The organism is Bacillus sp. NPDC093026, from assembly GCF_044754665.1.
Lineage (GTDB): Bacteria > Bacillota > Bacilli > Bacillales > Bacillaceae > Bacillus > Bacillus maqinnsis.
On the sequence record NZ_JBIVPN010000005.1, the window covers coordinates 115,344 to 173,014 of the forward strand.

The 57,671-nt window shown below is 39.6% G+C and carries 57 protein-coding genes, 1 tRNA gene, 2 pseudogenes and 1 other annotated feature (2 of these 61 cut by a window edge); of the genes and pseudogenes, 8 read left to right on the plus strand and 52 right to left on the minus strand.

Annotated elements, in window-relative coordinates:
- A protein-coding gene (gene hemA / locus ACIQCE_RS12540) for a glutamyl-tRNA reductase (RefSeq protein WP_400495343.1) crosses the window boundary here: on the minus strand, window positions 1-492 show its beginning. 876 nt of this gene lie to the left of the window's left edge; the window shows 492 of its 1,368 coding nt (coding positions 1-492); the start codon lies at window positions 490-492; its stop codon lies off the left edge, out of view.
- A gap of 233 nt (window positions 493-725) precedes the next feature.
- On the opposite strand from hemA, the gene ACIQCE_RS12545 reads away from it, so the two are divergent.
- Window positions 726-1,220 carry a hypothetical protein gene (locus tag ACIQCE_RS12545; RefSeq protein WP_400495271.1) on the plus strand — a complete coding sequence of 165 codons (495 nt, stop codon included), beginning with the start codon at window positions 726-728 and terminating at the stop codon, window positions 1,218-1,220.
- Between the two features lie 405 nt (window positions 1,221-1,625).
- On the opposite strand, the gene yihA is transcribed toward ACIQCE_RS12545, so the two are convergent.
- The 14 genes from yihA to ACIQCE_RS12615 all read right to left on the minus strand — a co-directional run bounded on the left by yihA (window position 1,626) and on the right by ACIQCE_RS12615 (window position 19,412).
- A complete protein-coding gene (gene yihA, locus ACIQCE_RS12550) occupies window positions 1,626-2,213 on the minus strand; it encodes a ribosome biogenesis GTP-binding protein YihA/YsxC (protein WP_400495272.1) in 588 nt (195 codons plus the stop codon).
- Complete coding sequence (gene lon, locus ACIQCE_RS12555; protein ID WP_400495273.1) at window positions 2,210-4,534, minus strand: endopeptidase La; 2,325 nt, start codon at window positions 4,532-4,534, stop codon at window positions 2,210-2,212. The genes yihA and lon overlap by 4 nt, the downstream gene beginning before the upstream one ends.
- 169 nt (window positions 4,535-4,703) lie before the next feature.
- Window positions 4,704-6,365: an ATP-dependent protease LonB gene (gene lonB, locus ACIQCE_RS12560; protein ID WP_400495274.1), complete on the minus strand. Its 1,662-nt coding sequence runs from the start codon at window positions 6,363-6,365 to the stop codon at window positions 4,704-4,706.
- 137 nt (window positions 6,366-6,502) lie between these two features.
- Window positions 6,503-7,768, minus strand: coding sequence for an ATP-dependent protease ATP-binding subunit ClpX (clpX, locus tag ACIQCE_RS12565; RefSeq protein WP_353855045.1), 1,266 nt, complete (start codon window positions 7,766-7,768; stop codon window positions 6,503-6,505).
- A gap of 248 nt (window positions 7,769-8,016) precedes the next feature.
- Window positions 8,017-9,291 carry a trigger factor gene (tig, locus tag ACIQCE_RS12570; RefSeq protein WP_400495276.1) on the minus strand — a complete coding sequence of 425 codons (1,275 nt, stop codon included), beginning with the start codon at window positions 9,289-9,291 and terminating at the stop codon, window positions 8,017-8,019.
- A gap of 242 nt (window positions 9,292-9,533) precedes the next feature.
- Window positions 9,534-10,541 carry a DNA damage checkpoint antagonist DdcA gene (gene ddcA, locus ACIQCE_RS12575; protein ID WP_400495277.1) on the minus strand — a complete coding sequence of 336 codons (1,008 nt, stop codon included), beginning with the start codon at window positions 10,539-10,541 and terminating at the stop codon, window positions 9,534-9,536.
- A 126-nt stretch (window positions 10,542-10,667) separates the two neighbouring features.
- The gene (gene leuD / locus ACIQCE_RS12580; RefSeq protein WP_400495278.1) at window positions 10,668-11,267 is read right to left on the minus strand and encodes a 3-isopropylmalate dehydratase small subunit; all 600 of its coding nucleotides are present in this window, start codon (window positions 11,265-11,267) and stop codon (window positions 10,668-10,670) included.
- Window positions 11,268-11,280: 13 nt separating this feature from the next.
- Window positions 11,281-12,696 (minus strand): 3-isopropylmalate dehydratase large subunit, encoded by a 1,416-nt coding sequence (leuC, locus tag ACIQCE_RS12585; RefSeq protein WP_400495280.1) that lies wholly within the window; start codon window positions 12,694-12,696, stop codon window positions 11,281-11,283.
- 41 nt (window positions 12,697-12,737) lie between these two features.
- Window positions 12,738-13,835, minus strand: coding sequence for a 3-isopropylmalate dehydrogenase (gene leuB / locus ACIQCE_RS12590; protein WP_400495281.1), 1,098 nt, complete (start codon window positions 13,833-13,835; stop codon window positions 12,738-12,740).
- 18 nt (window positions 13,836-13,853) lie between these two features.
- A complete protein-coding gene (locus ACIQCE_RS12595) occupies window positions 13,854-15,407 on the minus strand; it encodes a 2-isopropylmalate synthase (protein ID WP_400495282.1) in 1,554 nt (517 codons plus the stop codon).
- Entirely contained in the window at window positions 15,394-16,449 is a 1,056-nt protein-coding gene (gene ilvC, locus ACIQCE_RS12600) for a ketol-acid reductoisomerase (RefSeq protein WP_483861791.1), read from the minus strand. Before ilvC ends, ACIQCE_RS12595 begins: the two co-directional genes overlap by 14 nt.
- The gene (gene ilvN, locus ACIQCE_RS12605) at window positions 16,442-16,960 is read right to left on the minus strand and encodes an acetolactate synthase small subunit (RefSeq protein ID WP_400495283.1); all 519 of its coding nucleotides are present in this window, start codon (window positions 16,958-16,960) and stop codon (window positions 16,442-16,444) included. The genes ilvC and ilvN overlap by 8 nt, the downstream gene beginning before the upstream one ends.
- Window positions 16,957-18,681 (minus strand): acetolactate synthase large subunit, encoded by a 1,725-nt coding sequence (gene ilvB, locus ACIQCE_RS12610; protein WP_400495284.1) that lies wholly within the window; start codon window positions 18,679-18,681, stop codon window positions 16,957-16,959. Before ilvB ends, ilvN begins: the two co-directional genes overlap by 4 nt.
- 122 nt (window positions 18,682-18,803) lie before the next feature.
- Window positions 18,804-19,050: a binding site (T-box leader), on the minus strand.
- A 158-nt stretch (window positions 19,051-19,208) separates the two neighbouring features.
- On the minus strand, window positions 19,209-19,412 hold the full coding sequence (locus ACIQCE_RS12615; protein ID WP_400495285.1) for a hypothetical protein: 204 nt from the start codon (window positions 19,410-19,412) through the stop codon (window positions 19,209-19,211).
- 306 nt (window positions 19,413-19,718) lie between these two features.
- On the opposite strand from ACIQCE_RS12615, the gene ACIQCE_RS12620 reads away from it, so the two are divergent.
- Window positions 19,719-20,762 carry a lactonase family protein gene (locus ACIQCE_RS12620; protein WP_400495286.1) on the plus strand — a complete coding sequence of 348 codons (1,044 nt, stop codon included), beginning with the start codon at window positions 19,719-19,721 and terminating at the stop codon, window positions 20,760-20,762.
- Window positions 20,763-20,779: 17 nt separating this feature from the next.
- On the opposite strand, the gene ACIQCE_RS12625 is transcribed toward ACIQCE_RS12620, so the two are convergent.
- The 6 genes from ACIQCE_RS12625 to ACIQCE_RS12650 all read right to left on the minus strand — a co-directional run bounded on the left by ACIQCE_RS12625 (window position 20,780) and on the right by ACIQCE_RS12650 (window position 25,562).
- Complete coding sequence (locus tag ACIQCE_RS12625) at window positions 20,780-21,193, minus strand: YkvA family protein (protein ID WP_353855034.1); 414 nt, start codon at window positions 21,191-21,193, stop codon at window positions 20,780-20,782.
- Between the two features lie 94 nt (window positions 21,194-21,287).
- Window positions 21,288-22,454 carry a D-alanyl-lipoteichoic acid biosynthesis protein DltD gene (dltD, locus tag ACIQCE_RS12630; protein WP_400495287.1) on the minus strand — a complete coding sequence of 389 codons (1,167 nt, stop codon included), beginning with the start codon at window positions 22,452-22,454 and terminating at the stop codon, window positions 21,288-21,290.
- A complete protein-coding gene (dltC, locus tag ACIQCE_RS12635) occupies window positions 22,454-22,690 on the minus strand; it encodes a D-alanine--poly(phosphoribitol) ligase subunit 2 (protein WP_400495288.1) in 237 nt (78 codons plus the stop codon). The genes dltD and dltC overlap by 1 nt, the downstream gene beginning before the upstream one ends.
- 21 nt (window positions 22,691-22,711) lie before the next feature.
- The gene (gene dltB / locus ACIQCE_RS12640) at window positions 22,712-23,896 is read right to left on the minus strand and encodes a D-alanyl-lipoteichoic acid biosynthesis protein DltB (protein ID WP_400495289.1); all 1,185 of its coding nucleotides are present in this window, start codon (window positions 23,894-23,896) and stop codon (window positions 22,712-22,714) included.
- The gene (gene dltA, locus ACIQCE_RS12645) at window positions 23,893-25,398 is read right to left on the minus strand and encodes a D-alanine--poly(phosphoribitol) ligase subunit DltA (protein WP_400495290.1); all 1,506 of its coding nucleotides are present in this window, start codon (window positions 25,396-25,398) and stop codon (window positions 23,893-23,895) included. Before dltA ends, dltB begins: the two co-directional genes overlap by 4 nt.
- Window positions 25,399-25,412: 14 nt before the next feature.
- Window positions 25,413-25,562: a teichoic acid D-Ala incorporation-associated protein DltX gene (locus ACIQCE_RS12650; RefSeq protein WP_400495344.1), complete on the minus strand. Its 150-nt coding sequence runs from the start codon at window positions 25,560-25,562 to the stop codon at window positions 25,413-25,415.
- 630 nt (window positions 25,563-26,192) lie between these two features.
- On the opposite strand from ACIQCE_RS12650, the gene ACIQCE_RS12655 reads away from it, so the two are divergent.
- From ACIQCE_RS12655 to ACIQCE_RS12670, 4 genes are all read left to right on the plus strand, one after another.
- Window positions 26,193-26,432: a helix-turn-helix transcriptional regulator gene (locus ACIQCE_RS12655; RefSeq protein WP_400495291.1), complete on the plus strand. Its 240-nt coding sequence runs from the start codon at window positions 26,193-26,195 to the stop codon at window positions 26,430-26,432.
- The gene (locus ACIQCE_RS12660; protein ID WP_400495292.1) at window positions 26,422-26,778 is read left to right on the plus strand and encodes a DUF2178 domain-containing protein; all 357 of its coding nucleotides are present in this window, start codon (window positions 26,422-26,424) and stop codon (window positions 26,776-26,778) included. Before ACIQCE_RS12655 ends, ACIQCE_RS12660 begins: the two co-directional genes overlap by 11 nt.
- An 880-nt stretch (window positions 26,779-27,658) precedes the next feature.
- Entirely contained in the window at window positions 27,659-29,452 is a 1,794-nt protein-coding gene (locus ACIQCE_RS12665; protein WP_400495293.1) for a T7SS effector LXG polymorphic toxin, read from the plus strand.
- Window positions 29,453-29,465: 13 nt separating this feature from the next.
- On the plus strand, window positions 29,466-29,810 hold the full coding sequence (locus tag ACIQCE_RS12670; RefSeq protein ID WP_400495294.1) for a hypothetical protein: 345 nt from the start codon (window positions 29,466-29,468) through the stop codon (window positions 29,808-29,810).
- 225 nt (window positions 29,811-30,035) lie between these two features.
- Here the strand turns inward: ACIQCE_RS12670 and ACIQCE_RS12675 are convergent.
- From ACIQCE_RS12675 to ACIQCE_RS12720, 10 genes and pseudogenes are all read right to left on the minus strand, one after another.
- A pseudogene (locus ACIQCE_RS12675) lies at window positions 30,036-30,269 on the minus strand (peptidoglycan-binding domain-containing protein); the annotation flags it as partial.
- Window positions 30,270-30,779: 510 nt separating this feature from the next.
- A tRNA-Arg gene (locus ACIQCE_RS12680) sits at window positions 30,780-30,853 on the minus strand.
- A gap of 123 nt (window positions 30,854-30,976) precedes the next feature.
- A complete protein-coding gene (locus tag ACIQCE_RS12685) occupies window positions 30,977-31,501 on the minus strand; it encodes a YfcE family phosphodiesterase (RefSeq protein WP_400495295.1) in 525 nt (174 codons plus the stop codon).
- 14 nt (window positions 31,502-31,515) lie between these two features.
- A complete protein-coding gene (locus ACIQCE_RS12690) occupies window positions 31,516-32,118 on the minus strand; it encodes an XTP/dITP diphosphatase (protein WP_400495296.1) in 603 nt (200 codons plus the stop codon).
- Window positions 32,115-32,855 (minus strand): ribonuclease PH, encoded by a 741-nt coding sequence (rph, locus tag ACIQCE_RS12695; RefSeq protein WP_400495297.1) that lies wholly within the window; start codon window positions 32,853-32,855, stop codon window positions 32,115-32,117. Before rph ends, ACIQCE_RS12690 begins: the two co-directional genes overlap by 4 nt.
- Before the next feature lie 151 nt (window positions 32,856-33,006).
- A complete protein-coding gene (locus ACIQCE_RS12700) occupies window positions 33,007-34,068 on the minus strand; it encodes a GerMN domain-containing protein (protein ID WP_400495298.1) in 1,062 nt (353 codons plus the stop codon).
- 100 nt (window positions 34,069-34,168) lie between these two features.
- Window positions 34,169-34,984, minus strand: a complete 816-nt coding sequence (racE, locus tag ACIQCE_RS12705; RefSeq protein ID WP_400495299.1) for a glutamate racemase — start codon at window positions 34,982-34,984, stop codon at window positions 34,169-34,171.
- A 10-nt stretch (window positions 34,985-34,994) separates the two neighbouring features.
- The gene (locus tag ACIQCE_RS12710) at window positions 34,995-35,435 is read right to left on the minus strand and encodes a MarR family winged helix-turn-helix transcriptional regulator (RefSeq protein ID WP_400495300.1); all 441 of its coding nucleotides are present in this window, start codon (window positions 35,433-35,435) and stop codon (window positions 34,995-34,997) included.
- Between the two features lie 144 nt (window positions 35,436-35,579).
- Window positions 35,580-35,666, minus strand: a pseudogene (gene gerE, locus ACIQCE_RS12715) (spore germination transcription factor GerE); the annotation flags it as partial.
- Between the two features lie 34 nt (window positions 35,667-35,700).
- On the minus strand, window positions 35,701-37,224 hold the full coding sequence (locus ACIQCE_RS12720; protein WP_400495301.1) for a recombinase family protein: 1,524 nt from the start codon (window positions 37,222-37,224) through the stop codon (window positions 35,701-35,703).
- 157 nt (window positions 37,225-37,381) lie between these two features.
- Between ACIQCE_RS12720 and ACIQCE_RS12725 the strand changes: the two genes are divergently transcribed.
- Both ACIQCE_RS12725 and ACIQCE_RS12730 read left to right on the plus strand, forming a co-directional pair.
- Window positions 37,382-38,323 (plus strand): hypothetical protein, encoded by a 942-nt coding sequence (locus ACIQCE_RS12725; RefSeq protein ID WP_400495302.1) that lies wholly within the window; start codon window positions 37,382-37,384, stop codon window positions 38,321-38,323.
- A gap of 69 nt (window positions 38,324-38,392) precedes the next feature.
- Complete coding sequence (locus ACIQCE_RS12730) at window positions 38,393-38,581, plus strand: hypothetical protein (RefSeq protein WP_400495303.1); 189 nt, start codon at window positions 38,393-38,395, stop codon at window positions 38,579-38,581.
- A gap of 207 nt (window positions 38,582-38,788) precedes the next feature.
- Here ACIQCE_RS12730 and ACIQCE_RS12735 read toward each other — a convergent pair whose 3' ends face one another.
- The 21 genes from ACIQCE_RS12735 to ACIQCE_RS12835 all read right to left on the minus strand — a co-directional run.
- Window positions 38,789-39,280 (minus strand): hypothetical protein, encoded by a 492-nt coding sequence (locus tag ACIQCE_RS12735; protein ID WP_400495304.1) that lies wholly within the window; start codon window positions 39,278-39,280, stop codon window positions 38,789-38,791.
- Window positions 39,281-39,444: 164 nt separating this feature from the next.
- Window positions 39,445-39,816 (minus strand): hypothetical protein, encoded by a 372-nt coding sequence (locus ACIQCE_RS12740; protein WP_400495305.1) that lies wholly within the window; start codon window positions 39,814-39,816, stop codon window positions 39,445-39,447.
- Window positions 39,817-39,887: 71 nt separating this feature from the next.
- The gene (locus tag ACIQCE_RS12745; protein WP_400495306.1) at window positions 39,888-40,271 is read right to left on the minus strand and encodes a hypothetical protein; all 384 of its coding nucleotides are present in this window, start codon (window positions 40,269-40,271) and stop codon (window positions 39,888-39,890) included.
- Window positions 40,272-40,292: 21 nt separating this feature from the next.
- Window positions 40,293-41,267, minus strand: coding sequence for a hypothetical protein (locus tag ACIQCE_RS12750; RefSeq protein WP_400495307.1), 975 nt, complete (start codon window positions 41,265-41,267; stop codon window positions 40,293-40,295).
- Between the two features lie 203 nt (window positions 41,268-41,470).
- A complete protein-coding gene (locus ACIQCE_RS12755; protein WP_400495308.1) occupies window positions 41,471-42,295 on the minus strand; it encodes a peptidoglycan recognition protein family protein in 825 nt (274 codons plus the stop codon).
- A 46-nt stretch (window positions 42,296-42,341) separates the two neighbouring features.
- Complete coding sequence (locus tag ACIQCE_RS12760) at window positions 42,342-42,758, minus strand: phage holin family protein (RefSeq protein WP_400495309.1); 417 nt, start codon at window positions 42,756-42,758, stop codon at window positions 42,342-42,344.
- A gap of 43 nt (window positions 42,759-42,801) precedes the next feature.
- A complete protein-coding gene (locus ACIQCE_RS12765; protein ID WP_400495310.1) occupies window positions 42,802-42,981 on the minus strand; it encodes an XkdX family protein in 180 nt (59 codons plus the stop codon).
- Complete coding sequence (locus tag ACIQCE_RS12770; RefSeq protein ID WP_400495311.1) at window positions 42,978-43,277, minus strand: hypothetical protein; 300 nt, start codon at window positions 43,275-43,277, stop codon at window positions 42,978-42,980. The genes ACIQCE_RS12765 and ACIQCE_RS12770 overlap by 4 nt, the downstream gene beginning before the upstream one ends.
- Window positions 43,278-43,289: 12 nt before the next feature.
- The gene (locus ACIQCE_RS12775) at window positions 43,290-44,765 is read right to left on the minus strand and encodes a phage baseplate upper protein (RefSeq protein ID WP_400495312.1); all 1,476 of its coding nucleotides are present in this window, start codon (window positions 44,763-44,765) and stop codon (window positions 43,290-43,292) included.
- A gap of 11 nt (window positions 44,766-44,776) precedes the next feature.
- Entirely contained in the window at window positions 44,777-46,651 is a 1,875-nt protein-coding gene (locus ACIQCE_RS12780) for a right-handed parallel beta-helix repeat-containing protein (RefSeq protein WP_400495313.1), read from the minus strand.
- Window positions 46,652-46,685: 34 nt separating this feature from the next.
- A complete protein-coding gene (locus tag ACIQCE_RS12785; RefSeq protein ID WP_400495314.1) occupies window positions 46,686-48,449 on the minus strand; it encodes a phage tail protein in 1,764 nt (587 codons plus the stop codon).
- Between the two features lie 11 nt (window positions 48,450-48,460).
- Entirely contained in the window at window positions 48,461-49,297 is an 837-nt protein-coding gene (locus tag ACIQCE_RS12790) for a phage tail domain-containing protein (RefSeq protein ID WP_400495315.1), read from the minus strand.
- Complete coding sequence (locus tag ACIQCE_RS12795) at window positions 49,298-53,743, minus strand: phage tail tape measure protein (RefSeq protein WP_400495316.1); 4,446 nt, start codon at window positions 53,741-53,743, stop codon at window positions 49,298-49,300.
- A 206-nt stretch (window positions 53,744-53,949) separates the two neighbouring features.
- Window positions 53,950-54,294, minus strand: a complete 345-nt coding sequence (gene gpG / locus ACIQCE_RS12800; protein WP_400495317.1) for a phage tail assembly chaperone G — start codon at window positions 54,292-54,294, stop codon at window positions 53,950-53,952.
- 56 nt (window positions 54,295-54,350) lie between these two features.
- Entirely contained in the window at window positions 54,351-54,962 is a 612-nt protein-coding gene (locus ACIQCE_RS12805) for a major tail protein (protein WP_400495318.1), read from the minus strand.
- Window positions 54,963-54,964: 2 nt separating this feature from the next.
- Window positions 54,965-55,363: a tail completion protein gp17 gene (gene gp17, locus ACIQCE_RS12810; protein WP_400495319.1), complete on the minus strand. Its 399-nt coding sequence runs from the start codon at window positions 55,361-55,363 to the stop codon at window positions 54,965-54,967.
- On the minus strand, window positions 55,360-55,764 hold the full coding sequence (locus ACIQCE_RS12815) for an HK97-gp10 family putative phage morphogenesis protein (RefSeq protein WP_400495320.1): 405 nt from the start codon (window positions 55,762-55,764) through the stop codon (window positions 55,360-55,362). Before ACIQCE_RS12815 ends, gp17 begins: the two co-directional genes overlap by 4 nt.
- Window positions 55,764-56,078 carry a phage head closure protein gene (locus ACIQCE_RS12820; RefSeq protein WP_400495321.1) on the minus strand — a complete coding sequence of 105 codons (315 nt, stop codon included), beginning with the start codon at window positions 56,076-56,078 and terminating at the stop codon, window positions 55,764-55,766. Before ACIQCE_RS12820 ends, ACIQCE_RS12815 begins: the two co-directional genes overlap by 1 nt.
- Complete coding sequence (locus ACIQCE_RS12825) at window positions 56,068-56,373, minus strand: head-tail connector protein (RefSeq protein ID WP_400495322.1); 306 nt, start codon at window positions 56,371-56,373, stop codon at window positions 56,068-56,070. Before ACIQCE_RS12825 ends, ACIQCE_RS12820 begins: the two co-directional genes overlap by 11 nt.
- A 12-nt stretch (window positions 56,374-56,385) precedes the next feature.
- Window positions 56,386-56,784: a collagen-like triple helix repeat-containing protein gene (locus ACIQCE_RS12830; RefSeq protein WP_400495323.1), complete on the minus strand. Its 399-nt coding sequence runs from the start codon at window positions 56,782-56,784 to the stop codon at window positions 56,386-56,388.
- A 21-nt stretch (window positions 56,785-56,805) separates the two neighbouring features.
- Window positions 56,806-57,671: the 3' portion of a phage major capsid protein gene (locus ACIQCE_RS12835; protein WP_400495345.1), read on the minus strand. The gene runs 364 nt beyond the window's last position; the window shows 866 of its 1,230 coding nt (coding positions 365-1,230); its start codon lies beyond the right edge, outside the window; its stop codon occupies window positions 56,806-56,808.

A 57,671-nucleotide genomic window follows, 5' to 3' on the forward strand; every position in this document is an offset into this window, starting at 1 on the left:
AGAAACTGCATTAGAAGCAATATCTGTTTCCGCATGAGAACGTTTAGCTACCGTAACAGCCTGCTTAAATAAATAGTTGAAAACGGTTCCAATGGTTTTCTCCTCTTGAGCTATTTTAAAGCTGGAACGCACTTGACCAAGTATTTGTGTTTCACCAATGACCATTGAATCAAGTCCACATGCCACTCGGAATAAATGCTCGACCGCGCCATCGTTTTCATAAAACTTCAAATATGGAGAGACATCTTCTTTTTCTAAGCCGAACCAATCAGCTAAAAATCTTTTTATATAAAATCGACCAGTATGAAGCTGATCCACAACCGCATAAATCTCTGTCCGATTACATGTTGAGATAACGATATTTTCCAGAATGCTTTTTTCTTCTTTAAGCTTGGACATCGCTGCACCAAGTTCACTCGGCTCAAAATTCAGCTGTTCCCGTATCTCAACAGGGGCTGTTTTATAATCTAAACCCACAACAAGTATATGCATAACTTCAGCTTGCACCCCCAACGCCCTGTCTAATTTATAATCATTATAATATAGAATTCATTATTTATAATGATTATAACATAGATTCTTTTTTTACTGGATAAAAATTGTGAACAGATTTCAAAAATGTTGTGATATAGTAGAAAAATATTCTACAACGCACATGTCATAATATCACTTCATGCAATTTACCAAATTTGACGTGTGCGGACAAATGATCTGCTTAAAAGAAGGTGACATCTTTGAAGAAGAAATCCATTTTACTGCCGCTTACTTTACTGGCTGTAGCTCTTTATGCCATTCTCTCAGGAGGTCAATTTGACATCTGGAAGGACCAAGAGAAATGGTACACACTTGTGCTGTTCTTTGGACTTGCATTTTTATATCAAGGGAAGACGGAACAGGAAACCTCACATGTGTTTATCGGTATGCTGATGACTGGACTTTCGTTACACTTTATTCTTCAATCAAAATTGGACCACTGGCCAGATACCTTTACAATGATTGTGTTCGTAGTAGGGGTTGCCCTGTTCATGAAATCAGCTCAAAAAAAGGAATATCGTATCGAGAGTATTGTTCTCATTGCACTAGGCTTGTTCCTTTATTTCTTTCAGCAAATTGTAAAACAGCTCGGCGCATTGTCCATTCCAACTTCCGACTTTGAATTGTACTGGCCATATGTACTCATTGCTGTGAGTTTGCTCTTATTATTTTTAAAAAGGAAATAACTTATACAAATAAAAGCGTCAAATGGTTTGTTTTTTATCAACATTGGCTATATCTCTACCTTTAAGACAAAAGTATGGCTTAAGATGACTCGATATTATATGATAATAACCGTCTTCTCTGTAGGTGCCTGTAAGGCCACTTTTTTTACAGAAAAGACAGTTTTGTTATTTTTATTTCTCACACATATCATGAGGTGTCTAGTTGTTTGGCACAACTTGTAGACACCTCATTTTCTTTTAAATAAATTTCACTATTTACATTTTCGTTCTAATTGACGATCCGTGCTAAACGTTTACACTCGAGTCAGCCGTTATCGTAACAACTTTTTTGTACATATGACAAAAAAGTTGGAAAGAAAACGAATGTCTCCTTCCAACTTTTTTATGGGCTGGTTTGATTTTGTCTTAGCTGTTAATCTTCGCAAGGATCGCATTCCACGCTTCATCTTTTCCCTTTTTTGTTTCCGAAGAGAAAAGGATGAATTCATCCGATGGGACAATGTCCAGCGTCTGTTTGACGACTTTCGCATGTTTCTCCCATTTGCCTTTTGGAATTTTATCCGCCTTTGTCGCAATGACAATCACGGGTAAATCATAATACTTAAGGAATTCATACATGTTTACATCATCTACTGATGGCTTATGACGTAAATCCACAATTTGCACCACAGCTTTTAGTTCTTCACGCATTGTGAGGTATGTTTCAATCATTCTTCCCCAAGCTTCACGCTCTGTTTTTGACACTTTGGCAAAGCCATAGCCTGGAACATCCACAAAGTGGAGCATATCATTAATAATGTAAAAATTGAGCGTTTGTGTCTTTCCCGGTTTAGAAGATGTACGTGCTAAGTTTTTACGATTGATTAATGAATTAATAAACGAGGACTTCCCAACATTTGACCGTCCTGCAAGAGCGATTTCAGGCAGTCCACCACTTGGGTATTGCTCTGGTTTTACCGCACTAATGACGATATCTGATTTTGTTACTTTCATCTTCCCTCTCCCACTAACGCTTTCTCAAGTACCTCATCTAGATGCGAGACCGGAATAAATGTTAAACCTTCTCGCACACTTTCAGGGATATCCTCAATATCCTTCTCGTTATCCTTTGGAAGAATAATGGTTTTAAGCCCTGCTCGATGTGCACCTAGTGCTTTTTCTTTTAATCCGCCAATCGGAAGGACTCTTCCTCTTAGCGTAATTTCTCCTGTCATTCCGACCTCTTTTGAAACAGGTCGCCCCGTGAGTGCTGATACAAGAGCCGTCGCAATGGTAATACCAGCTGATGGACCGTCCTTTGGAACCGCACCTTCTGGAACATGGATATGAATATCATGTTTTTCGTTAAAATCAGGATCAATATTCAGTTCATCTGCCCTTGAACGGATATAACTGAATGCTGCCTGTGCTGACTCTCTCATGACATCACCAAGCTTACCGGTTAACAGAAGCTTACCTTTACCTGGTGAGAGCGATACTTCAATGGATAAGGTATCTCCACCCACTGTGGTATACGCAAGTCCTGTGACAACCCCCACTTGATCTGACGTTTCAGCCTGTCCATAGCGATAGAGTCTTTTGCCGAGATATTGAGATACGTTCTTTTCTGTAATAGTGATTCGTTTGCGGTCCTCTGTCACAATAATTCTTGCCGCTTTTCGGCAAATGGCTGCAAGCTGACGTTCTAGTCCGCGTACACCTGCTTCTCTTGTGTAATAACGAATGATATCATAAATCGCCGCTTCACGAAGCTGCAAATTCGCTTTCTTTAATCCATGCTCCTTTAGTTGCTTTGGCAGAAGATGATCTTTCACAATCTCTGCTTTTTCAACCTCTGTATACCCTGCAATCGTGATAATCTCCATTCTATCACGAAGTGGACCCGGAATAGTTGCTAGATTGTTGGCAGTAGCGATAAATAACACTTGAGACAGATCAAATGTTTCTTCAATGTAATGATCACTAAAGTTATGGTTTTGCTCTGGGTCTAACACTTCAAGCATGGCAGAAGAAGGATCTCCTCTAAAGTCAGATGACATCTTATCAATTTCATCTAAGAGAAACACCGGATTCATCGTTCCAGCTTTACTCATTCCACGTATAATGCGTCCTGGCATCGCACCTACATACGTTCTTCTATGACCCCGAATCTCTGATTCATCACGCACACCACCGAGAGAAATACGGATAAACTTTCGATCAAGTGATTTTGCAATCGATTTAGCAAGTGACGTTTTCCCAACACCTGGAGGTCCTGCCAAGCAAAGAATGGGTCCTTTTAATGAATTCGTTAATTTCTGAACAGCGAGATATTCAAGCACACGTTCTTTGACTTTTTCTAACCCATGATGCTCATCATCTAAAATCTTGCTCGCAAGCTTTAAGTCAAGACGGTCTTTAGTATATATCCCCCACGGAAGGTTGATGAGCCAATCAATATAATTTCGGATTACAGAGCTCTCTGCAGAGCTTGAAGGGATTTTTTCATAACGATTTAATTCTTTTATTGCCGTCTCACGTACAGAATCCGGCATGCTGGATTGTTCGATTTTTGACATTAACGTACTGACTTCGCCTGTTTTCCCTTCTTTGTCTCCCAGTTCTTTTTGAATGGCTTTCATTTGTTCACGCAAATAATACTCTTTTTGCGTTCTTTCCATTGAACGTTTGACCCTCTGTCCAATTTTCTTTTCAATCTCAAGCACTTCTTTTTCATTGTGAATGAGGTTAATTACTCGATTTAACCGTTTTTTAACATCTACTGTTTCAAGTACCTCTTGTTTGTCCTTTAGTTTCAAAGGCAAGTGAGAAGCAACGATGTCTGCCATTCTTCCTGGTTCTTCAATATCAGTCACCGTTGCATACGTTTCAGCTGAGATTTTTTTTGAAATTTTTATGTACTGATCGAAGTGATCTAACAATGTACGCATGAGGGCTTCTGCTTCTGCGTCCTTTATTTCTTCTTCTGCCAATTCTTTAATATCAACCGATGTATAATCCTCTAACTCAACGTATGATTCGATCTGTGCTCGATTTAAACCTTCAACAAGCACTCGAATCGTTCCGTTTGGCAACTTGAGCATTTGTTTTATTTTTGTATAGGTGCCGATTTTGAAAATTTCTTCTTCACCTGGTTCATCTATTGAAATTTCCCGCTGAGTTGCTAGAAAAATCATATGATCGTTCATCATTGCCTGCTCTAATGCTTGAACAGACTTCTCCCGTCCAACGTCTAAATGCAAGACCATTGTCGGATAGACAAGTAAACCTCGCAAAGGAAGGAGCGGAACATTCTTTTTGATTTCATCTGCCATGTTGATTGACACCTCCGTCACTAGTATGAATCATTATAATATACCTGTTTCAGTCTTGTACAATGTAAAAGACCTGAGAAATGGTAACCTTACCGTAGTATACCCTTTCTTTTTCTCTTGAAAAAGAAAAAAGTTGATTTCACTAAAAAATCCCCATATGTGATGGGGATTAAACAGATTTTCTTCTCATTTCTTCTTCCAATCCATCTTTCTTCTCGTCTGGTGGGTTCACCAAACATTGATCTAGCACCTCTTGGAAATGCTTCACAGGTACAATGGTGACGCCTTCAATCTCTTTTAAGATTGATTGCTGGTTGTCATAAGGGATAATCACTGTTTTTGCTCCAGCTTGTTTTGCTGCTTTAATCTTTGGTATCACACCACCGATCGGCTTCACCTGACCTTGCAAACCAATTTCACCAGTCATAGCTGTTAGATGATCAACAGGGATTTGGTGGATGGCAGAGAATATAGCTGTCGCCATTGCAATTCCAGCAGACGGTCCATCAATGGGGGCACCGCCTGGAAAATTAATGTGGATATCATACTCATGTGTACGAATGCCTAAAGTCCTAAGCACTGTTAATACATTTTCTACAGACCCTTTGGCCATACTTTTTCGTCTTATTGATTTCGACTGATTTCCAATACTTTCTTCTTCCGCGATACCTGTGATATTGATACTACCTTTTTCAAGTGCCTTACAAATATTCACTTCAATCTCAAGCAGTGCCCCGCTGTTTGGTCCATATACAGCTAGACCATTGACAACGCCGACCTTTGGTTTTTCCGGTACTTTTTGTTCATATCTTGGAGTTAGCTGACTTGAATGAATCACCCATTCTACATCAGCCATTGTAATTTCTTTACGGTTTTCAGTGACAGCCATTCCAGCAGCAATTTGCACCATATTGACCGCTTCACGTCCATTTTTCACATAGGAAGTTAAGAGGTTAAGTCCTTCATCGCATAATTCCTTTTCGATTTTTTGGAGAGCCTTCGCTGCTACAATTTTCAGCTCATGCTGATCGAGATCCTTAAAGAAGATTTCCAAACATCTTGATCTAATGGCTGGCGGTATCTCATCTGGCGTTCTCGTGGTGGCCCCAATCAATCTAAAATCAGCAGGCAGTCCATTTTGAAAAATGTCATGAATATGATTAGGAATTTGTGTATTTTCTTCACTATAATAGGCACTGTCTAGAAACACCTTACGATCCTCGAGCACTTTGAGCATTTTGTTCATCTGGATCGGATGCAGTTCACCAATTTCATCAATAAACAGGACACCACCATGAGCATGTGTCACCGCCCCTTGCTTTGGTTGCGGAATTCCCGCTTGACCCATTGCCCCTGCGCCTTGGTAAATGGGGTCATGAACTGAGCCGATCAGTGGGTCTGCAATACCTCGTTCATCAAAGCGAGCCGTTGTCGCATCCAACTCTACAAACACTGCGTCCTTTTTAAACGGCGAATCGGCGTGTCGCTTCGCCTCTTCCATTACAAGACGGGCAGCAGCTGTTTTCCCAACACCTGGAGGTCCATAAATGATGACATGCTGCGGGTTGGGACCGCATAAAGCCGCTTTTAACGCACGAATTCCATCTTCTTGACCGACAATATCTTGAAACCCCTTTGGCCGGACTCTCTCTGACAAAGGCTCACTCAACTTAATGGAACGCATCTTTCTGAGTGCTTCCATTTCTTTCTTTGATTCTTTGTCTATCGTCACCTTTTGTGTTCGCTGATTACGTAGTAAGTTCCAAAAGTACAGCCCGATGACGATACCAAAAAACAGCTGTATAAATAATACGATTCCTGTCCAGCTCAATCGGTGCTCCCTCCTTCATCTATCTTATGTATTGGCTTCTGTCTGCTAGTATTTCCTAGAGCTGGACGGAATAAACACTTCTTGCTCAATAAATCAAAAACTCCTGAATCAAAAGGATTCAGGAGTTTTGACTTCTCTTATGCAGATGTTTTTGTATCTTTATTTACGACCGTACCGTCCTTTAAGACAAGACGTGGAGGCTCACCATCCGTCACCGTTGCACCAGTAATGACACATTTTTCAATATCATCACGAGATGGCAAGTCAAACATTACATCAAGCATGATGCCTTCAATGATCGAACGTAGTCCACGAGCTCCTGTCTTACGTTCAATTGCTTTTTTTGCAATCTCACTTAGGGCATCTTCTTCAAACTCAAGCTCAACACCGTCAAGCTCCAGCATCTTTGTATATTGCTTGACTAGAGCATTTTTAGGTTTTGTCAGGATTTCAATGAGAGCCTGCTCATCTAACGGCTCTAAGCTTGCAATGACCGGCAGACGACCGATGAATTCCGGAATTAAACCGAAGCGAAGCAAGTCTTCCGGCAATACTTTTGATAGAAGTACTTCTTTTTCAAGATCTTCTACTTTATTGTCCGCACCGAATCCAATGACTTTTTGACCTAGACGACGCTTAATGATTTGTTCGATGCCGTCAAAAGCTCCACCACAAATGAAAAGGATATTTGTCGTATCAATTTGAATGAACTCCTGATGAGGGTGCTTACGTCCACCTTGAGGCGGAACACTAGCTACTGTTCCTTCAAGAATCTTCAAAAGGGCTTGCTGCACACCTTCTCCAGACACATCACGAGTGATAGAAGGGTTTTCTGATTTTCTAGCTACTTTATCAATCTCATCGATGTAGATAATACCTTTTTCAGCTTTTTCTACATCGTAATCCGCTGCTTGAATCAGTTTGAGCAAGATATTCTCAACATCTTCACCAACGTAACCTGCCTCAGTCAGTGACGTTGCATCAGCAATCGCAAATGGAACGTTTAAAATACGAGCAAGCGTTTGAGCAAGTAATGTTTTACCGCTTCCTGTTGGTCCAATCATGGAAATGTTACTTTTAGAAAGCTCAACATCATCAATCTTGCTATTGGAATTAATCCGTTTATAGTGGTTATAAACTGCTACAGCTAAAGATTTTTTTGCATTGTCTTGTCCGATGACATATTCATCAAGAATTTCCCGAATTTCATGAGGCTTCGGAACATCCTTGAATTCAACTTCTTCCTCAGTACCGAGCTCTTCTTCAACTATTTCCGTGCAAAGCTCGATACATTCATCACATATATATACACCAGGTCCTGCGACCAGTTTACGCACTTGATCTTGCGTTTTTCCGCAAAACGAGCATTTTAATTGACCTTTTTCCTCGTTGAATTTAAACATTCTTTCACCCCTTATTCTTCTTCACTTGCATGTAGCAACATTCAGCTACCTTTCTGGGTCCAGTATGTATGCATTTTACCATACTTTCCTAAAAGACGGTAATGATGTGTTCGAACAATGGACATTGAGATATGTATGACAGAAAGATCGACTTACTTTATCGTTTCCAAAAGAAGCGATGATAAGTCTAAAATTGTACAAAACAAGGCACGAGTCACTCGCGCCCTGTTTTATTATTATGCACCATACTAACGGTTTTCTACAAGAAAATCAATTGCTTTACGAATTTTTAAATCTTCTTTCATTGCGTCAGTAGACCCAATCGCTTGTTTAATATTTTCAACTGGCATGTTGTATGCTTCAGCCATTTTCGAAAGTTCTTCTTCTACTTCTTCATCAGAAACTTGAATGTTTTCAGTAGCAGCAATCGCTTCAAGCGTTAGGTTTGACTTCACGCGTTTTGCAGCATCTTCTTTCATTTGCTCTTTAAGCGCATCTTCGTCTTGTCCAGAGAATTGGAAGTAAAGCTCAAGGTTCATTCCCTGCATTTGTAGACGTTGTTCAAATTCTTTCATCATGCGATCTAGCTCTGTATCAATCATTGATTGTGGAATGTCAACTTCCGCATTTTCAGAAGCTTTCGCTACTAACTCTTCACGAAGTTTTGCTTCTGCTTCGTTTTCTTTTGCATCTTCAAGACGTTTCTTTGTTTTTTCAGTTAACTCAGCAAGTGTTTCCACTTCTTCATCAACATCTTTTGCAAATTCATCATCAAGTGCTGGAAGTTCTTTTGCTTTAATTTCATGAATTTTCACTTTGAAGACAGCTGGCTTACCTGCAAGTTCTTCAGCATGATATTCTTCTGGAAACGTCACTTCTACGTCTTTTTCAGCTCCAGCTTCAAGACCTACTAACTGTTCTTCGAAACCAGGAATGAATGAACCAGATCCTATTTCAAGAGAGTAGTTTTCAGCTTTTCCGCCTTCGAAAGCTTCTCCATCGACGAATCCTTCGAAATCAAGAACAACTGTATCACCGTTTTCAATTGCGCCTTCTTCTTTTACAACAAGCTCAGCTTGTCGATGTTGCATTGCTTTTAATTCTTCTTGTACATCTTCATCAGTGACAGTTGTGTCGTCTTTTTCAACGTTCAGACCTTTGTAGTCACCAAGTTTTACTTCAGGCTTCACAGTAACTTTCGCTGTGAAGATTAGGTTTTCACCTTTTTCGATTTTCTCAACATCGATTTCAGGGCGGTCAACTGGCTCAATACCAGCTTCATCGATTGCTTTTGGATATTCAACTGGAAGAAGAATATCTAGTGCATCTTGATAAAGAGATTCTACACCAAAGCGCTGCTCGAAAAGACCGCGTGGCACTTTCCCTTTACGGAATCCAGGGATAGATACTTGCTTCACGACTTTCTTAAATGCATCATCAAGTGCTTTGTTAAATGTTTCAGCGTCAACTTCTACAGTTAAGACACCTTCGTTACCTTCTTGTTTTTCCCATTTTACTGACATGTGTGTTTCCCTCCAAAAATCTATTCAGATTGTGCGTTGTTACATTCTAAAGCATCGTAAAGACTTCGTCCAATCAAAAACCACGCACTCCGCTAAAGCAGCGGTATTATGTATACAACATTTTAATTGATTATACATATCGTCTTTCAACAAATTGGAATCGTACAACTGCACTATAGTAAGCACAAATACAACCATTATATTATAACATAACAAGTCGGTCTTTCAACTAAATCGGCAAATTACAAATAAGAAATTTCTTCAATATCTTTCAGCATTGTACATGCTTCTTTTAGCTCTCGCTCGTTAAATTCATACAAAAGATGCAATTCCTTCGGGTCAATTTCAATACCGTGCATTTCATAGCCGACTTTGTGAAGTGCCGCCGCCCAAAGATTCGGATCTGTATATTTAGGAAGAAAAGGATAGAGCACAAACAAATGACGGCGCCACAACTCTTGTACCCCTTGATAGAGGGTTGGATTTTCATTTCCAAGCGTGTCATCTAAAATGCGAAGCACTTGCTGAAGAAGCGGCATTTGCTCTGGCGTCACAGCCTCAGAAGGAATTAACGTCATAGAATCACCAAATTTGGTCACATGAACGGGCTTTGCAAAGTCATGATCTGACAAAAGTTGCAAAATCAATGATTTCACAACAGGGTTTCCGTCAGGTTTTTGTAAAATCGTGTTTAATAACCCAATGTGTGGTGTAATATTACGGTCTTTTAATGAATGTATAAAATGCACTTGCTCGTCTGGTCGTTCTAACATTTCATCTATATTGATTTCTTCACTGCCACTTTCATCTTCATCTAGGATTTCTTCAGGCGACTCGATCATCTTTCTGCTAAATTCAAGCAATTTATAAAAATGCTCCGCACTTTCTGCTGGAAGATGATTTTCTTCAAGTACAGCTTCAATCGTTTGTTTGACTATCTCGTATTCTTTTAACTGAATTAAGATGGTCATATACACTTGAAGAACAGTGAAGTAGTGTCCATATCCTTCATTTAACATCTTTTCACAGACGCGTTTTGCATCCTGCAGCTCACCTAGCTCTAGAAAACAAATGGCCATCCCTAAGTGGATATCGGATTCTTCATCGTCATCATATGATTTCGCTTCTGAAAACAATTGAAGCGCCTCTTGATACTGTTTTTCTTTTAATGCTGCCATTCCTTTTTCAATTAGTCTTTCTTTCAGACCAGGAAATAAAATGACATTATCTTTCTTCTTGTCATGCTTCATGCTTACGTTCCTTTCGGGCGCATATTTTTTATCAGTTTACCAACGAAGGTTAGTAAACACAAGTAACGAGAGGTTTTCATGTAAAAAAAGAAGCCGTCACACCTCGGGCGGACAGCTTCCTTTTGTTTATGCGCGTAGCCAGTTGCTACGCTTTTGTTCAAATGCGTGGATTTCATCTTCTAATAGTAAAGTTAATGAGATTTCATCATAGCCATTGAGGAGCATTTCTCTCCAGTGAGAATCCACTTCAAAAGGTGTGATATGACCTTCATGATCTTGAATTTGTTGCTTTTCTAAATCAACTGTCATTTCATATCCTTTATTCTCATATTTCTCAACGAATGTCTTCCAAACATCATAATCAAGACGAATTGGGAGCATTCCATTTTTAAAGCAGTTTTGATGAAAAATATCTGCAAATGACGGAGCGATGATTATTTTTATGCCATAATCATCAAGTGCCCAAGGTGCATGTTCTCGGGACGAACCACAGCCGAAATTCTCTCCTGCAATCAAAATGGATGCTCCTTCATATATTGACTGATTGAGCTCAAAGTCAGGATTCGGGCTTCCGTCCGCTAAATAACGCCAGTCAAAAAAAGCAAAACGACCATATCCTGTTCGTTCGATTCTTTTCAAAAATTGCTTCGGTATAATTTGATCCGTGTCTACATTAATGCGGTTAAGCACAGCGACTTTTCCTTTATGAGTGACTAAAGGCTCCATCCATGACAACTCCTTACACGACTGTTTTCTCTTGATTAAACTTTCTCACATCGACAAATCGGCCATGTATCGCAGCCATTGCAGCCATTAATGGGCTGACAAGATGCGTTCTTGCACCCTTCCCTTGACGTCCTTCAAAGTTACGGTTTGACGTGGACGCGCAGCGTTCGCCTGCTGGCACGACATCATTGTTCATACTCAAACACATACTGCACCCAGATTCTCTCCATTCAAAGCCTGCTTCAAGGAAGATTTTATGAAGGCCTTCTTTCTCCGCTTGCAGTTTGACACTTTGGGAACCAGGAACAACAATGGCTCTTACATGATCAGCTACTTTTTGTCCTTCGATCATAGAGGCTGCTTGGCGTAAATCGGTCATTCTTGAATTCGTACAAGAGCCGATAAAGACATGATCAATGGTAATGTCTTCGATGCGCTGATGCGGTTTGACACCCATGTATTCATAAGCACGGAGCGCTTCTTTTTGATCATCTTCTTGTTCAAAGTCTTCTGGCCCTGGGATTTCAGCGTCCACAGGCAATACCATACCTGGGTTAATTCCCCAAGTCACCATTGGCGAGATGGTATTTCCATCTAAAACAATGGTTTTATCATAGGTTGCACCAGGGTCTGTTCTAAGTTCTTTCCATTCTTCAATGGCCGCTTCGAAATCTTCGCCTTGCGGTGCATATTTACGCCCGCGGCAATATTCAAATGTCACTTCGTCCGGTGCAATTAAACCTGCTCTTGCACCTGCTTCAATGGACATATTACAAACCGTCATCCGCTCATCCATCGTCATGTTTCTGAATACTTCCCCTGTGTATTCAATGACATAACCAGAACCGAATTTGACGCCGTGTGCCCCAATGATGGCTAAAATGACATCTTTGGCCGTTACCCCTTTTTGCAGCTTTCCGTCTACTCTAATTTCTAGTGTTTTCGGACGCTTCTGCCAAAGTGTTTGTGTAGATAACACGTGTTCAACCTCACTTGTGCCTATTCCAAAGGCAAGTGCGCCAAACGCACCGTGGGTCGATGTATGACTATCTCCGCAAACAATTGTTTTGCCCGGAAGTGTTAAACCAAGCTCTGGTCCAATTACGTGGACAATCCCTTGATCTACACTGTGGAGATCAGCTAGACGGACACCAAATTCAGCACAATTGCGTTCTAATGCACTTACTTGTTTTTTCGCAATCTCATCTTTGATCACAAATCGATTGACAGTCGGGATGTTGTGATCCATTGTCGCAAATGTGTTTTGAGGTCTTCTCACCTTGCGCCCCTTTTGTCTTAATCCTTCAAATGCTTGAGGTGACGTTACTTCATGCACCAAGTGCAGATCAATATATAAAAGGTCTGGTTTTCCCTCGCCATTTTTGACAACATGCTGATCCCAAATTTTTTCGATAATTGTTCGAGGCATAACCCTTTTCCTCCCTCTACCTAATTCAACAAGATTCCTTTTTATACAATTGTTTTCGCACGTTGTTTTAGTTCGTCAACAACTGCTATCGTGATATCATCTGTCGTTTGATACGTTCCCTCTTTTGATGTTAAATCTCTTGTTCGTTTATCAGAAGCAAGCACAGCTTCCACTGCTGCTTCTATCGTAGCTGCTTCTTCTTCTAATGCAAAAGATGTTCTAAGCAAGCTTGCTGCTGACAAAATGGTTGCCAGAGGGTTTGCGACGTTTTGCCCTGCAATATCGGGTGCTGAACCATGAATCGGCTCATATAAATGGAGTCCTGTGCTTGATAGACTAGCAGAAGGTAGCATGCCGATTGAGCCTGTCATCATAGAGGCTTCATCACTTAATATGTCGCCAAACATATTCTCTGTGACAATCACATCAAATTGAGCCGGCTTATAGATGAGCTGCATCGCCGCATTATCAACAAGCATGTGCTCGTATGTGACTTCTGGGAATTGTAAAGCAACCTCTTCTACTGCATCGCGCCATAGCTTACTAGAAGCGAGCACATTTGCTTTATCAACAGAAGTGACCTTTTTACGTCTAGATAAAGCCATTTCAAACGCTACTTTTAAAACGCGGACAATCTCTTCCTTTGTATAAAGCAGCGTATCAACTGCTGCTTCTTTTCCTTCATCGTTGGTATAACGCTCACTTGGTTCGCCAAAATAGAGGCCTCCAGTTAATTCGCGAACAATGACAAAATCAACGCCATTGATATGTTGTTGCTTTAATGGTGAAGCCGCTGCCAAGCTATCAAATACTTTGACAGGGCGAATGTTTGCAAATAAGTCTAATTGTTTGCGAATGGCGAGCAATCCTTTTTCTGGTCGAAGTTCTGGGGGATTTTGATCCCATTTTGGTCCACCAACTGCTCCTAATAAGATCGCATCTGCGTTTTTGCACACATCTACTGTTTCCTGAGGTAGCGGGTTATTTTTCTCATCAATCGCTATACCACCAATCAACGCTGTTTCAAATTCAAGTTCGTGCTCAAATTGAGCCGCTGTTTCTTTTAAAACAGCTACCGCCGACTTGACTACTTCCGGTCCGATTCCATCGCCGGGCAAAAGTGCAATTTTCTTTTTCAATAGAACCATCCTCCTTTCCTATAAAATCGCATGATGTTTTTCTATTTCGATAAGATTTGATTTAAAGATGAGATGCCTGTTCACTGCATTGACGTATGCTTTAGCTGATGCTTCCAGTACATCCTGTGCAACGCCGCGTCCTGCTGTTTCTTTTCCTTCTATTGCAACAGTGACATATACTTCTGCAAGTGCATCTCTTCCTTTTCCGTTTGATTGAATTCGGTAGTCTAGCAAATGGATTCTTTCTTCCATGCAACGCTCTAATGTATTGTATACAGCCTCTACACTGCCGGCACCTGTGGCTGCTTCTTGTATGCCTTCCTGCGTTTCTTGATTTTTTAGAGAAACGGTCGCCGTCGGCATTTGCTCTGTGCCATAGTGTACTTGAAGACTTTCAAATTCATATCCAATTTTCCGATCTGCTACTTTTTCTTCTAATATAATCGAAATCAAATCGTCATCTGTGATCTCTTTCTTTTTCTCCGTCAAGTTCTTGAATGTTTCAAAGAATTTATTAATTTCTTCATCAGTCAGTTTAAAGCCGAGTGTTGTGAGGCGATCTTTAAACGCATGTCTTCCGGAGTGTTTCCCAAGGACAAGAACATCTGTTGTCACGCCTACAAGCTCTGGAGAAATAATTTCATAGGTTGTTTTTTCTTTGAGGAAGCCATCTTGGTGAATACCTGATTCATGTGCAAATGCGTTGTTTCCCACGATTGCTTTGTTACGCGGCACAATCATTCCAGAGTATTTGCTCACTATATCACTTGTACGCTTAATTTCATTCAGTTGAATCGTTGATTCGACCTGATAAAAATCTTTTCGAATATGAAGTGCTACTGCAATTTCTTCTAAAGCGGCATTTCCTGCACGCTCTCCAATTCCATTCACAGCTGTTTCAATTTGATCTGCACCATTTTCGATGGCTGCAAGTGAGTTTGCCACAGCCATCCCAAGGTCATCATGACAATGTGCTGACAAATTCACGCGATCGATATTCGGAACGTGTTCTTTCATATATTTAAAAATATTCCCGTACTCTTTTGGTGCTAGATAACCAACTGTATCAGGCAAGTTAACCACACTTGCACCCGCATCAATGACCTTCTCCACAATTTCTGCTAAGAAAGCAAGGTCTGTACGGCATGCATCTTCTGCTGACCACTGGACTACTGGGAAACGTTCCTTTGCGTATTTCACCATAGAGACAGCCTGTTCTACGACTTCCTCACGTGTTTTCTTTAATTTATGCTTCAAGTGGATATCAGAGGTGGCAATAAAGACGTGAATTCTTGGGTCAACGCCATCTTTTAATGCTTCCCATGCTGCATCAATGTCACCTTTTACACAGCGAGCAAGACCTGCTACAGAACAGTTTTGAATCGTTCTTGCAATTTCTTGTACGCCTAAGAAATCCCCTCGGGATGAAGCGGGAAATCCCGCTTCAATGATATTGATCCCAAGGCGCTCAAGCTGCTTTGCAATAATTCGTTTTTCTTGCGCATTTAAGTTCACTCCTGGTGATTGCTCTCCATCTCGAAGTGTTGTGTCAAAGAAATTAATTTTCCGCACCGACGCTCACCGCTTCCTTTTTCTTTCCTTGTTTAACGAAGGGCATCATTTCACGAAGCTTTCTTCCGACGATTTCAATTTGGTGCTCGTTTTCACTTGCATTGATTGCATGAAAACGTGGACGATTTACTTGGTTTTCTACAATCCACTCTTTTGCAAATGTACCATTTTGGATGTCAGTCAAGACGGCTTTCATTGATTCTTTTACTTTCTCATCAACTATACGTGGTCCTGATACGAAGTCACCCCATTGCGCTGTATCAGAGATGGAATATCTCATGCCTTCTAATCCTTCTTCATACATTAAGTCAACGATCAGCTTTAACTCATGAAGACACTCGAAATATGCAAGCTCTGGCTGATAACCCGCTTCTGTTAACGTTTCGAAACCTGCTTTGACTAATGAAGTAAGACCTCCACAAAGAACTGCTTGCTCACCGAATAGGTCCGTTTCAGTTTCTTCTTTAAATGTCGTCTCAAGAACGCCTGCTCTTGCTCCGCCGATCGCTTTTGCATACGCAAGTGCTTTATCTTTCGCTTGACCAGTCACATCTTGGTAGATCGCAAATAGGGCAGGTACACCAGCACCTTGTTCATATGTTCTTCTAACAAGGTGTCCTGGACCTTTTGGCGCAACGAGAAACACGTCGACATCACTTGGCGGAACGATTTGATGGAAATGTACGTTAAATCCGTGTGCGAAAACAAGTGAGTTCCCTGGTTCTAATTGATCTTTGATTTCTTCGTCATAGACTTTCTTTTGCTGTTCGTCTGGAAGTAATACCATAACCACATCTGCTTGAGCTGCTGCTTCTTTGACTGTGAAGACTTGATGCCCGTCTTCCACAGCTTTTGTATAAGATCCCCCTTTTCTAACACCTACGATGACATCTACGCCGCTTTCTTTTAAGTTGAGTGCGTGTGCATGACCTTGTGAACCATATCCAATAATTGCAACCTTTTGACCATTTAATGCGTTTTCTTGAATATCACCGTTATAATAGACTTTTACCATTTGACTCTCTCCTTTTTGTTTAGACAATTGAAATTGTTTTATTTGTTTGTGGCTTTTGCTGATTATCTCTCGCAAAGGCCGTTGTGCCAGTTCTGGCGATTTCTTTAATGCCATATGGCTTAAGCAGCTCAATGAGTGCTTCAATTTTAGAAGACTCACCTGTCACCTGAATGACAACACTCTCTCTGCTCACATCTACAATTGAAGCTCTAAAGGGTTCAATAACCCCTGTGATCTCCATTCTAGATGCCGGTGCAGATACGACTTTTATCAAAGCCAGCTCTCGCTGAACGATTGATTGATTTGTAATGTCTGTTACTTTGAGGACATCAATCTGTTTGTTTAGCTGTTTTGTCAGCTGTTCGATGTCTTTTTCTTGGTCTACATGGACGACGAACGTGATGCGTGATACATCTTGAATCTCAGAATGGCCGACCGTAATGCTTTCAATGTTGTAGTGTCTTTTTGTAAAAAGGCCTGTGATTCTGTTGAGTACACCTGATCGATTTAATACAGTCAACACAATAATTCTTTTCAAGGTTTCACCCCCACCATCTCATGAAGTCCTTTCCCTGGCGCTACCATTGGGAATACTTTTTCATCTCTTGCGACATTGACATCGATGAAAACAGGCTCTCTAGAGGTTAACGCTTCTTCAAGCATTTCCTTCGCCTCTTTGTCTGAAGAGATTCTGATTCCTTTAATGCCATAGGCTTCAGATAATTTCACGAAGTCTGGCTGCTCTGAAAATTTAGAATACGAGTAGCGCTCTTCGTAAAAAATTTCTTGCCATTGTCTGACCATTCCAAGACTATGATTGTTCAAAACAATCACTTTGATTGGAAGATTTAGCTCACGGATAACGGCAAGTTCCTGAAGGGTCATTTGGAAACCTCCGTCTCCTAAAATCGCCACAACGGTCGCCTGTTGATCAGCTAGTTGTGCACCAATGGCCGCCGGTAATCCAAAGCCCATTGTGCCAAGTCCGCCAGATGTCACCCATTTATCTGCATTTTCAAATGGATAGAATTGAGCGGTCCACATTTGATGCTGACCGACATCTGTTGCAACGATGGCTTCACCTTTCGTGAATTGATGAATATATTCAATCAGCTTTTGAGGTTTAAAGCCTTCTTCCTCATTTTCAACATACCAAAGTGGATATTCTTCCTTCCATCTGTTTAATTGCATCTTCCACTCATCTGATTCCCCTTGTTTCCCGTCCTGCTTAATCAATTCCTTCAGGACAAGCTTGCTATCTCCCACAACCGGAATATGCGTGTGAATATTCTTGCCAATTTCTGCTGGGTCGATGTCGATATGAGCCACCTTCGCATGCTTTGCAAAATGATTCAGGTTGCCAGTTACCCTGTCATCAAATCTGGCTCCGATTGAAATGAGTAGGTCACATTGATGAAGCGCCATGTTCGCTGCATAAGTGCCATGCATACCAGCCATCCCGAGAAATAGAGGATGCTTTGCTGGGAATCCGCCTAGTCCAAGCAGCGTATGAGCGACAGGAATTTGCTGTTGTTCAGCATATTTCCTTAATTCCTCTGACGCTTTACCATGAAGAACACCGGCTCCTGCGAGAATCACTGGCTTTTTCGCTCTACTCACAGCTTCAACTAGTTTGCGGATTTGCAAATAGTTCGGCTCAATTTTTGGCTGATAACCAGGTAAATTAATCGGCTGATCGTATTCAAAAGTTCCTTCAATGCCTGCAACGTCTTTCGGGATATCAATCAATACCGGACCCGGTCTGCCTGTTGTGGCAATGTGGAACGCTTCTTTAATGACACCCGGTAATTCCTCTGGGCGCCTTACTTGATAACTGTGTTTTGTGATTGGCATCGTAATCCCAAGCACATCTGCCTCCTGGAAGGCGTCTGATCCAATGACTGAGGTGGCAACTTGCCCTGTGAATACAACAAGCGGAAGTGAATCAATCATCGCATCTGCAATACCTGTGACAAGATTTGTTGCTCCAGGTCCAGAAGTTGCAATCACAACGCCCGGTTTACCAGACACTCTTGCATATCCTTCAGCCGCGTGAATGGCTCCTTGTTCATGTCTTGGCAACACATGAAATAAACCAGAATCATAAATTTTATCGTAGATCGGTAATACAGCTCCGCCTGGATATCCAAATATGACTTCTACTTTTTCTCTTTTGAGCGCTTCAATTAACATAAGTGCACCATTCATAATTTGCGGTGCTGTTGACTTTTCCGTCTCCACTTGTACATTTGTCCCCATTTGATTTCCTCCTCTTTGTCTTGCTTCAGTCAAGTCCTTTCACCCTTTTCTTTTCAAGATAGAGATATGAGACCATATAAAAAAGCCTTCTCTCCCCACAATGACACTACTTTTCACTAGGTCAAAGGGGCGAAAAAGCTCTTTTTTTCGCGGTACCACCCTTGTTCACGGCATTCAACCTGCCGTCTCATGGACATCTTTCATCCATTTTGGTAACGAGTGAAGCCACTTCACTCGGCCCGCCCTACTATCATTTCAAGCAGACACTCAGAGGTGAGTTCACTTTAGAAAGTAACACCGGTTTTCAGCTAGCACCGGCTCTCTGTAGATACTGACTCTAAAGCTACTAGTCCTCTTCAACGTTTATTGATATCTATTTAGCTTGCATGAATGTTATCATTGGTAATGCCTTCAAGTCTTGCCTTTTTTATAAATTAACACGCATTGTCCACACCACGTATCCTTGGTCGTTCAGACTCACAACGGTCTTATCGGCTTTGATTCGAACAAGAATGTTATTGAAATCGTTAAATGATTTTACTGTTGTTCCTCTTTTTCACGAGTTCATCGTTTAAAAAGATCCACTGTTCCTTTTGGTCTTCCATTTCGATGAGCACCCTCTCTTTCAAACGAAAAGTAGTTGAATTTTCAGACACTTCCTTTAAAGTGTCCCACGTTTGTTCTGCATGTTTGTTTAGCTTTTGTTGAACCCATCTTACGCCGCTTTCCATACAGTGTCAACAGCATTTTTAAAATTATTAGACAATTTAGACTAATCAAACTAAAATGTATACGCTTACACCTTTGCTAGACAAGGAATGAAAAAACTTAAAATTTTTTGTATGTTTTCTTTAATTTATTTACTTTACATGAACGGTTTTATTTTGAACAAACTTTTGTGATATTTTTTCACATTCTTTTTCAAACACTATATAAGGTTTGCTGATCTTTATATTTTTCGTTTGGAATGCCTTTCTAAAGTGTTTTCCAGTGGGTATATGATAAAATGAGAGCATCTTATAGAAGGAGGACAATTCATGGCTCATATCAAAGGTTATATCGGAACATATACAAAGGGAGACAGTAGAGGAATCTATTCTTTTACATTAAATACCGACAAACAGCAGATTGAGCAAGTAGAAGTAGTAGCTGAACTCGAAAACCCTACATATTTAACTGTATCAAATGATCAAAAGTTTGTGTATACCGTTGTGAAAAAAGGAACGCAAGGCGGTCTTGCTGCGTATCAAATTGATCCATCAACTGGTGCACTCACTTTCATCAATGAAGAACTCGCCGATGGCGCTTCTCCTTGTCACGTAAGCGTTGACAGTCAAACAAAAACTGCTTTTACAGCGAATTATCATAAAGGAACAGCAGAAATGTATGAAATCCATGCAGAAAATGGATCTATTGTCCGTACTCTTTCACAGGCACAGCATGAAGGAACTGGACCAAATCAAGACCGTCAGGAAAAAGCACATACGCACTATTTTGGTCTGACGCCAGATGAAAAATATGCAGTAGCCGTTGACCTTGGAACCGATACGATTTATACGTATACAAAGAAAAATGGCAAACTAGAGCTTGTTCATTCATTTCAAGCGAAACCAGGCAGCGGACCGCGCCATATCTCGTTCCACCCAACCAAACCAGTGGCTTATGTCATGACAGAGCTTAGCTCAGAGATCATCGTACTTTGTTACTTTGAAGATGGACATTTCGAAGAAGTCCAAACCATCTCGACCATTCCAAGTGACTTGACAAAGAATAACCAAGGCAGCGCCATCCATGTATCATCAGATGGTCAATTCGTTTACGCAGGAAATCGTGGCCATGACAGCATCGCTGTGTTCAAAATAGACGCTGACGGGCAATTAAGGCTTGTAGAAATAACTTCTTCTGAAGGAAACTGGCCTAGAGACTTTGTGCTTGATCCGACGGAATCGTTCCTAGTAGGTTCAAACCAAGAATCTAGCAACCTTGTTTTATACAAACGTGACAAAGAAACAGGTCGATTAACTGTCTTGCAATCTGACATTACCGTTCCTCATCCAGTTTGCGTGAAATTCTTAGGATAAATCAAAAAGCCTCCACATTAGGAGGCTTTGCCATCGTCAAGCTTTTGATCAATAACAGATGTATCTATTCTTTCACCAAACCACTTCGACAGTCTGTCCTTTGCTTTTCCTTTCACATCGTCATCAATGTACATCGCTACCTGAAGCAAAGCAAATGTAATAGCTCCTAAATCATCTGTATAGCCGACACCTACGAGTGTATCAGGAATAAGATCAATTGGAAGAATAAAATATCCAAGTGCCCCAACGATTAATGTCTTCGCTTTAACGGGCACTTCTGGCTTTTGTAGTGTATAGTAAAGTAGTAGCACAGCATACACAAGAGATACGCCAGCTTTTTGTGCCGTTTTTTTTAATTTATCCCAAAAGGCATGATCTTGATAGTACTTTTTCGATCGCTTTAATAGTTCTTTTTTCTCTGAACGTTTCATCTTGTCACCTCCATATTTAGTCCTAACTCTTGATTTAGTTATACAAGAAATCTCCTCATTCGACAAACAAAAAGCAGCAGAAAGCTGCTGCATTCTACTGCTCTTTGTAAAACTTTTCAATCGCTTTGTCAATATAAACCCATCCTTTATAAGATACATGAATCGTATCTTTAAAGAAATATGGATCATATTCATGTGAAGTCAAATCCGCTACTTCATACCCATTCTCTCTAATTTGACGATTGATTCTTTTATAGTACGCTGTACGTCCCTCTTTCGGAAAACCTGTGTAATCATACCACTTTCCATTCACAGGTATCGTAACAAACAAAGGCTTCGCCCCAGCCTGCTTTAAAATATCCAACATCAACTGAAAATCTTTGTATTCAGGTGATTCTCCATAGGAATAGCCTTCACGAGAGTCTTTCAACTTTTTCATGATCGGCTTCAACTTGTGATCAAACAGTTTCTGATCGATATAAAACGGGTTGTCCCCTGCTTTCTCTGCCCCTAATACACTGGCTTCTCTTTCAAGTTCAGTCCAAGACTTCCCTTTGACTGAAGGAGACGGACGTAAAGTGCGTTCATGTCCTGAACCAATGGTATAATACATGTCTTTCTTTTGGAGCATGCCATAATAAAGCTTCGCAACAGGAGAAATGGCTCTGAAAGCCAGCTTATTCCCCGATAGTTCTGCTTTAAAAAGTTCTGTGATCACCATGTCGTTCTTCACTGCTTTATACTTCATGATTCTTTTCATCAGCTCTTTTTTCACTTTCGGATCGATGTCCTTGTTATAGGCAAGGTCAAGCGCTTGAAGTGCTGAATAGTTTGGAGCAAAGTGGCTTTCGTCAGATCCCCATTTCACAAACCACTGCGGGGACAAGATAAATACAAGTTTCCTCCCTTTTAATTCATCTATATGTGCTGCGAAATTCATCGCATGAATTAATGACTGAGACCCACCCTTTCCAATTAAATACGGTGTAAACCCTTGAGGATTTTCATGAAAGAAATTTGAAGGGTGATATGGATCAAAACGTGATAATTCAGATGACCCATAGATCGGCAAATATGTCGGATCTTTTAGCATTTTCTCTTGTAAATAAAGGCCTTGAAACATCTCTGGGTCTAATTCTGTCGCTGACTTTTGTAATTTGTCTTTTGGGATAAGATGCGAGAGCCATGCATTTGGCACAAGAAGAACACCAATGAATAGAACAGCCGCTAAAATAAGCGGCCCAAAAAAACGCTTTTTCATTACTTCATCTCTGCCAACTGCTCAGCAATGTGATTCGGTGTATCCCACACATCACGATCGAACTCTGTAATCGGAACAGCAATACCTAACTGATTTTCAATCGCCATCAAAAGTTCCACTGTACCAAATGAATCAAGAAGACCTTCTTCAAAAATCGCAATCTCTGGATTTTCCTTTACAACTTCATCCTGACAAACCTCTGCAATAATATCAAAAACCTGATGTTTAAATTCCATTATTTTCTACTCCCTTAATCATTAATGATGAAATGGTTTTCCAGAAAAAATATAAAAGCCGAAACAAATCACATGGAATGTAATAATGATAGACACAACGGTTGTGACTTTATTATCAGGCCACCATTTGTGCTTTTTATTCCATGTCTCAAATAAATTGTAACCGGACATGACGACAGCATGATATAGTCCGTAAATAATATATTGGAGTGCGAGTCCATGCCATGCACCCATCAATAGAAAGAGGACAAAATAACCAATATTGGACACAGCCATACGGTTCTGTATCCACTTCTTTTTCGTCATTAAAAACACAAACCTCATAAACACATAGTCTCTGAACCAGAAGGACAAGGACATATGCCAACGATTCCAAAAATCTTTAATATTCCGGCTGATAAACGGCTTATTAAAGTTTTCAGGTGATTTAATGCCCATGATATAACTTACACCTACGGCAAACGCCGTATATCCAGCAAAGTCAAAGAACAAATACATGCTGTAAGCATACATATACATCAGCTGCTGTACAAAGTGATTGCTGCTAATATGATGAATATTGATCAGAATATACGTATGAATCAAATAACCAACAATGAATTTATATAAGAATCCGATAAAAATCTTATGAATCCCTGCATATAGAAGATCACTGTACGCTTCCTTTGCAGGCGGTGTTTCCATGTCCTTTTCAAAACGTCGATAGCGATCAATAGGACCTGATGAAATCGTCGGGAAAAAGACAATGAAATAAACTAAGCGATGAATCGGTATTTTCTTTTTAATTAAGCCATCTCTTGTCTCAATAATTAACTGAACACCTTTAAATGTTAAGTAAGAGATCCCTAAAAAGCTCAGCCAGTTCATTGGCGGCGGGTGATGCGGATGATAAGTTAAAAAGAACGGTAAGATTTTTGATAACACAAGTGGCAAAATGGATGCCAACACTGCAAAATAAAAAACGTACGCCTCATTCGCTTTTAGACGATAAGCGAGATACAGCCGAATGATGATAACTTGCCAAACCGTGAACATGAGAAGTAGCAAGGCACCATGTGCGTCTTTTGAAAAAATGAGTGCCAATGCGACAACAGTCGCAAACATATTATAACCCTGCATTCTTTTGCCGCAAAGACCAAGAATCACCGTCGGCAAAAGAAGGATACCTATGAGAATGAAAAAGAAGAACGAACTAAACGGAATCATAGGAGAACCTCTTTCGCTATTCTCTTACGGTCAACCTTCCCGTTCGGTGTCATGTAAAGCTGCTCAAGGTAGACAAACTTTCTAGGAATCATGTACGCCGGCAGCGAACCCGCCATTTCTTTCTTAATTGCACTTGTCAGCTGAAACTCTTTTTCAAATGAATGTTCAGTTGGGACAATGGCTGCAATTAAATACTCGACATAACCGTTTGGCTGAAACGGTACTATCACGCAAGCATTCACATAGGTTGTCTGGCTCACATGATACTCGATTTCTTCAAGCTCCATTCGGTAGCCGTGCAGCTTGATTTGATAATCAAGCCGGCCATGACAAGAGATTAATCCATCCTGCTTCACACCTGCATCACCTGTCCGATATGCAGGACGTCCTTCGTATTCAAAGAACACTTTATCTGTCAACGCTTGTTCACCTAAATAGCCTTTGCTGACACTTGGTCCTACAATGACAATTTCACCTTTTTCTCCATCCGAGAGCGTCTGACCTTTTTCATCTAAAATGACAATGTCTGTATCAGACTTGGCGTAGCCAACTGGTAAAGAATCATGTTGATCAAGTAGGTCTTTTGTGACTTCAATCGACGTTATCGCAACCGTTGCTTCAGTTGGTCCGTACGTATTGAAGACTTGTGCTTGTGGGAAACGCTCAATAAGTGCGCTGGCTACAGACACAGGAAGCGCCTCACCGCAGAATAAAAATACTTTCAACTTTGGCAAAAGTTCTCCTGTAAAGGATGGGTCCATTAAGCACATCTGGACAAAAGAAGGCGTCGATGTCCACACCTCAACGTCAGATTGACCAAGTGCTTCAAACATATCCTTCGGACGATTGACCAAATCCTTCACTAAACAGTAAAGTGTCCCACCCGATTGAAGAGACGGATATACATCCATCACTGATAAGTCAAAAGAAAATGGTGCTTGATTTAAAAAGGTGCGCCCCTCACCAAGAGGAAAATCCTTGCACATCCATTGTGTAAAGCTTTCTAAATTATTGGCTGTCACCTGAACGCCTTTAGGCTTACCGGTGCTACCTGAAGTATAAATGATATAAAAGACATCATCTCCCTGAACCCACTGTGATGATGGCGGTGCTTCTTTTCTAAGCGATAAAAGCGCTGACGCACTTTTCACTTGAATATGTTCTTCAAGACCAAGGTCTGTATGCTCATTCGCACAAATCAATAGACTGGCTTTTGAGCTTTCAATAATCGAGACGATACGCTCTACAGGAATTGAGATATCGACTGGAATGTAAGGTCTGCCTGTTTTGACACTTCCTAAGAAAGAAATCAGCATCTCTGGCTCCATATGACCATAAACAATAACAGGTGCGTTGTCACTTGCAATCTCATCAATGGCTCCAGCCATTTGATCTGATAAACGCCAAAGCTCATCGTATGTGATGGAAGCATTTTGAGAAATAAATGCTGGCTGTGTCGATTTCGTTTGTTGATACTCATGAATCGTTTGTAATAGTTTCATAGTTTAATCTCCAATTAAAAATCGTTGTAAATGAATGATCCCGTATTTGCTGTATGGAATCCGTAAATAAAAAACAATAATAGCAAAATAAGTAAGTAAAAGCTTGTATATCCTATCCATTTTACAGACTTATTTTCTGATAGCTTTTTGAATAGCATACTAATAACCCCTTTTCTTTTGACACTTATAAAGACGAATGGAGCATATAAAGGTTTCAGTTCAAAACATAAAAATTTTAATAAAGTATGAAAAAAATATGACATATATATGAACACTCAGATAGGCAAACCTGCCTCATTGTAACAAAGATTTATATTATTTGAAATGAGATACGAGTTTAAATTTTCCTTAAAAATGGCGATTGTGGCGAAAAGAAGCCTGTCGACTTGACCGACAAGCTAAAATCATTTGGTTGATTGATGATTTATCAGTTTCATCACTTTCGTATTTGTTCAATTTTTTACTTCGGTATCCAAGAACTCGTTCATTTTTGAATTGCCCTTTGGATCATCCCTATTTATACGTTTTCAGCAAGCTCTTTCTAACGGCTTGCTCCACATTTACAGAATCAGGTCTTTTTTCTTTCACAATAGGCCAGATTGCTACTGGTACAATTACTCAATCTAACTTGAGCTGACATGATAACTTATTCTCATTCATCAATCTACTTCCAATTTTTTTAATTACCGAACAAATACATTTCATTGATTCGTATCATAATATCATTATTTTGTATAAGTTTACTTTACTTTTATAAAGGATAAGTTTATCATTTGTTTTAAGAGGTGGTGCTGATGAAGAGAGATTTTGGCGATTCGATATCAAATAAGGTTTATGAATATCGGGTGCTTGCCAGAATGTCTCAGCAAGAGCTTGCTGAGAAAGTCGGTGTTTCTAAACAAACCATTTTCGTCATGGAAAAAGGAAATTATGTTCCTACCTTATTGTTAGCATTTCGTATTGCGAATTTCTTCAAAGTTGAGGTTAACGATATTTTTACTTATGTGAAAGGAAATGAGAAGAATGAAAAATAAGGGAGATCTTACAAATACAATCTTTTATCCTTTAAAAACCTGGGCGGAGACATCAACTGAAAATTGGAACATGCTTCTTGGTATTGGATTTGCCATGCTTTTAGTGGGATTGATTTTAACATTTGTATTCCTTAAACGAATTGGGAAGAGTGATGAGAGGACAAATCAAATCACTTTAAAAAGTTGCCTCTACATGTTATTCGTAGTAATTTTATGTGACGTGATTTTTCCAAAGGAATATATGTGGCAAATTTTCTTTTTGTTTAAATATTCTCTTGCAACTCTCGCTTCAGGAATCTATCTAGCCGTTCGATATAAAGAAGATTTTTTAAAAATAAAGAACTAAAATAGCAAGCTAGGGAAATGCATGTAAATTCAGCTCTGTAGTTTCAAAAGGGAAAATCGCTAATTTATTTGGAGGAAGTAAGGGTAAAAGATTGTCTTTCAAGATCACTTACATGGCTATGATTTTAGATTACAAATAAGCTGCGCCCAGTATTTTAGTATTAGAAGAACCTTACTCCGTTCAAGTGAGGGTGATATTGTTATCAATTGAATTATATACCGTAATAGACTGTCGAAAACCTCATTTTACTGATAAGGAAGTTGTGACGCAAATAGTGTAACTTATGGAGCGTATGGGCTATCAAAAAATAATATAATACAACATGGAGATCCACCCCTTAGATTTTACTCTAATAAGATAGACCCACCCTTGTTATTGTTGTAATCATTGAACTATCACAGCATACACTGTACATTTTATCGTTTACCTTATTAATACAGCTTTTATTTGAATCGGGTCGGAAATTTACCAGATACGTGTGTTGATGAGTGTTTTATAATCAAAAAGCATCCAAGTAATATAGATGCTCTCTTATAAATATGTAGGCATAAAAAAGAGGATACTAATCTGTGTTAGCATCCCGAATCTGTTCAAAACCCTCTCATATCATGGGTTAAACTGTAAGTATTAGTACGTCGATTATAAAGGTTGTTGAAATAAGATTAATCGTAAGGACGGTACTTCTTCCGCTCTTCTTCTATGTCTTTTGTGAGAACACACACATTCTCAGACTGTTCCATACTCGTTATTTGAACATCTAGTCTTTATCACCTATGTAAATTGTTTCATTTTCACGGAAGTTAAGTATTTATTTCCCAAACATTCTCCGTATAATGGTAAAATCTCTTTTGATTGCAACCAAGCATTAAAGGAGAATGCCATGAAAACTTTAGATGTTCAGGCGTTGCACAATGCCATTGATCAAACGCTGGAACAATTAAAACAACAATCACAAAACATCAAATCCCTTGAAATGCAAATCAATCAAATCATCTCACTAGATGGCGCACTAAAGGGCGAGGCTGGAGAAGCCATTCGAGCGTTTTATGCAGAGTGTCATATCCCCTTTTTGCAATTCTTTCAGGTCGTCATTGAAGAATACACCGGTGCGCTAAAAAAGACAAAGCAGGCTCTCCATGCATTTGAATCAAACCCGAATGGCTTTATCTCTCAATCATTCATTGAACACGAGCTTGACCAAGGGTTAAAAAAAGCCGAACGGACCATTTCTGATATCGTATCAGATGTAAATCAAGCCCTCGGCAAGGTCAGCCATATTGTTCATTTGCCTCATGTAGATGAATCTGCTTTTCAACAAAGCTATCAAAAAGCATGGCTTGAGACCTCAAGAACCATTGGACTGCTTCATGCATTTGACAGGGAACAAACGAGTGCTTTACATGAAACAGAAAGCTCCCTTCACACAATGAATCAATACATAGACACCCTAAGCACCATGTTCACTGGTCCGAAAATCGAGATCACCAGCTATCAAAAAGGCTCTATTTTCAAAGATGGAAAAGAAGAAAAAGTGAGCAGTACGATCAGCGAATTGAATGAAAAAATAGACAACCCTGACGAGACCCCAATGATGATTATGCTGAGGAAGCTGAATGAAAAAGAGCAAGCGAATGTGGATGCGGTTGTTCGCAATGAGACCCGCCAAAACATCAACAGAGAAGGAAAAGCAAACGACCCATCACTTACCCCATTGCAAAAAGAAGCCGTGATCGGAAAAAACCGGATTCATGGAGACATCAGGGTGATCAATGGTAAACTATACAATGTAAAAGGCATCAAAAAGCTCAAAGAATTCGATATCGCAGATGAAGTGGTCACAGACCCATCAGACTTTGATTACATTGGCGGGCGATATACCGTTTACGCCAATAAACAAATCATCCGAACGTATATCGTAGACGGCGAAGTCATCTCAGCCGCCGAAAACATCATCCTAGAATACAGTGGCATTTACGACGGCTACCGAGCCGTCACAGGCAAAGACCCCGAAACGAGCAAAAAAATAAGCAGCACAGACCAAGCCCTATCCGCAGTCTCCATCATCCCATTTATGAAAATCATTAAAGGCGGGAAATATGTCTTTAAGATTGATCAAGGGAAGAATGTGGTGAAGAGGGTTGAGAAGTCGGCTAAGGGTACGGGTGAAACTATCCAAGTTAAGAACATTAAAGATGAAGTAGATATTATTGCTGAAAGAGCTAAAGGTTTAGACTTAACTCTAAGAGAAACTCCATATAAAATCATGGGTAGTAAAAAAATGAAACAATTGAATGCAAAGGTGAAAAATAGAACTATCACAAAAGAAGAATGGAAACAATTAATGTGGAACAAGAGATTTAAACGCAGAAGAGATAACGGTGTAGATGACTTCTGGGAACAAGAAAGAGAACGCTTGTTAAATGGGGAAGCTACGAGGGTATGGACGGAGAAACAAGCAAAAGACATAATAAATGGTAAGGCACCAAAATATGAAGGTAAAACTATGATTGGTCACCATACTTATAGCGCATCTAAATATCCGCAAATTGCCAATAAAGGCGAAATCATTTATCCTGTAACATTTAGAGAACATTTGTATAGATGGCATGGTGGTAGCTATAAGAAAAGCCTACCTGGTAAACCACTAAATAATTCAGTTGATAATGACTTTTAAGGAGGATATAAATATGTCAGTAATACTTTTAGTGGTAGAACAAGATGAAAATAAAATGAAATATTTACCTGTAATAAGAAAAAATACAAATTTAGGATTTTCTGAGATAAAAAAAAGAATTGGAAATGGAAGTCCGATAATGGAATGTAATCTGTTTAAAGATGATGAGGACGATGCAAAACTTGAAAAATTAATAAATGAATTGATAAATGTTGGTGCGAAGATAAGACTGTTTGATGGTGAATTAGTTAAAAATAAAGAGGTATCTGTTGAATACTTGATGAATAGATTTGATAGATATAAAGAAATACAAAAACAAAATGAAATGTTAGATGATTTAATGTATGGTGAAGATTAATTGTGGGGATATTATGTAGAGTCGAGAAAATTCAGCTACAATATTTAGGCTAGATGACATTTTACATGTCCAGAGAACTTATGATACTGCAAAACCCACAACTAAAGACATGACAAAGCTTATTCAAAAGACGGTGCTCATATAGTTGCTCTAAAAGCATATAATAAAGGAAAAGGATGAAGAACAAAGGAAAGCCCCTCCATGTTTTTGGAAGGGCTTTTGAATTCATTTCAAGAGAGCTTCAATTTTTGCTTTTGTTTTCGGTCCATAAATGCCATCAATGCCGTTATTTTTTGCCCCTTTGTCAGGGAAGAAGAAAAGAGCGGCTAGGGCTTCTTGTAAGGCTTTTACACTCTCACCCTTTGTAAGAGGTTTTGTTCCTTTTAAGATGCCTGACGGCAAGTTGTTCGCCTTTTTAGACGTATTTTTGACTGATGTTGCTTTAACAGGCTTGGCAGTTGCCTAGCATATTAATCGTACTGACCGCGAGCCCCTTAACTGCGGATTTCTTCCGGTGTTTATCTTCTTTATACGGAACCCTATCCGTCTTCAGATACTTGATATATTCACGGATAATCTCCGAGGTCAACCCATCGATATCGCCTAAGATATTCGGGTGTCTTTCCACTAAGAACTCCGACAAGTACCGAATGTGGCTTCGATAGTCTGTGATAGTTCTTTCACGCATCCCTTCCGCTTCTTTTGCAAGTACGAAAATATCCAGCGCTTCTTCAATCGAATATTTGCGTTCGGGCGGTCTTGGGTTAGCCGTGAGACTGATCGCTTAGCCGTCGGACTCCTCTCGCCTATAAATTTTCGAGCCATAACGTTAATTACCTCCGTTTTGGCCAACGTACCGCAAACCTAACGCATGTCTTACGTACACGAAAAAACCCGTCATCAAAACGTCTAAGTCATCGTTTAATTCAACGGAGACATACGTATCAATAACGGGTTTTCTAATTAGTACGTCCCAGGAGAGATTCGAACTCCCGACCGACGGCTTAGAAGGCCGTTGCTCTATCCAGCTGAGCTACTGGGACATGGTGTGATGTATGTAGTGGCTGTTCGTTATTACCTCAGCGACAAGATTCATTATATTACTATTGTTCTTAGAAGTCAACGGTTTTTCGAAAGTTTTTTCATAAGGGGCAGAATATGCACCCTTATGAAATGTCTTCCAATGTGACGGTGTTTTCGAGGTCTGGCAAGAGATGACCTTCGTCTGTGTAAAATTGTACGTGCGCTGTTTTTTCATCTAGTGTCAGTATAGCATAGCTGCGCTCTTTTCGCACTCTTGGCAGGTGGATACTGCCTGGGTTGATGAACAATTTTCCCCTCAAAAGCTCGCTGCCTGGAATGTGAGAGTGGCCGAAGCATATGATATTTGCGCCTAGCTCTTCTGCACGGTAATAGACTTGAAGCAAGGATTGTTTGATGCCATGCAGATGTCCATGAGTGAGAAATAGTTTCCTTCCACCATCTAATGGGAGAAGGAGTTCTTCTTCAAAATCGCCTAAAAAGTCACAGTTTCCTTTGACCACTTTGTAGCCTTCGAGTGCTGGATGATTCGTTTCTAGTTCAGAATCTCCGCAGTGAATCATCATGTCGACCTCATCAGCATGCCGTTTGGCAACGGTTTGAAGTTCATCTGTTAGTCCATGACTGTCACTAATCATGAGTATCTTCATGGCTTCATTTCCCCCTATTCATTTGCGTCTAGTAGTGATGAAAGCTTTTGAAGCGCAACCGCTCGATGGCTGATTTTGTTTTTCTCTTCTGGTGATAATTCTGCCATCGTCTTGCCTTTATCTTTGACGATGAAAATCGGGTCGTATCCGAAGCCGTTATCTCCAACCGGTTCTTCTGCGATGAAGCCTTCAACGGATCCTTCTACGGTTTGAGTTTCTTTTCCCGGTATGCTGACAGCCAGCGCACATCTGAATCTGGCTGTACGGTCTTCTTTCTCAATTCCTTTTAGCTCGCTAAGCACTTTGTTTATATTCTCAGCGTCGTCTTTATGCTCACCGGCGTACCTAGCAGAATAGACGCCGGGTTTTCCGCCAAGGTAATCAATGGATAGGCCAGAATCATCTGCTATGACCATCTCACCGGCTTTAGCCTGTATCGCCTCTGCTTTAATGATCGCATTCTCTTCAAAGGTTTGTCCTGTTTCTTCTATGTCCTCGCTGAATCCAATGTCTGCTAGTGTTTTGACCGTAAATCCCTTTGGCTCAAGAATGGCTTTGAATTCTATTGCTTTTCCCGGATTATGTGTTGCGATGATGGCTGTTTTCATCCTAATCAAACCCCTCTGCTTTCGATGACATCTCCTGTGACTGCCTTTTGCTTTTCAATTAATTCTTTGATGCCTTTTTCGGCTAAATCAAGCAAACCGTTCAGTTGCTCTCTTGAAAAAGTGGCTTCTTCGCCTGTACCTTGAAGTTCAACAAAGCGTCCAGCGCCTGTCATGATGACATTCATATCCACTTCCGCCGAAGAATCTTCCTCATAATTTAAATCTAACAGAAGTCCGTGCTCAGAATCAATTCCGACAGATATCGCAGCTAAATAATCTGTGATGGGATTTTCTTTGATTGTGCCTTCCATGCGAAGTTTTTGAATCGCAAGTGTCATGGCGACAAAAGCACCTGTAATTGAGGCAGTACGTGTTCCGCCGTCAGCTTGGATGACATCACAATCAATCCAAATGGTCCGTTCGCCGAGCTTTTCTAAATCAACGACTGCGCGGAGTGCTCGTCCAATCAAGCGCTGGATTTCCATTGTCCGTCCTGTTACTTTTCCTTTTGAGGATTCTCTTATTGTTCTTTGAGTTGTTGCTCTTGGAAGCATGCTATATTCCGCAGTGATCCATCCTTTTCCTTCCCCTCTTAAAAAAGGGGGTACGCGGTCTTCGATAGATGCGTTGCAGATGACCTTCGTATTTCCCGCAGAGATTAAGACAGAGCCTTCTGGGTGTGTAATGTAGCCTGCCTCTATTTCAACTTTTCTTAATTCGTCATATTGTCTTTCATCCAATCTCATGTTTTACCTCCGTTACGTTATACGTTCCTTGGCGATGTCAGTAGTGTTCTTCTACTAACTTTGACAACCTAATTCGGTTCTAACCGCCCAGAATAAAAAAGAGGCAGCGTAAGTGCATGCCTCTTTTTCTTCATTATATCAATGTGTGAGATTAAAAACTACCTGTATTCACTTGTTCTGGTCTTGTAACCGGCTTCGTAAGCTCTGCTCCCTTTTCATTGACAAGCTCTGCCTTTCCATTTACTTTCACGGATACGCTTTTGACATCAGGCATCTCTGTTAATGTGAGCACAATGCTGTTGAGAACTTTTTGTGAAATGACCTTTTTCTTCTCATCTGCACTGCCAAAAATAGACTCATTGAAATCAAGCGTGACATGGCCGTCTTTTACTTTTGGTGGGGTGACAAGCTTGACATCTTGATTAAAGTCAGTGAGAAGATTGCTTGTTTTACTTGGCCCAGAGACGAGTTCATCAATGGCAGCAGTGATTGGATCTTCATCCTTTTTTGGTGATCTTGTGGTTACTGGCACATAGTATGTCTGATCATCTGATTCAGATAAATAGTAGACTGTGACAGGCTTTGTTGCTGTCATATCTGCAACGGCTTCATGCTGGATATTAATGCCGTCCTCTCTGCTTAAATCTTCTGAGATCGGTGTTCCGTTCACAGGCATTTCTTTCAACTCATGCCCATTCATCTTTAATTTCACTTTTGCAATTGAATCAAACTGGGTTAATGTCCATGTAACGGATTGCAGAATGCGCTGTTCATCCTCTTTTTTATAATTCTTGAATTCATTTGAAAAATCAACGATCGCTGTGCCATCTTTAATGTCGACTGAGACACTTGTATCAGCAGGTAGAACCGCTCTAAATCCGTTTGGCAACAGATCGGAAATTGGACCACCTTCTACAAGATATTCAAGCGTTTGCTTCGCACTTCCTTTGTTCTTTGGGAGCGGGATAGATTGAGAAACGACATAACCGTCTTTATCAATTAAATATAATTCTCTCATGACGGTATCCGCTTTCTTCTCTTCTTTTCCTTCTTTAACTGTTTGTTTGTCTTTTTTATTCTCTTTCACATATGTCACGTTTTGCGGTGGATCGATTTCCGTCTTTGCTTGATCGGTTTGAAATAACCCGCATCCTGATAAAAGCATGGCTGACACGATACACGTGACAGTTGCTGTAAATCCCTTTTTCAGCATACTTCACCCTCCTCTGGTAGTTTGTACTACTATGTATACGAGTTCCCAAAGAGGATTAGACCCTTTTCATAAAAAAATAACCCACTTCAATAGAAGCGGGTTATGGTTGATACACTTGCTCAAGTGAAACGGTTTCGACTTTTCCTGGTAAATAGCCAAACCAATCACGAGCGATGTTCTGAAAGTTGTGCTGATCGCCTGTTGTGTAAAATGTATGAAGGGGTGCTTCTTGAGTAGCGTTTAACAACCCTTTATATGAAAGAATTGTACTCGCCTCTCTCGCTGTTTCATCCCCTGATGAAATAATGTTCACACCACTGCCCATAAAACGCTGAATCGCATCCTTTAAAATCGGGTAGTGCGTACAGCCGAGAATCAGTGTATCAATCCCTGTTTCTTTCATAGGTCCAAGAGATGCTTTCACCACTTCATCTGCCGTATGGTCTAAAAACGTACCGCTTTCGACGAATGGAACAAGCATCGGGCACGCTAAACTTTGCACCGTCAGATCTGCTTTTAGGGAAAGCAGTGCTTCTTTGTAGGCCTCGCTTTTAATCGTATTGACTGTACCAATCACACCAATGTGCTGATTGTTTGTCACCTTAATCGCTGTACGGGCTCCGGGCTGGATAACGCCAATGACTGGGATATCTAGCGTCGCTTTGATTTCATCAAGAGCAATGGCCGTTGCTGTGTTGCAAGCAATGACGAGCATTTTAATATGATGATGCCTCAATAAGTAATGAGCCATTTCCCATGTGTATTGACGGACTTCTTCTTCTTTACGAGGACCATACGGGCATCTTTTTGTATCGCCCACATAAATGATTTTTTCTTTTGGCAGTTGTCTCATGATTTCCTTCGCAACGGTTAACCCGCCAACGCCGGAATCAATGACACCGATTGGTTGATCCAACTAAATCGCCTCATTTTCTTTTCATTTGCTGCTGTAGTTTCATTAAAGACTTATTGAAAACGATGGCTTCTTCTTCAGAGAAAGCCTCTAGAAGTTCACTGACATATTCTTGGCGTTTGACGATCACTTCTTGGATAATCCGCTCACCTTCAGGCAATAAATGAATGCGGACCACGCGCCGGTCAGAAGGGTCTTTGACCCGTTCCACAAGTTCGCTTTTTTCCATTCTATCAATTAAATCTGTTGTCGTGCTACAAGCCAAATACATCTTTTGTGATAGCTCGCCTATTGTCATATCTCCAAATTCATAGAGCCATTGAAGCCCCACAAATTGAGGAGGCGTAATCGTATATTGATGTAGGATTTCTCTGCCTTTTTGCTTAATAATCGCAGCAATATGGCGCAATGATTTTTCAATATCTGCAACATGGTCGAACTCATTTGCTTCCATTTCATCGATACCTCACTATAGCATCTCACTTTAATTAAAATGTACATTCCTATTTTCCTCGTTTTTCAAAGAAAATGCAAGAAGAGACTAAAGGAATCAATAGAAATAACCGGTTCCCCCATTTGGAAGGGAGACCGGCTGACTTTAGAGCTCTAGCTCACCCATACGCAGAAGCTCGACTACGGCCTGTGAACGACCTTTGACTCCTAGCTTTTGCATGGCATTTGTTATGCATACCTTTTACAAATGAGTATAACCCAGATGATCATTTAAATCTATAATGGAAGTTCATTTTCCCATTTGGATGAATCACGATATAATCAATGAGCTTTTCAAAAACACGCTTTAAATCTTTTTCTCTGTCGTCAAGTTCTCGAAGGACTGCTTTCATTTCAGCCATTGAATTTTTCTCATCCTGTACTTTCTGCAATGAAAATAAACTCTGTTCAAGCTTTATTATTTTAGCTTGAATGTCATTCCGTTTCATTTGAAATTCGGACTTGGTAATCATTTGATCTTCTAAGTATAACTCCAACAACCTTTTATTCTGTGTTTCTAAGGATTTTAACTCTGATTTTATTGATTTGATTTGTTTATCCTTTTGCTCAAGAGCATTTTTTTTAAAGTCGTGTGATATATCCCCTGAAAATTCAATGAGTTTTTCGATAACTAAATCACGAACTTCTTCGTAAGTTATGGGAACGTGGTTAACACAGCCTTCATGACCAGCTCTCCTGTAATTACTGCATTTAACATATTTCCAGTAAGTTTTGTCTCCATTTTTTTTAGCTCTGCTCGTTTGGATAATGACCATATTAGAACCACACCTTCCGCAAATAAGCAGTTGTCGTAGCTCATTCCATGGTGTGAATTTAGTTTTTTTATTAACAGTCGGTTTATTATTTGCTTTCTCCCAATCTTCTCTGGAGACAATCGGTGGACAAAAGTCTTCATAAATGGTCCATTTTTCGGGTGGATTTCTTATAAATTTCTTCCTTCCATCAACCTTGATCGTGGTATGTCTATTAGCTATGTACACGCCACAATAAATAGGATTTCTTAAAATGGTTTGAATTGTTGTAAGCTGCCAGTTGCTTCGTTTTCTAGGTGGAGGTATTTCACCTAATTTACATTTTTCTTGCAAAGTATATGTAACCCTTTTGTGACCTAATCCCTCGTTATTATAAAGATGAAAAATCAATCTTATTACTTGAGCTTCACTTTCGTTAATTACAAGGTGTTTGCCATCTTTCATATAACCATATGGCACACGACCAGAATGCTCTCCTCGTCGAGCTTTAGCTGCAAGTACACCACTTATGTTTACCGACATAGATTTAGGTAGCTGCTCAGCAAAAAGAGCTGCCATTTCAAATTTCATTGACGCCTTACTCTCGTAAAGAGAGTCGTAGTCTTCTTCGAGCGTGACAACACGAACTCCGTTAGACACTAAAATCTCTCTAATATATAAAGCATCTTTCAAATCTCGAGCAAGACGTGTGATGGACTTAAAAATAACCATTTTTATTTCTTTCTTTTCCGCCAATGAAAAAATGTATTTCATTGCTGCTCTATCTTCAAGAACAGTTCCACTGATACCATCATCTAACAAAACAGAACGATCATCCCATTCATAATTGTGTTGCTCGATCCAATATCTGCAAACGTCAATTTGGTTTTCTTTAGAACTTATTTGCTCATCTCTATCTGTCGAAACCCTTGTATAGACCTTATAAGGGTAATCGTCATATTTGATGATTTCGTCTACTGATTCTTTGCGGAAATGCATATAACACACCCCAATTGTGAATTGTTCTTACTGAATTATAACATCTTAATTGTCGATTCCGTAATATTCTTATTTTGGAAAAAACATTATTTATCTTCTTTCTAATTCAATAATATGCTAGACTTATTTGGAAAATATTTGTTTTGGAGGGTCTATATTGAAATACATTAAGAATTTTTTTATTTTAGTATTATGCACCTTATTCATATCTGCTTGCGGCAAATCAGAAACGATGTCTACAGAGAACTCTAGTGAAAAAGAAGAAAGTGTTAAAACTAAAGAAAAATTAAACGTAAAGATCACCTTGAGCAAAAAAATTACAGACAATAAAAGCATTCTCATTAGTGGAAAAAGCAATTTACCTAAAGATACAACATTAACAATTGATCTAAAATGTCCGGAATGTACAAACTATTATTACGACTTCTCTACTGATGTAACTGTTAAAGAGGATGGAATGTTTGATTATAAATTTTCTAATGAAGAAGGTGAGGAGTTTGAAGGCGGTAAGTATACCGCTTATGTAGAAACGTCACCCGAAAATCTTCAAACTGACCATGTTAGAGAGATTTTTGGAAAAGATGGAGCTAATCTTGCGGGTTCTAATGTTAGCGGTGATAATGATCGAGTAGCTACTGCTGAAATTAATTTTAAAATTAAAAACTCATCGAAAGTTAAACAAAAAAGCAAGAAAAACAACGCTGCAGAAGTTAATAAAAAGAAAGATAAAGAACTGTCTACTTTGAAAAGCGATGCTGAATATGAAATTGAATCTATTATAGAAGATAATTACAAGGCTGCCTCAATCGAAAAGATCAAAATTAATAAAGATATGAGTACTAACAAAGATAACAAACTAATTGCTCTTGTTTACCTGTCGTTTGATTTCAAAGATTCTGCTCAAGGTTCTTATAATATGGTGGAAATGTTTAGTGATGATTTAGCTGCAAAAATTGGAAAAAAGAATACTACAATTACCCAAATCGCTGTATTTTGGAAAGTTCCTTATATAGATGAAGATGAAACTGTTGCAAAATTCTCTTACGAGCGTTCAGGAGAAAATATGAAAATCACTGATAAAGTATCTGCTTTAAAATAACCCTTCGACTTGAAGGGTTATTTATTTATGTTTATAATCGAACATATATTCTTATTGGAGGGGATCCTTGTGACTGATCTCGAAAGGAAACTTTATCGAATCATTTATAATATGAGCCGGTTCCACAAGAATCCAACAATGGATGATTTAAAAAGAAAAACAGGTAAAGACGAACAATCTATACGAAAAGCAGTCAAAAATCTTTTGTGCAGACAAGAATTGACTTGGGATAAAGAGAAGAAGGAATGGCGTTTTTGATAAAATCCATTATGATTTTTTAGGGAGTTAGACATTAAGAAAAGCCGTCCTTTTGGGCGGCCAACAAGTTTCATTTGTTGATGTTTTTCTTTAAATCCTCAATTTCATTTTTGATGGATTTATTTTCTTTCTTGAGTTTTGAAACCTCAACCACGGTGAATAACAGAGTTGTCAAAATGAGTAAAATCAAAATATACTCAAACATTGTTAAATGTCCATATAATAGTCATCAAAGCCGAATGTTGCTGCAATTCCGATGACAGGAACAAGGGCGGCTCTAAATGCCCATCTGTGTTTCTTATATGTTGATTTCTTGAGTTGTTTGCGTTTGTATAGTTGCTTAGCGATATATCGACCAGCATGATATCCAGTTCCAACAATAGCGGTCATGCCTGTTATTATGCCTATTACGGCAAGGACAGGATTATGTACCGTGGCTTTATCTTCCTTTGTAAAAAGGCTGTCAAGTGTAAAGATGTCTTTGTCAGTAAGACCAAGGTCTAAAGCGCCTTGATATAATTCGGTATCGCTTTTAGTAAAAGATTCTGTCATTATGTTTTGTTCTGCATCATGCTGAACAATTGTGTTGTTTTCTTTTACTTTTGCCTCTGCTGCATCTGCAAACTCTCCAAGAGTACAGGAAATACCAAGTGCAGCTACAATAGACATTGAAATTCTTCTTATACATTTTTTATTCAAAAAAAACCCTCCCCTTTAAATACAGATTAAGCATAACTAAAATATACATTTATTTCCATAGTTATAAATAACCAAATGTCAAAGATGAGTTGGTTATAAAGTATGTAATTTACGACAAATAAAAAAGTCCTTCCCGTTGGAAGGACTTTTTTAGCCTCTCTTTTTTAACCACCTAACGCCTGACTAATATATGTTGACCATTTCTCGAAAGCAGTTATTAAATTTGTACTGTTTGCTCCTAATTGAATTATGGAATTTGCCGAATCAACTAAACTACGTATTATGGCCTTTTTGGGTTGGGGTTCGTTAACTCCGTTTACAATGGCATCTACTAACTCTTCAACTTCTTCTTGTTGCGGAGTAGCCAATTCCGATTTTTTTAATTCTTGCATTAAAGTTTGGGTTAGTTTTAAAAATTGATCATCATTTTTGTTGATATTATTTGTAGAAATATTAGTTGAGTTATCTCCTATACTGAAAGCACTATTATTAATATTAGAAAAATCATATTTCTTTTGATTCACAACAACCAGCACCGACCTTTCCCCTGATTCTATTATCTTTTCTTCTATTAAGTCATTAACTGTTTTTACTTGTGCTAATTCCTTTACACCAGCATTGAATACTTCATGTCCTGTGCATTTCTTTTTTTTTTACTTTGCGAAATGAATTGCTCAGTAAAATCGAATACAATCAGAAAATCTGGTATAAAATTTTCTTCTCCGCAAATACAATCAAATTCTTCTTCTTCAACTGGTTCCTCAAATCTAAAAGTCTCACCTTTGTGATTATTAGGACACAGCACAATTTTTTTAGGAATTAATTCGAAACCGTTTTTAGACATAAGATATCTAAATACTTCCTCGTAATAATCATCATCTATATTTGAGGCATACAAAATATTTTCAACAGTAAAGTTAATTATAGGAGGGGAGTTAGACGCCCAGTTAGACAGAACTTCATTTATTTTAAAAAAGTCAATTGCGCCCATAAGTTCCCCTCCTTTTAATTATTATTCTTCAGAAGTAGCAGCTGATTCTGACATACTTTCTTTTCTGTCTTCTAGGTCAACTAAAATTAAAGTATCTAAAACATGATCAACTACACATTCCGGAACTTCTTTTAAAAATTTAAAGTAGCCTTTTTTATACTGAACTTCAAATGTAGTTTCAATTTCAATAGATGTCTTCGTATCTTTGTATTTAAAAATACACTTTTCATCCGCAGTATCGTCTGTAGGAAGACCCAGCTTCTCTATTGCTTTATTTATTTCCTCATAAGTATTGTCTGTACTTAAATCAGTACCCTTTGTTCCATGGAATAAAACGCTCCCCACCGTGGCTGGAAGAATAATGTGCCTAGATGCAACTCCAGCAGAGAGATATTCACACATCTTAGCAGCATTTTTCTTTGTCAACTTAGGTACAGTAAAATATTTGCATGGTTTACCAAAACCAATAAAAGTCAACAAAAATTCCATATATTTTTTTATTTCTTTAAAAGGACATCTCATTTGAATATGAGGTTCCTCTCCATAAACTATTACAAATGACCTAAACTGAGCATATTCAGATATTGCAGAACCATACCCACTTTTTCTAACACTTGTTTTCTTTTCAACAAATTTTAAGAAAACCGCACTGCCTTCATGCTTTATAGCACAAAGTTGAGGTCTTTCCCTCAATTCAGGTTGCCATTCGGTATCGATATTAGTTGAATTAATTACTCCTTTTTTAATCAAATAAGATAAGAGTTTTTCTGGAGATGATGTATGCTCCGGCCAAAACTCTTCTAATTGACATAAGGTTAAATGAGAACTCGAAAATTTAAATTGATCTTCTAAATAATCAAGTTTTTCTTTATGCCCATTCTTTACTAACTCATCGATTATTTCTGACTCTGAGCGTTTATAATAAGTTACTTCATGTGCCTTTGCAAGTTGATTTAAATAATTTTTTCTTTTAATGATATTTCTGTATTTAACCATTGACCCCTGCCCTTTATAAATTATTAAGAAGCTGATTAAAAGATTCCAAAATATGAATCTATATTCTCTCAAACTTAAAAAAGATTCTATATTATTCATAATAGCAGGATATTCAAATTAAAACCACATTTTTACATATCAATTATAGGTGGCACTTGTAAGACAGAACGGACAAGAAGTCTTCCTTCACGTAAATATTTATTTCATTTCAGAGCTATTTCTAACGCATTCTTAGTAAGTGGTCCATATATACCGTCAGCAGCAAGACCATGCATAAGCTGGAATCGCTTGACCGCATCCGCTGTTTTTGCTCCATAAATGCCATCAATACCGTTATTTTTTGCCCCTTTGTCAGGGTAGAAGAAAAGATCTGCTAGGGCTTCTTGTAAGGCTTTTACTCCTACCCCTTTCGTTAATGGATTGGTTACTTTTAAAATGCCTGACGGTAAGTTGTACGCCTTTTTAGACGTGTTAGTTTTAGGTTTTGTTGAAGGTGCTGTTTTCACGGGTTTCGATGCCGAAGATTTTTCACCATTCAATGCTTTCAGTTCTTTTTCGATGGAAGCTTTAAACGAATTCCATCTACCCTCTGATAGAATACGGTGTGGACAATATTTCCCATTCCAATCTTGATGCTTCTTGACGCGATCAATGCCCCATCCGCGTTCTTTAAGCAACTGCGCCACAAACTTGATAGCTAACTTTTCAGCAGCCCTATATCGATCACCTCCTGACTTGCTGTAGCAGATTTCAACACCGATAGACTTGCGATTCCCAGTGCCGTTTGTACCGTCTCCTGTGTGCCATGCATTGCGATCTGTTGTGATGCCCTGTCTTACCTCTTTGTCATCAACTGCAAAGTGAAAGCTTGTTGAACTGGTATTTCCAATCATATAGCTAACTTCGTTCGCAGCTGATGCATCATTGGCTGTGTTATGAACTGTGATATACTCCGCTTTCATTTTGTTTGGACATTTCAGACTGTACTTACTTGATGGTAGCATGTTCTTTTTCACTTTGATTGTCATATCCAATCTCTCCATTTCATTTTTTATATACGAAAAAGCCGCCAAATTACTCGGCAGCTTTCTTTTCACTTTCTTTTTGACTGTCGCTTTCAATCACATGTAACTTATCTGTGATGACAGATGGAATTTTAACACCAATCTGCACTAGGTTTTCAACGATAGATAGTCCTTCATTGGCAATATAAAAAAGCACTGTTCCGTAAGTCAATACTCCATTTAGTCCCATGATCTGATCAATGATGTTTGACACAATAACCACAACAAAATTAAGCATTTTGCGAACATAACCAAACCATGCTGTTCGGCTACGTAATTTGCCGAGCTTGCATGCCTTGATGATACCCGTTAAAACATCCATTACACTCAGCAGCAAGAGCAAGTCCAAAAACTTAACTCCACCGAATAAATATGTCTTCGCTAAATCCAAAGTTTCAAAGTTAATAAACACTGTTGTTTCCTCCATTTCGTTTGTCACCTCCTTTCGAAGGCAAAATAAAAAGCACCTGTTAAGATGCTGATGTACCTAAATCTACAGAGACATGCGGTTTATCAAATGCAACGCCTGTGATCTGCTCAAATTCTTCTTTTGTAATAACTCTCAAAGAAACATACTCCCGCATGATCTCAAGAGTATACACTCCCCAATCCCAGAATACCTTTATATCAGCCGCCGTTGGATAAATCATGATGCTCCGCCTCTCTGCAACTGTGAAACTTGCAAAGTAAGTAGAGCCATTTGTTTTTTTAGCAGGGTTACATCATCTGGCGGAAGGGGATCTGGTTGCAGGCCGTCTATATATTCTTGCGAAGCTGACTCATACCACTTCTCTTTCTCCGCATCAAATTTAGCAATATAAAGACCGTTCTGCGGCTGAACTGACGTATAACCTTTCGGAATTTCTTCCCCGTTTTCTACATCAACGAGAATTTCCTCGCCGGGCTGCCACACGAACTCTTCGTCATATTTATAAACCCATATCATATAAAGCACCTCCTATGCTGATCTGAACCGGAATCCAAACGTAATAAATTCCGTTGGATTTGACGTATTAGAAGACGATTGAATGCAGACACGTCCGTCCGTACCGATATATGTTCGATGATACTGCGGAACCCCTGATGTACCTATGCTCGATGCAACACCGATAAGATGAGTAGATTGAAGGGGGCGGTAACCAGCCGGTAAAGTAAACGCTGGGACGTCATTTCCAAGCGTGCCTCCGTAAATTGAGCCGATAATCTCAACGACACCCATTGCGTCTTTACTGTACCGCAACGTATGAGGAAACCCGTCAGGTGAAACGTACTGCTTCCACCCATTTGATAAAGACGGAGTGACCCATGCGACATTTGCATCTGCATCAGTAAGCATTCGTTTCCATCCTCGAAAGCCTTGCGCATGGAAAGTGCCAATCCATGTTAAGTTGTCAAATGAGCGTGTGACAATGATTCTTTTGTAATTTACACCATCTTGACTATATGCGGTTTCTAAAACTTCGACGTAATAAAAACTTCCATCGTTTGATATTGGCGTATTTACAAGGTTCGCCCCCATATAAAACCCCGTAGATAGCGAGAAAATATCAGTACCGTTTGGCAACCTTGCGACTTTTCCATCGTTAGGCGTGAGTTTATAAAGCTGTGCGTTGTTCCAGTTGCTTTTCTCTGATTCTGTTACGTGAATCTTTTTGTTCTCAATGTGAGTATCTACGTACTCTTTAGATGCTTCAAGTGCTGCCGCTGCTTTATTTTCTGCGCCTGCTGGTGTTTCCTTTGCGTTCCATGCCGCTCGTTCTTCACTAGTTACGTGTTTTGCCGCATCGTTTGCATGAGTATTAACTTTCGCTTGTGCACCCGAAGGCGTCTCTTTGGCGTCCCACTCCGCTTTCTTTTGCGCCGTCACATGCACATCCGAATTATTTGCGTGGGCGTCTACCTTCGCTTGGGCTCCTTCCTTTGTTTCGATCTTCTCGAGATCAGCAAACTTGGCACGCAACTCGTCTATTGTATGAATCGACTCGTCATAAAGCTGATTTATCTTTGCTTTTAAAGCTTCAAACTCATCCACATAATACTCTGTGATAGGGACAATATTTTGATCAACAAGAGACTTAGAGATATTAAAAGAGAACTGGTGAACGGACATAGATTGATCATTTGCATAATACAGATTAAGCTCTGCTTTTACAGTGCCATAATGCTTTATCTCTTGATCTGACAAAACATACTCCGCAAACCCCTCCACTCGGTCAATGATCGTTATATTTCGTATAAATTGACTACCATCAGCCATAGCTAAAACAAGTTTGCCCGTGACAGCTGCAAGAGGCAACGGAACCCCATCTTTAGTGAGTTTAAATACTAATCTAGCTGTCTTACGGTCTTGCGTCCAAAAATTAATACTGGTTGATATGCTTGAACTTGTATAAGCATTTACATTAAATTCAAGTGCGCCATTTTTGGAAATCATCTTATCACCCCTTATGTCACATTTTCTATTGTCCTGATTGAGTCAGCGCTATTATCTTCTAAAGCGCCTTCGGCTCCTGCACCTTTCAAACGATTTCCGAAATGCTGAATACGTGAACACTTATTAGTTAAATACATAGCGTATCTGCATTTCTTACCTCTCACCGTATTAAACCTTGCTGCTGAATCTGTGACACCATCCATAAAGATAATTCCGTAGTAATGAGAAGACGAAGATGTTCTTTTACCCGCATTGTCAATATTGCTGAAATCAACATTTACATTCTCTGAATCTCCTGAAACAGAAATACCTGAATAGCCAACTTCTCGTAAAGAAGTGTTTGTGACATCAATGTTTTTACACCCTAATTCCACACGTACACCGTTCCCCTCGATGTCTCGCCCTATGTTTAAATCTACTGTGCCATTACTACAGCGAGTTAAAAGGATTCCATGATGTTTGATGTCTCTAAATTGATTTCTTAAAACTACAAAACCGTCCACATCAGATAAATGAATAGCATGCTTGACTTTCACTCCGTTAATTTTATTGCCAGAAACATCAACGTCATCAATTTTTTGGTACCCTTTACGACCATACACCTGAATGGCATGACGCTCTTTAATATTGGTAAAAGTGTTATCTTTTATCGACAAACGTTTTACTTTATTGACTCTATTTGTTGGGTTTCCGTTCGCATCTTGAGTATAAACAGATTTAACATCTGGAATCATGAGCCTGACACCAGATGCACAGTTCTTAAATCTATTGCCTTCTACCAGCACATCTTCCCATTTGTTTCCTGATATTGCGTACTCAGTCGTGTCTTCAAAATCATTATTTTCAATACGGATGTCACTATACCAAAAATTATCAGTGCTGGTGTGTGAGTCCACAGCGCGCGCATATCCTCCTAGTTTCTCAGACTTGCTAAAATAACAGTCTCTAATAGTAATATTGCATGTCGGTGTGTGATCATAAGCACCGAACGCCCCAAAGTTTTCTACCGATCTCATCAAGTCCAGCTGGACGGCAGCAGAAAACCATCTGTCTCCTTTATAATCAGCGAACCCTTTGAATCGAACATTTTCAATTAATACATGTTTGTTACCAGCACAATCAAACGCATGACCACCGCACACATCTTTGATCGTGATGTCACGAATGATAATGCGTTCTGCGTGAGCAAATCCTATAACAGAACACTGTTCCTTATACTCGTCTCCTGCGCTATCAAGTACCCCTTGACCATCAATCAGTAAGTTTCCATGTCCCTCATAGCCTTTAGTTTGATCATCTTTGTCACCGTTCACGATCATTAACCCTACAAAGCCGCGTCTGATAACTGCGCCAGCTTGTAAGGTCAAATGAGTGTTTTTATAGATACGGGCTGTATCCATCAATTTGTAATTTCCAGGAGGCACCACAATATGAACCGGATATAATTTTGCCAAGCTAAGAGCCGCCTTGAAGCCCGCTGTGAAACTCCCGTACTTCCTGATGAACTTTTTGAGATTCAAAGAAACTGATGAGTCTTCAATTTCTTGCTCAAGCAGTTGAAATTCATAATCAAGACGATCTTTAGCAGTGGGATGAATACTGGCATCCCTTGCAACTCGTATATCAACGACTTCCTTAACGTCTTTTCCATCGTGATTCAATACTAGATTGATCACTCGTGACCACAAGTTGTCAATTCTATTGGCGACGGAAAACAGCCCGTGCTTGATTTGATTGGACGTATGAGCTGTATCACTTGTCTTATGTCGTTTTAAATCATCAGCGTTTTGATTTAAATTATTTTCAATCGTTTGCATATCTTCGCTTAACTGATTAGCGTATCTTGAGTTTCGTGTTGTATCATAATCCTTTCTAAGCCTTACCATGTTCTCACTCCTTTTTGGCAAAAATAAAAAGACCCTATCTAAGCGTCTTGAGCATGTCATTTATATATCGTTGTAAATTTTTCACTTGCTTTGCTTGATCGACATTAATACGCTGTATGTCTTTACGAAAGTTCGCAAATGTGAGCGTTGGACTGCTGTATGGATCCAGAGGATTGTACTGTATAGAAATGACACGCAAATCATCCTCAAAAGTTATTCCGTCCGCAGTGTCCGCTATAACATGGATTGTATCGCCTTTCCAAAAATCTTGTTCTATTTCAAGAAGTTTTGGTTCATAAATTTTTTGAAATTCTATTTCAACAGTCATTTCAGGATAAGGATTTACATGCTTCTTCAATGCTGAAATAATGCTGCTGGCTTTTTTATATCTTTCATCATTAATTGGTTCAGCCCAGCGTGGTTTTCCCTCTATTAAAAACTTATCTTCGTCAGGATGAATATAAAGCACCGGTTCAAACACATATTCTGGTTCTTTCTCTTCCTCTTTTGTTACTTCTTTTTTATCTTCTTTGTCTTCTTTTTTGTCATCATCCTTGGATTTGGATGTTTTTTCTGTTTCTTTCTGCGCACCATACCCCCAAGCTCTTGTTGTACAGTTTTGAGTATCTGTTGTGATTGTAATACCTGGCATGTTGTACCGACTATCAAGCACAAAATCTATTTCTTGTCCCATCTTTTTATACACGTGAATTTTGTAGTTATCCACGTCTAGCTCGAGCTCATAATCTTCGATGATTTCATCCATAAGTTCTGTTGAATTTTTTTCACCGAAGCTTTCTTGATCTGCAGATGGAATTTCACTATCTTTTGCATGGATGACATATTTAAAATCAGTTCCTTTAAGAGCAATATCAAGTGCTTCTTTGATACTTAGCTTCTTTGTCACTGTCTTTTCAATCCTGTTATTAATCAACAGAACTGAAAAAATATGTGCAGCTGTCACAGTTTTTGTTAGCGTCCCGTTCTCTTGGTGCAAACTAACATTCGTGATGTAGTATTTCTGATGATTATATTTCTTCTCATCAAGATATAAAATATTGTCCACGACTAACAATTCAAATTCAGTTGCATTTTCCTGTGTACGTTGCAAGGTGAAAGTAAATGACTTTTTACCCGTCGTATCATCCGTAAGATCAACAGACACGCCTGTGATTTCAACGACTTCCTTTCCATCTTTGCTTGATACATGCAGTTGCGGGAAATCCACATCTGACGGCAAATTTTGGTTTAGAGGCATATCCTTGCCATCATATTCTTTACTTGGATATTCAGGTTCTGTTGGTGTTTCTGGTTCGCTTGGTTCGTCTGGTATATCAGGGACGTTTTTGTCATCGTATTTTGTCAGATTGTATTTTTCTATAATACTAATGAGTTTAGATGGATAATTTATATCAGTAGCGTACCCTGCATCTGTGACCGCATGGCACGCTTTTTTATAATTGGTTTCCCCTACCACTGCCTTATAACGACTCAGACGTGTATATAAGCTCCCCAAATCCGCAAGACTTTCAGCATATGACGGATACTTTCTAAATTTCGCTTGTATCCTAGTAACATTTCCTTTTCTGTCCTGTTCACTGGTCCACATCAGTACATATTTACCGTTATATGTCCCTTTTACACCAAACAGATTGTTGGCTTGTTTTGCAAGACCACTCGTTCCAAAACCACTTTCGAGGCATCCTTGAGCAATGACAAGACTTGCAAGCACATTATATTTCTTATAAACTTTTTGCGCTCCCGGCGCTAATTTCTTGATAAAATCAGCCGCAGCCATGCCATCCCTCCTTATGCATAATAGAATCTTGTATTGAACACTATTTCAATGTCACTTGCATTTTGGATTTCAAAGTCATTTCTGCCGATGTCAAGGGATGGAAGCCTACCAGATGTCTTGAGACGTTTCTTGTTAGCGACGGTATATTGCTTAACAAAAGTCACTTCACGTGACTTAGTTAATTCATCTTCTATTTTCAAACGCTCACCGGTCGTATGATTGATAATTGTTACACCTTTTCCTTTAGCTTTCAACGTCACTTGGTAATCATGTCGCAAAGGATTGATTCTAAAATCTCCAATGTTATAGACGCTGAATTCTTTTTGATTTTTGAATGAATACTCTAGGTCATCCCGCATCTCTATGTTCATCCCAGGACTCCATCGTTCCCCTTGAAAAGTTTGAGGGTTTAATGATGTACTTTTTGATTCAGCCGATCCCAAAACATCCGTAAATTCAACGCTAAAAACAACGTGGTTCTTTTCTTTTTCCTTTGGCACTGTAAAATTCCCATCACATGTCACTAAAAATCTTCTGTTTGGAAACAGATCACATGAAATGTAGTATGGGAATGGTTTAACCAATAAAGCATAAAGCTCACTTCTATAGCTATAGAAATTTTCAGCAATGATTGAGTTCATATATATTTCAAGCTGAATCTGTCTTTCTTTGTACTTCACATCCCTCGGATGTTGCGGCAGTACAACACCGTTGATTCGTGGTAATGACACCGTCTCAAATTCTACGATTGGTGAGGCAGGTGTCAGGCTTAACGGATGAAAATGAGGAAGCAAATCATTTAGACTTTGCTCACCCAATCCATTGTTAAAATCAATATATAATTCCATCTACCTCACCCCATTCATAAATGCTTGTTTTCTGTATCTATCTCCTGTGGTTTGGTCAACTTTACGACCATCTATTTTGAAGGTAGGGTCCTTTGCAATTAATTGCTCAAACCCTTTCTGCATCGTGATTAATCCTTGAGTTAACAAATCAATCTGTTGTGCCATAAGACCAATTTGTTTGTTTTGGTTCTCAATCATCTGTCTCATACCGGACTGATCTTGCTGTTTGCGCTGTGGTTTAGCATCCTTATTACTAATCCGATCAAGCAGTTGCAAAGCTGTTGAGATCATACCGTCTCCAAAACTAGGGACGCCTAGTTCTTTACCAAGGTTGGCATATAGTTGCAAGGATCGCTTTCGATATTTAGGTTCTGTGGTAATGGCATATTCGCGCCAGCCGTTTTCACCAAGCTGCGCAACTTGGTGATTGTCAATAACACCGCCTGCAGCATAGCCAATGTAAGGACCACCACGTGCCATTGATTTTAAGCCCGGATGATTGTATATACCACCATACCTACGATTGAGATAGTTAATTGCGGCTATAACCTGATGCACAGGATTTTTAATATTTGTATATCCTTTTTTTGCATAAGCTGCAAACGTTGACGGTATAAACTGCATAAGTCCTTGTGAGGGATGACCTGCCTTCCAGTTAGAGTCCCATCTGTTAACAAGTGTAGGATTACCACTAGATTCCTTCATTGCAATGGTTTCAAGCGCCTTTGCATATGAAGGCGATATACCAGTGATGCTAATAGCTTGGGCAACCCATTTTTTGACGGCCGCACTACCACCAACACCTTTAAACGATCCACCGACTCCTCCGAAATCACCTAATGACTTTGTTAAAAAACCTAAAGCCCCTTTTTTGATAGTCTTTAAAATACCTGTTCCAAGACCGTCTATCCCTTTTCCAGTTTTAAAAGGGATAAGGCCACCAAATATCTTGCTGATAATTTTCTTTGGTCCGGCCATAACAAGATCAAAAATATCTGATCCAAAATCTTTCACCTTACCAACTACTTCACCAGCTTTTTTAACACCCTTTTTAAAGAAGTCACCAACACCGCCTGCATAACCTGGTAAGCCCTGTGAAGTGATTTTTTTAGTCTCGTCATGTGGCAAGACTGATGTTCCGCGCGGTAAATCCCAAATTTGAGGACCGCCAACACCGACCATATACGTTCCAATACCAGGAGTGTGAGCAAGCTCATAACCTTCCTCCCCAACCAGTGCACGACCTCCCGGATGGTAGTCTGTTCCTTTGGCGTAAGCCTTTCCGGGTGCAACATTCATATCCTTTTTCTTTCCATTGTGTCCATTTGGTTTCCACTCTGGAATAGTAGGGAGATTCATGAACTCAAGAACTTTATTAATACCGTCAGTAATCGTATTGACTACACCAGCCAAGTCAACAAGGTGTGTATTCCACCCATCTAGCACTTCGCCAGTTTCCCAGTTAACTTGTTCAATGTGCCCATCTGCCTGTTTCTTCGCTTCTTTCACAACGCCTTTATGACTTTCTTTAGCTTCTTTTATTGTTTTGTCCTTTTGTTTTTTAGCTGCTTTCACTGTTTCGTCATGTTCTTTTTTGGTAATTGTACCTTTGATGTAAAACTGGTCATCCGCAGCTTTTACAACAGCTTTGTATTGTTTTTTAGCATTACTAATGACTTTGTCTCTTGCTGATTTACTATGTTTCACTGTTGCTGCAGCCTGCTTTGCTGATAAATTAGACGATTCAGCTTTTAACTTTTTGGAGATGAGTGTTTGCTCATCCTTGCTTTTTGTAAGAGCCGTTTCGACTTCTTTACTCATCTTTTGGGTAATGCCTTTGACATCATCCCATTCTTTTTGGGTAAGTTTACGGTGTTCTTTTGCAGCTTTGTCATATATTTTTTTGACTTGGCTCTCGTACTTTTCTATTTGCTTCTGCTTTTTTTCGTTGCCCTTTTTGATTTTGTTGAGGATGTTTTCCTCATCTTTCTTTTTAAGTGAATTGTTCTTCGAATAGAAATCCCCTAAAACTTCAAGGGACTTGTCAGCACTATCTTGATAGCCTTTTTTTATTGTGTCAGCCATTTTTGAAAATCGCTTATTCATGTTGTCAGCTATCTTATCTGTGATCTTTGTTTGATTAAGATAAAGGCTGTCTAGCTTTGCATTGGCTTTTGTCTCTAAATCCGTATAAGCGTTGACCGCTTTAGATGTGGACTTTGAAACTTCATCCCCAAAATCTATGGTTGCGGGAATCACACGTTTTTGAAGATCATCATAATATTTAAACCCGGCTTCGCCTAGAAGCGTGACACCTGTCACAAGCATCCCCACTGGACCACCAAGCAAAGATAAGCCGCCTCTCAGCAAACTCACAACACCTGCGCCTTTTTTGAGGATGTTAAAGAGTCCAAACCCACTTTTAGCAAGTCTCAAGAAACCGCCTGCACCTTTCACCGCATTTACACCCATCATGACTATACCCTTACCGAATTTAAGTATCTCCGGAAGAAATGAGAGTACAAGACCGCCGATCATGCCCATTGGACCACCGAACATCATTAAGCCGCCACCGGCAATACGAGACGCCCCGCCAAGAACACGCATTGTCCTTGATGTTCTTGTAGCTGATTGGTTTAACCGCCCCATTCTTGTGGTTGCTAAACCTGTGTTTTGTTGTAACCGCCCCATTCGAGTAGACATAACGGCTGTTGATGCTGCCGCTGTATTGATACCACTCGCTGCAGTCCACGAAGCAACTCCTGCTGTAGTAACTTGTGTCGTGTAAGTGCCTAGACTTGTTGATGAAGCTCGGACAGTACCCGTCAAATATGTTCCTGCAGTGCGCAACACCTGCCAACCTTCTGCCATTCGAGGGATGAGACTCAGTAGCAATAGGGAAGCTCCACCTAAGAGACTAAAAGCTGTCACAGCGCCACCAGTAACGGCAATTGTCTGCATAACAGATGGAGGCAGATGATCAAACCATGTGACGAATTTCGTTAATCCATCTGTAGTTGCACGGATCACTGGAATAAATTGATTCCCTAGCGAAATCACTGCATTATTCACTGCAGAATGCAGGTACTCTATAGACCCCGCAAGGTTGTCCATTTGACCTTTTGCGACTTTTTCAGCTACACCGCCACTATTCTCAATTTCCTTTGTGAAAGAACCGAGCTTATCACCGCCCGCATGAAGTAACGTTATAAAACCAGATAGAGCGTGTTGTCCCGCTAATTGTTTTGCGATACGGATTTTTTCTGTTTCCGTATAGTTTTTTGTTTTTTCGTTAATTTGATTGATAATGTCAGCCAATGGTCGCATACGACCACTTGCATCAGTAACACTTAAGCCAAGCTCATGTATCGCATTACCAGCAGGTTTTGGAGGTGATGCAAGCCTTGTTAAAGTAGATCGTAACGCAGTACCCGCCATATCAGCCTTGATTCCACTGTTTGCCATAATTCCTGTCGCGGCAGCCAACTCTTCCATGCTGACACCAGCCGTCTTTGCAGCAGGTCCCGCATATTTCATTGTTTGACCAATCTGTTCTAGCGTGGCATTAGAGTTTGTGAAAGTGTACGTCATTGCATCTGCAACACGGTTAGTATCTTCTGCGGCGATATGAAACTCTGTTAAAATGTCAGATACAATATCCGCTGTTACACCTAAATCTGTTTGCCCTGCCGCCGCAGTAGCAAGTAAGCCCGGCATGGCACCAATGATGTTATTTGTCTTATAGCCTGCCATTGCAAGGTACTGCATGCCCTCGGCAACTTGTCCATCTGTAAATTGTGTCGTTGCCCCTAAATGACGAGCTGTTTCAGTGAGACGGTCCATCTCGTCAGATGATGCGTTTGCCACAGCACCCACTCGGCTCATTGCCTGCTCAAAGTCTGCAGCGACTTTTACCGCACCGCCAATTGCAACGGTTCCGGCAACGCCGATACCTGTTAAGGCCTTTCCTGCCATTCCCGCAGCAGAGTACACAGACTGTAATTCTTCGGATACTTCCCCAGCATTCTTCTTAAAAACAGAAAAAACACCAGCTGCTTTATTGCCGGTGCTTTGCAAATGCTCCAATTCTTTTGATACCTGACGAAGTTCTTTTTCTAGTTTTTGATGGACAGCAATAGAATCATTTAACTTTCGCGCTTGTATCTGTGTTTCTCTAACATCACGGCCCTTTTCCCTGACTAACTGTTCATATCGTTTTCTATGCTCTTGTACTACTCTACCTTGAATACGATATTTATTGTTAAGTCCATCAACTTTGGCTTGCAATTCTTTTGCTCGATTGCCGGTATTCTTATAAATTTCAGTAGCTGCTTTAAATTCTGAATTAGCAAGACGCATTTGCCTTTGAAGCCCTGTTATACCTCTGTTAAAACCTGAGTCATCCAGATTGACTTTGGCGACCATATTGCCGATTGCTTGAGTCATTTATGTACCACCCCGCTTCCCTGACGTAGATTTCAAGACTTAGAATATTTGATCAATCGTTACTTCTTTTGTTTTGCTCGCTTCTGCGTTTAATTCTAAGTAATGAAAAATATCCATTTGATCAATTTCATGCATCTTCCAGCCTTGCTCTAGTAAAGTGGTATATATTGCATTTAACTGATCTTTGCCGCTTTTAATAGGCTCATTTATGCTTTCACTTCGGGCAAAAAATCCTTTTCATCTTGTGTTTCAGCAGTTTTGAATCCCATGATTTCCATCATGATTTTTCTAACTGCGTCAGCAATCTCAAATGATTGAAAACCCTCTTGAAACTGTTCAAATGTAAATTGATTCTGGAAGACACGTACAATAAATTTAATTCGTTCATTCAGGCTTTTCACAAGTTCTTTTGCATTCTCGGCATTTGCTGCTTTTTCGTCTAACTCGAAAGCTTCATATAGTGTTTTTGCATTTGTTCTTGGCGCAATAAACGTTTTATGTTTTTTCTCTTCCTCGAACCAAATTGAGATTGAAATTTGTTTTTGAGTCATGGTGACTCCCCCTTATGTTTTATTTTCTAATTAAAAAAGAGAGCTTTTCAGCCCTCTTATAACCCTTTTCCAATATCAACGCTACTATTTTCAGTTTTGTCATCTTTGTATGCATCACCGAAAACAGTCTTGTAAAATGCATCAAGATTAAAGTTTTCAGCATCTTCATCAGTGACAACCTTAAAAACGTCATCCTGCTCACGATCAACAAATTCCGCTGATAATTTAATAGTTTGGAAATCTGTTTTTTCTTCCTTCGTCTTCCACTCATCACCAGGTAAAGAAAAACGACCTTTTACTAAGCCAACATGACGAGACTTCTCATTTGCTTTCGGACCCTCAAACGTCATTGCGACCCACGGCGGAATAATGTTCTTCTTGTACAAGTACAATCCATTCTCGTCCGGCTGAATGCCTAGCAATTTCGCAAGAATTTCCATAGGAAGATCTCGCATTTCAATTTCTAGTTTTGTGGAACCTGTAGAAACAACTAAATCAACCAGTTTGTTATCTGCATATTGCTTTTCGGTTGATGTCTCTGTTTCGACTTTCATATTGATTGCATATTCGTATTTTAAAATTTCAGTTGGCACATAAAATTTGCCTTTCTTTTGCAATGGTGCGAACCGAACATTTGTTAAACCGGTTACTGAACTGTATTCTGGCATAGTTAGCCTCCTAGAATTATATTTTTCTCAAAACGGTACCCTTTTCTGATTAACCTCTCTTTCTCTAAAAAATCAGAAATGGATAATGTTGGTGCAAAATCTAAACGCTCCATCACATCACCTATTGCAGCCATAATGGGTTGTGGATCGGCGTTGTGATAAACGTCGATTTGATAGGTTGCACTATCTTGTATGGGTCTATCATTCGCCCATTTGATCGGTCTATAGTTAATTTCCTGCAACACGATATAAGGTGGATTCGATTCCGTCCCTTCTGGTACCGCAAGTTCATAGATGTCACTTTTTTCGACCATAGACAAAAGCGCTGGATCATTCTCCAACGCTTCAAAAATAGCATTCATGCAAAGGTCTGCCCGCCTTATTAAGTTTTGAATGATCATAGTTTGCTCAACGCCTGTCGATATTTATCAGCTACTTTGCGTATTGCTTCATCCCATTTTGCTTCAACAGTTCGCGTAAAGAATTTTTGTGCTGGTTGATGCAACGTGCCAAATTCGGGGAAATGGATCCTCCATTGAGTATCCTTCCGTGACTTCGATTTCGGCCAACCGACTGCCACATATTTCACCCCATCCCCATCAGTACGCAGGCGTGTAATATCAAGATCATCCTGCATATGTTTTTGGGCTTTGTCTGACCTTGGGGTATTTGGGTGAAGTTCATCCTTTATGACTGTTGCGCCAGCCGTAAGAGCTTCTTTATGAATCCTACTGACTTTTCTTTGCATGTTGCCAATGGCGTTTTCTAATTCCTCTAAGCCGTCAATTTGAAGGTTAAACATCACGTCACCGCCTTTGCCCTAACTGTAAGAAAGTTAAGCCTTGAATAATGAGGTAATATTGATTCAATTTCGTATGTTTTCTTTCTGAAAATAAGTCTCATATGTTCGTCAATATCTTCATGGTGGCGTATGGTGAACTTGATTGTATGTTCCTTTTGAATAGCCGCAGCAGCATAGTATTCAGCGCCATCTAACCCCTCTGCTTTTGCCCAGCACTCAATGACAGTTTCCCAACCATTGTCACCATCGACAGGCAAACGACTCTTTTCTTTTTTCTGTTGAAACTGTATGCGGTGCCTCATATCATTCAGCATCTTTTTCACCGTCCGCTGCAACTAGATATTTGAGTTGATTGACCATTGTTGTAAGTACATTGTCCAGATTTGATGACGCACCTGATATTTGCCTATTCTCATACCAATGAGTCACAAAGGACATAACTGCTAATTCAGCTCTTGCTAAGTTATTCGGGAATTTTAACCCCGTTGCATTTGTGATGTACTCTTTGGCGGCAGCAATAAAATGCAAAATTAAATCATCCTCCGCATCACCATCAATACGGAGGTATTTTTTCGCTTTTTCAAGCTCTTTTTGTTCTGCCTCTGTCATACGGCATCACCTTTATTCAGATTTTTGTGTTTCTAATGCTTCGACTTTGGCTTGAAGGTCAGTGATCATTTTTTGTACTTCTGAATTGATGTTGTCCCATTTAACACTGCCTTTGCCGATTGTTCGGGAGTTTACAGCTCCATCAACAAGGTGTTCGTTTTTAATAGAATCAGCTTCGATTACCGCAGCGTCTCCTTTATCTCCCTTTGGTCCCTGATCTCCCTTTTCTCCTTTTGGACCTTGAGGACCAGTATCACCTTTAGGGCCTTGTTCACCTTGCATCCCTTGAATGTAAAGAGGGTTTTCTTTGCTGTTTCCTTTTAAATAAACAGGCGTGACAGGTTTACCGTCTGCGCCCGCCTCTGCAGATGTGTATACTCCATTACTTTCATTCAAAAAATCTTTAGCCATGATTAATCAATTCCTTTCAATTTATTTTCCGGCGTCTATTGCTTTATCTTCTGTGTCACCGTTACTTGGAGTTTCATTGTCGGGAACAGCATCTTTAATAGATGAAAATTCCGAGTAAACTACAGCATCGGTGTCCCAAAGAACGACGTCCTCACGTTCAATAATTCTCATATCTGTAGAGTTACGGTAGAATGCTTTACCACCGACATTTGTCGTTAAAATTGAATATTGCTGACGATCAAATAGTTTGACAGCTTCTTTGAGGTCTCCAATGATTAATGGATATTTTGGAGTTGTTTTTGTCCCGCCGTTTGGCAGATATTTGTCTGAAATAACGGATACCGGCTTACTGAACAATAGTTTTTTGGTTGAATCTGTAGGATCTGGCTGGAGTAAGTAACGACCAAAGGCGTCTTTCAGTTTATCCAATGCGTTAAACCCTGATTGATTCGTGACAACTTTAGTCGTGGCATTAATAGCCGGATCAAGTTTGACATTGAGAATGTCTTTAATGTCGTCCGTTTTTGATACGGTGGTTTTCTCAAGTGTTCCCAATTGATTAAGAATCAACGTATTGCGGGTCACGGCTGATTTTTTGGCAAGCCAATTAGACAGGTACTGCAAAAGTGCCTCTTGTGTATCTGCAAGTAAATCATTAGAAAGAACCAAAATCCCAGCATAGTCTTTAATGTTATATTTGATGTTTTCAAATTTAGGGTTTTCTAATTCTTCAATATTCGCTAATTCCTCAAGATTTACTAATGGGGTGATATCCGCTAGTTTTTCAAGAACCCTTGACCCTTTGTTTGTTGATACTGGGATGACATCAACGAGATTGGCTAAAGTATCAAATTGACGTCGTTTTTCGTTAATTTTCGTGGAGATAT

Coding starts and splice junctions, on each gene's coding strand:
- yihA (WP_400495272.1), bottom strand. CDS start 2,213: ATGAAAGTAACAAAATCAGATATCGTCATTAGTGCGGTAAAACCAGAG.
- lon (WP_400495273.1), bottom strand. CDS start 4,534: ATGGCAGATGAAATCAAAAAGAATGTTCCGCTCCTTCCTTTGCGAGGT.
- clpX (WP_353855045.1), bottom strand. CDS start 7,768: ATGTTTAAATTCAACGAGGAAAAAGGTCAATTAAAATGCTCGTTTTGC.
- tig (WP_400495276.1), bottom strand. CDS start 9,291: ATGTCAGTAAAATGGGAAAAACAAGAAGGTAACGAAGGTGTCTTAACT.
- ddcA (WP_400495277.1), bottom strand. CDS start 10,541: ATGAAGCATGACAAGAAGAAAGATAATGTCATTTTATTTCCTGGTCTG.
- leuD (WP_400495278.1), bottom strand. CDS start 11,267: ATGGAGCCTTTAGTCACTCATAAAGGAAAAGTCGCTGTGCTTAACCGC.
- leuC (WP_400495280.1), bottom strand. CDS start 12,696: ATGCCTCGAACAATTATCGAAAAAATTTGGGATCAGCATGTTGTCAAA.
- ilvB (WP_400495284.1), bottom strand. CDS start 18,681: ATGGGGACAAATGTACAAGTGGAGACGGAAAAGTCAACAGCACCGCAA.
- ACIQCE_RS12615 (WP_400495285.1), bottom strand. CDS start 19,412: ATGGAAAGCGGCGTAAGATGGGTTCAACAAAAGCTAAACAAACATGCA.
- ACIQCE_RS12620 (WP_400495286.1), top strand. CDS start 19,719: ATGGCTCATATCAAAGGTTATATCGGAACATATACAAAGGGAGACAGT.
- ACIQCE_RS12625 (WP_353855034.1), bottom strand. CDS start 21,193: ATGAAACGTTCAGAGAAAAAAGAACTATTAAAGCGATCGAAAAAGTAC.
- dltD (WP_400495287.1), bottom strand. CDS start 22,454: ATGAAAAAGCGTTTTTTTGGGCCGCTTATTTTAGCGGCTGTTCTATTC.
- dltC (WP_400495288.1), bottom strand. CDS start 22,690: ATGGAATTTAAACATCAGGTTTTTGATATTATTGCAGAGGTTTGTCAG.
- dltB (WP_400495289.1), bottom strand. CDS start 23,896: ATGATTCCGTTTAGTTCGTTCTTCTTTTTCATTCTCATAGGTATCCTT.
- dltA (WP_400495290.1), bottom strand. CDS start 25,398: ATGAAACTATTACAAACGATTCATGAGTATCAACAAACGAAATCGACA.
- ACIQCE_RS12655 (WP_400495291.1), top strand. CDS start 26,193: ATGAAGAGAGATTTTGGCGATTCGATATCAAATAAGGTTTATGAATAT.
- ACIQCE_RS12660 (WP_400495292.1), top strand. CDS start 26,422: ATGAAAAATAAGGGAGATCTTACAAATACAATCTTTTATCCTTTAAAA.
- ACIQCE_RS12665 (WP_400495293.1), top strand. CDS start 27,659: ATGAAAACTTTAGATGTTCAGGCGTTGCACAATGCCATTGATCAAACG.
- ACIQCE_RS12670 (WP_400495294.1), top strand. CDS start 29,466: ATGTCAGTAATACTTTTAGTGGTAGAACAAGATGAAAATAAAATGAAA.
- ACIQCE_RS12685 (WP_400495295.1), bottom strand. CDS start 31,501: ATGAAGATACTCATGATTAGTGACAGTCATGGACTAACAGATGAACTT.
- rph (WP_400495297.1), bottom strand. CDS start 32,855: ATGAGATTGGATGAAAGACAATATGACGAATTAAGAAAAGTTGAAATA.
- ACIQCE_RS12700 (WP_400495298.1), bottom strand. CDS start 34,068: ATGCTGAAAAAGGGATTTACAGCAACTGTCACGTGTATCGTGTCAGCC.
- ACIQCE_RS12710 (WP_400495300.1), bottom strand. CDS start 35,435: ATGGAAGCAAATGAGTTCGACCATGTTGCAGATATTGAAAAATCATTG.
- ACIQCE_RS12720 (WP_400495301.1), bottom strand. CDS start 37,224: ATGCATTTCCGCAAAGAATCAGTAGACGAAATCATCAAATATGACGAT.
- ACIQCE_RS12745 (WP_400495306.1), bottom strand. CDS start 40,271: ATGGGCGCAATTGACTTTTTTAAAATAAATGAAGTTCTGTCTAACTGG.
- ACIQCE_RS12750 (WP_400495307.1), bottom strand. CDS start 41,267: ATGGTTAAATACAGAAATATCATTAAAAGAAAAAATTATTTAAATCAA.
- ACIQCE_RS12755 (WP_400495308.1), bottom strand. CDS start 42,295: ATGACAATCAAAGTGAAAAAGAACATGCTACCATCAAGTAAGTACAGT.
- ACIQCE_RS12760 (WP_400495309.1), bottom strand. CDS start 42,758: ATGGAGGAAACAACAGTGTTTATTAACTTTGAAACTTTGGATTTAGCG.
- ACIQCE_RS12765 (WP_400495310.1), bottom strand. CDS start 42,981: ATGATTTATCCAACGGCGGCTGATATAAAGGTATTCTGGGATTGGGGA.
- ACIQCE_RS12770 (WP_400495311.1), bottom strand. CDS start 43,277: ATGATATGGGTTTATAAATATGACGAAGAGTTCGTGTGGCAGCCCGGC.
- ACIQCE_RS12775 (WP_400495312.1), bottom strand. CDS start 44,765: ATGATTTCCAAAAATGGCGCACTTGAATTTAATGTAAATGCTTATACA.
- ACIQCE_RS12780 (WP_400495313.1), bottom strand. CDS start 46,651: ATGGTAAGGCTTAGAAAGGATTATGATACAACACGAAACTCAAGATAC.
- ACIQCE_RS12785 (WP_400495314.1), bottom strand. CDS start 48,449: ATGGCTGCGGCTGATTTTATCAAGAAATTAGCGCCGGGAGCGCAAAAA.
- ACIQCE_RS12790 (WP_400495315.1), bottom strand. CDS start 49,297: ATGGAATTATATATTGATTTTAACAATGGATTGGGTGAGCAAAGTCTA.
- ACIQCE_RS12795 (WP_400495316.1), bottom strand. CDS start 53,743: ATGACTCAAGCAATCGGCAATATGGTCGCCAAAGTCAATCTGGATGAC.
- gpG (WP_400495317.1), bottom strand. CDS start 54,294: ATGACTCAAAAACAAATTTCAATCTCAATTTGGTTCGAGGAAGAGAAA.
- ACIQCE_RS12805 (WP_400495318.1), bottom strand. CDS start 54,962: ATGCCAGAATACAGTTCAGTAACCGGTTTAACAAATGTTCGGTTCGCA.
- gp17 (WP_400495319.1), bottom strand. CDS start 55,363: ATGATCATTCAAAACTTAATAAGGCGGGCAGACCTTTGCATGAATGCT.
- ACIQCE_RS12815 (WP_400495320.1), bottom strand. CDS start 55,764: ATGTTTAACCTTCAAATTGACGGCTTAGAGGAATTAGAAAACGCCATT.
- ACIQCE_RS12820 (WP_400495321.1), bottom strand. CDS start 56,078: ATGCTGAATGATATGAGGCACCGCATACAGTTTCAACAGAAAAAAGAA.
- ACIQCE_RS12825 (WP_400495322.1), bottom strand. CDS start 56,373: ATGACAGAGGCAGAACAAAAAGAGCTTGAAAAAGCGAAAAAATACCTC.
- ACIQCE_RS12830 (WP_400495323.1), bottom strand. CDS start 56,784: ATGGCTAAAGATTTTTTGAATGAAAGTAATGGAGTATACACATCTGCA.